Origin of the sequence: Halalkalibacterium ligniniphilum, from assembly GCF_000334155.1 — a bacterium.
Lineage (GTDB): Bacteria > Bacillota > Bacilli > Bacillales > Bacillaceae_D > Halalkalibacterium > Halalkalibacterium ligniniphilum.
Window position 1 is genome coordinate 1 of the sequence record NZ_ANNK01000072.1, and the last position, 57,671, is coordinate 57,671.

The window sequence follows — 57,671 nt, forward strand, 5'->3', positions numbered from 1 at the left end:
GATGCGGATGCGGATGCGGATGCGGACGCTGATAGTGATGGTGGATTTGAAGATGTTGTTGTATCAGATGTTTATCTAGGTAGTGAATATGATGAAAATAACGAAAGCCTGAGTGTCCAATATTTTGTTGAATATTTAGAGACCGCTGAGGTGCTTGGTAGAACGTATTTCGTGATTACTCCAGATAATGAATTGTTAGAAAATATCAACGGCATTGAATATGTAGATGCGCTTGGCCATATTCAAGAGGTAGCATTAAATGGTATGCCTGAAGAAAACAATGAAGTGTCGCTCATATCATTGGACCCAGGAGCCTTTTTAAAAGATGGGCAAATTTTCTTCTCGGCCAGTACTTCACTTGAAGTTGAGACAGGAAGTGAAGCGTTAGTATATTTAAACATTTACTATGATGAAAGGCCGATGGAAGGAACGTACACTCTTACTGGTGAACAAGTTGATGAAAATTTTGTCTCTATTGGATTCTTAGAAGATACATTCGTAACAACAAAAGTAGAAATTCCACCAGCGGATGACGGAGATGCTGATGCTGATGCTGATGCCGATGCTGATGCTGATGCCGATGCCGATGCTGATGCGGATGCCGATGCGGATGCCGATGCTGATGCTGATGCTGATCAAGGGGTTAAATTACCTGATACAGCAACTAACATTTGGACAATAGGCCTTGCTGGGTTAGGTACATTTTTGGCAGGTATTGTTGCTAAACTCTTTGCACATCGTCGCAAAGATACTGAATGATGCTATAGAGGCAAATGTTCCAATTGGAACATTTGCTTCTTCTCCACTTAATCAAACCAGTTTTGCCAGGGGGGAAGAGAATGTCTACTACACAAACTAAACCTTTATTTTCGGCTCTTCTAACCAAATTGGAACAACTTCATTTATACATTAAGGAAAATCCTGGTTTCAAGGAGCTTAAAAAACAAAAAGAGGTAATACTATTTTTATCTATAGGGAACATGGGTAGTCGTGCAACTGTATTTGTTTCACGAAAAAGAAGTTTTGAGCGTGCCTGGGAAAATATTCAAAAACAAGCAATTCAATATCTCAAAAAGAAGCATTTCCTTCCCCAATTTTTAAAAATAGATTGGGTTGATCAAGAAGAAACATTCTCAATCTTTGAATTTATCGAAGTTATGACGAATACGAAAAAAAACTATTTCCGGAAAGGTATTGCCTTAGATGCTGAATATAAATATGCATTTCTGGAACAAGAGATCAATGCCAATGCTTTTATTCAAATAAATAAAAATACTCGCCGTGGATTCTTACATGAGTCGAACATTAAACATTATATTAAATATCATCGCCCTAATCAACCTATGATTGATTTTAATAAAGTAAATGTAGTCAAAACATTTACGACAAAAGGTTTTTTTTATCACAATGGTACTTGTTTTACCTTGAAAAGTTCAGAGTTGGACAATGGAAGACGTGACACTGCACTAGACCAGCAGGAATTAAAACATCTTATAGTCTCCGGAGGACAATTCTTAACACAGAACAATCATGAAAATGGGAAATTTACTTATGGTTATTTCTCATGTTTCGATAAAGAAATTAATTTTTATAACGTGCTTAGGCACGCTAGTACTCTTTATGCTATGTGTGAAGTATATGAATGCTTTCCAAATCAAGAACTACATCAAGCGATAAAGAGAGGGTTCAACTATTTAGTTGAAAAGGGGATTGCCAATTTCCAAATCAACAATAAATTAATCTCTTATGTTGTGGACGGTATTGAAGAAAATAACCTGGAAATTAAATTAGGTGCCAATGCAGCTGCTATTTTAGCTTTTACTAAATACACAAGTGTATTTTCAGAGGATGAATACCTACCTCTTGCACAACAGCTTGCTAAAGGAATATTAAATCTTCAAAGCCCTAATGGGGATTTCTGTCATGTGCTCAAATATCCTTCTCTTGATTTAAAAGAACAGTTTCGTATCGTTTATTACGATGGAGAAGCAGCATTTGCTTTAATGAATTTATACAAGCTTGATAAAGATGATTTATGGCTGCAATCTGTAGAAAAAGCATTTGACTCGTTTATTGCAAAAAAATACTGGAAGCATCATGATCATTGGCTTAGTTATTGTACAAACGAATTAACTGCTTATAAACCAATACGTAAGTACTTTCAATTTGGCTTACTTAATATACGCGATAAATTGGATTTTATTTGGAACAGAGAGACAACATATCCAACATTTTTAGAATTAATGCTTGCCGCTTATCAAATGGTTCAACGAATCTATGATACGGATCACTATGATCTTCTAAAGGAATTTGATGAGGATGGATTAATTCGTACGATCCATAAGCGAGCGGAATATCAACGAAACGGCTTTTTTTATCCGGAAGTAGCGATGTATTTTAAAAATCCTCAACGTATTATCGGGAGTTATTTTATTCGCCATCACTCCTTCCGTTCCAGAATTGATGATGTGGAACACTACCTTTCTGGTTATTGTCAATATTATAAGCTCTTTTTCAAGACTACGCACTAAAACAACAATTATGCTCTAATTAACGGGGTGATGCAATTGAAAAGAAGGATTTATATGCCTTTTATTTGTTTGATTTTATGTTTTTTTTCATTTCAACCTGAGGCAGAAGGAGCAGTTCTTAAATATGGGCACAGCGCAGTAGAAGTGAAGGAACTTCAACAAAAGTTGATTGTTATGGATTACTTACATACGAGTGCGACCGGTTATTATGGTACGCATACACAAAAAGCAGTTCGTCAATTCCAGACTGATTTTAACTTATTGGTAGATGGAATCGCTGGACCGCAGACTTTGCAAATGCTAAACGATGTAGAGAAAATTGCACGAATTGTTCATGGTGAAGCAAGAGGGGAGTACTATGAAGGACAAGTTGCCGTGGCAGCAGTCGTTCGCAATAGATTGTATTCCGATCAATTTCCTTCCACTGTTGATGGTGTGTTATTTCAACAGAACGCATTTACAGCGGTACAAGATGGTCAATATAATCTTACTCCAAATCGATATGCGTATGCCGCAGTAAAAGATGCCTGGTTGGGATGGGATCCTACGGGTGGATCTACCTATTATTACAATCCACGTATCGCAACTTCCGAATGGATATACACACGAACGGTGGAGATGACCATTGGTAATCATGTATTTGCAAAATAATAATTGCTTTGAGGGAAGGAGAGAAATTTTAAAATCATGTTTTGATTTTTTATTAGATTTTTGCCGTATAGAGGGGTGTTATTTTGTCCGGAGTTAAAAAAGGAGGTGTATGGATTGGATAACATAGGGATTATGGATGATCATGTACCCTTTTGTATGGTTATGTAATGAAAGGGATGTCCATGCATGAGTTAATGGATGCCATCAAAATTATTCGTCATGGTGGTTTGTTTTTTCATCATCAAGTCATGAAGTATTTAATTGATGAGCTGCGGTTTCCGTTTACAAACGATGATGTCGCTTCGTCCAGCCTGGTGAATCCTCATGATGTGTTTTCCAAAAGAGAATATCAAGTATTAAAATGTATGGCTGACGGTTTGAGGAATGAAGGGATCGGCCACCGTTTAAATATCTCCATATTAACGGTTAAAAAATCATGTCTCAAATATCTTACACAAAATGGTGTCAATAGCCGTCTTGGATCCGTTGCAAAGGCGATTAAATATGATTGGGTTCTCATAGAAAATGAAAAAAAGAAACCCAGTCATCCGTGCACGTCGGTTTTTAAAAAATTATGCCAATCATATGTTGTCTCCATCCAATATGTCTTTTGGTTTTGGGTAGGAACAGCCACTGACTGGATCATTGCATACAAACGACGAATCACGGAAAGGAAGCTGATTCCTAGTATAAACATAAAGTAATACATCAAACGAGGGTGAATCAATGAGGAAGGCATTGTCAACTTATTTATTTGATGCACATCAAAATAAAGCTATTTTGGAAGTCATGAAGAATATCAAGATTGGCTGGGTCTACCTTTGTTTTCTCACTACAGGTTCATTTATGAAGCGTCAAAAAAACGTGTTTATTAGGGAGCAACAATGTTTAAGTTTATTGTTCTGTATGGGAGCAACGAATCAGATGTGCCATGAAGGATAATGGGGAATTTCCTTTTTGACACTATTAAAAAGGAGTGCAGTAACACATGTTTAACTTAGACGCTATTGAAGGTGTTATTTTAAAATTTTACGAAACTTTACCTATGATCACAGCTGCTATTTTCTTATTACTGCTTGCTTGGGTGGTCGCTAAAATCTCTAAATTCATCACCAAATCGTTGATTAACAAAGTTAAATTTCCAAAATTCGTACATGCGGAGAAAGAAGATCCAGAACCAGTTGTCGATCAATACCATCGTACACAACTTGCTAATACAGTTGGCTCGATTGCATATTATGTAGTGTTTATCCTATTTATTCCAAGCATTCTTGATGCTTTAAATATGACCTCAGTTTCACAACTCATCTCGAATATGATGGAGCAAGTTCTTGGGTTTTTACCGAATTTATTTATAGCAACAGTCATTTTTGTTGTTGGCTTTATCATTGCCCGTTTGGTACGCGATCTACTTGTGAATGTGTTGAATGCTTTAGATTTTGATCGTTTTTTTAATAAAATTGATGAGGACAACGACCAACGCCCTCAATCGGAGACTATTTCGAGGATTCTTGCCAATATAGTCATGGTAATTATTGTAACTTCCGTTGTTACAATCGCATTAGAAGCCTTAAATATTGAAACCATATCCTCTTCAATCGTTACCATATTATCGAGTATTTTATCAATTATTCCAAACTTATTTGTAGCGGTTATTCTTATGACTGTGGGCTATTATATTGCAACATTTATATCCCGATTATTGACCCGATTATTACAAAATACAGGAATTAATCGCCTCTATGAAGCATTTGGTTTTAGCTCCAAATCCAAAACCTTTGATTTGTCCGAAGTAATTGGAAAAGTTGTTAAGGTACTCATTATTCTTTTCTTTACTGTTGAAGCATTAACCATCTTGCAACTCCATGTGTTTAGCCAAATTGGAAATGCCGTTATTGTTTATCTTCCACTGCTCTTTAGTGCAATACTTATACTTGGTATAGGTCTATTTTTAGGGAATTTACTCAAAAAAACGATCACTCATTATACCAACAACTCGTTTTCTGCATCCCTTGTAAAATATATAATCATTCTGTTTGCGGTATTCATGACATTAGAACAACTAGAATTAGCAAGTTCAATCGTTAATATAGGTTTCCTTCTTATTCTAGGCGGGCTTTCCATTGCTTTTGCCATTTCTTTTGGTATTGGCGGGCAAGAATTTGCAAAAAGACAATTGAATAAATTTGAAAGAAAAATTAAAGAGGATACCCAAAACGATAAGGGATGACTAACACATTTACCATGAAAAAGAATGATATCCTCTTTATGTAAAAGATGGGAAATAGATGATTCGAATAATAGTCCAATATGAGGGGAAGTATGTTCCATGAAAGTAATCGGAAATTTTATCCTTTTAATAGGGGTCATCCTTCTTACAGTTTTTGCTTATCAGTTTTATGGTCATGAACAAGCTCTAAATGTATCTTTAGTTCAAGCAGAAGAACGTATCAGTCAAGAAGAAGATATGCTAGTTAATCATGATTCAGCCTCTCAACCATTTGAAGTAAACTATCATGAGGCTTTTGCTACTTTGGAAATTCCCAAGCTAGATAAAACGCTACCGATTGTGGAGGGAACTGATCCAGAGGCACTTGAAAAAGGTGTTGGTCATCTATCTGATTCTGCATTTCCACAACAAGGGGAACAGATCGTTTTATCTGGACATCGTGATACAGTTTTTCGAGGATTCAAAGATATTGAAGAAGGTGATCAATTTATTATCTCAATGCCCTACGGCACTTACACTTATAAAATTAAAAAAACGGAGATTGTACCAGAAGACGATACTTCAGTAATCAGAGACATGGGAGAAGAAGTACTTGTAGTCACTACCTGTTATCCATTTAATTATGTTGGAGATGCTCCATATCGATATGTAACCTATGCCTATCCTTTAGATTAACTTGTTTTAACGAAAAAGAAAGCTTTCTTAATTTATACTAATTAAGGAGTATCACTTCATGAAAAATTTATATAGACAATTCTTATACCATCAAGCACAACTTGAAAAATTAGCAAACTCATTGGGTTTAAATCATCCCAATATTTTAAAAAAGAGCCAAGAATTGGATAAAATTCATATGAAAATTATCAATAAAAAAGAAAGAATCAATAAAACGAAATAAATATTTGTAGACAATTTGTAAAACAAGCCAATGATTTGTACTCTATATAAGCTACGATATTAGCTACATCCATATTGAAAATTTTTCTAGTCAATTGAGCCAAAAACCATTCTTATTGGGTCCCTATCCACCATTTGAAACCTCCAAAGTATGAAATATTAAAAGTTCTTTTTTCCTACTTCCATTAGAAAAAATGGCCAAAGAAATGATTGTGAACATTGTATATGGAGGTCTTCATCATCAATGCAAACTCATATCAACACATATAATGGGAGGGGTTCAAGTGACTTTGAAGGAATATATTTTATCCATTCATCAGATGCTTGAAAATGCTAAAAAGGAAAGATGGAATAAAGTCCAAAGAACAGAACTCTTACGTAAACACCAAGAATTGGAAGGTTATCTTCCATTTCTAAACAGAAGGGAAGAAGGAAGATAACCTACTAATCATAAATAAGTTTTGGTGAATATACTCTAGTTGAAACCAAGGCACCCCCTGGATATGAACAATTAACTGATCCAATTAACTTTTCTTTTCAACCGGGTCAAGCAGAAGCCGAAACACTGATCGTTGAGAATACCGCTATTCCGCCTGAACAACCGGTAAAACCTGAAGAGCCAGGTGAACAAGCTGGCGGTGAACAACCAGGAAACACTGAAATATTAACAGAATCTGGTTATCTAGACAAGCTTCCTCAAAGTTGAAAAGTGGATTGAGGAACTATTTGAGTAGGCTATAGAGTTGCTCCGTTAAAAGGCTAGAATAAAAGATTGGTACGATAAATTCTACGATCAGTTAAATTTAGTCTCCTTCTTGCGTATTTTATTCCTATTACTTATATAACTACCAAACAATAAAAATGTGAGAATTAATAGTGTTTTAATGATGGAATTCGATTAATGCTACGCTAGTGACATATCATATGTTTCCGTCAATTTGAAAGAACGAGCTGTTCTTATGTTACATTCCCGATATTTCGTTAATGATGAATAACTAACCTGTGACCGAATGGTTACTTTTCATTATTGCTCCTCCAAATGGTGCATCTTGGTATTACTCCTTCAACATTCTTTGAACAAGTAGCTTTAATAATTTTATGTCTGCCTCGTTTAGCTTCTCCACCTCATGTAATAATTCTCGCCTGTTCTCATCGTTTATATCATCATTTTCACACTTATATTCCGTTGGAGAATCTACACGACCTAAAAGGTAATCGGTGGTTACGCCTAAAGCATTGGCAAGATCCACAAGCATTGTATTAGAAGGTGTGCTGTACCCAGTTTCATAATTTGATATAGTGGTTTTTTTTGTTGATACCCTTTCAGCTAAATCTTGTTGAGTGAAATTTTTCCTTTTCCGTGCTTGTTTTAATCTCATACTGAGCATTTATTCACTTCCCGTACAAAATAAGTAAAATAACCTAGTACATTATACTTATTATAATATAAAAGAAATCAAAACAAAAATCCATATTTTTGTATTTGACATCCAATATTTTTGCATATAAAGGTAAAAAAATTCAAAAAAATCTAAAATGGGTGGTACTACTGTGAAAAAGTTATGGCAAGACAGGAAAAAGGATTAAAACAGGAAGATTTACTTGTTGAATTCAAATAAAGTCGTATATTTGTCTAAATCAATTGGTCGTAAAATTATAAAAATAGTAAATAAATATTATTAATAATTATTTATTTACTATATAATGGAAGTTGCGATGGGGATTATTAACTATTATATAGGAGGATTTTATGAATATTAAGCAAGATTTGTTTGTATTCCCTGTTGTCTGTGTATTCGATTAAAAAGTGATACAAAAGACCTTCGGATGTGGTCTATCCTAGTTGTAATCGTCAACCCAAAAGTTGACCATGTCGCTCACGTAAAAGTTGACCACCCTCTTGTTACTTTGAATAAGTCTCTTTAAGACGATAGCTTTCTCCGTTCATGGGGATGATGTGTGCCTTATGAGTCACTCGATCTAACAAGGCGGCAGTCATCTGCTCATCATGAAATACTTCTACCCATCGGCCGAATTCACGATTGCTTGTGATGATCATACTTCCTCTCTCATAACGGGCAGAGAAAAATTGAAATAATCGTTCAGCTGCTCTTTGATGATAGGGGATATATCCAAGTTCATCCACTATCGTGACATCGGGACGCGCATGCTGAATGGCTCTTGGCTTTTTCTCCAGTTCATATGGTCAACCTCAAATACTTCTTGAAATTTTTCGTATGAACGCTCATGTTTTGCCACGCACTCGCCATAAATTGTAATCTCGATATGAGATACATAAGCATGAATTTCGGCTTCTTTCCGACCAGCGTACCTAGTCGGAACAGAGTAAGCATTTGTTTCAAAATTCACAAGAGCTAAACTGTTCACGGCTGCTTTTATCTTCCTTCCGCAAGGATGTGAGCCACTAATTCCTAATAAATGCTCCTTCTCTTGCTGGAATCGTTCACCTTTTCTTTCGTTTTTGGTACATAAGTATTTTCGTATTCATTACATTGCAAGAGTATGCCAAAAAATTTGAGATTCCAGTTAATTTAAATACTTTGGTAATACGAGTTACAAAAGAAATTGAGAACCTTTATAAAGTAAAAACTGATAAAGGTGAATATATAGCTAGAAATATAGAGCTACGGGTCCTTTTCAGGAACCATTTACACCAACGTTATGTGAATCGTTTTCAGTTGTAGTGAATCAGCTACACTCAGATGAATACCGTAATAAATCGCAGTTAGTTAAAGGGACTACTTTAATAGTAGGTGCAGGAAATTCAGGCTATCAAATTGCTACAGAACTTTGTGAAGACTTTAATGTGTACTTAGCTGAAGGTAAGAAAAATATGCCACATAAAATCCTTAATAAGAGTATTTTTTGGTGGTTTGACGTTTTAGGACTATCTAAAGTAACAGAGAGACATCCAATAGGAAAAATATTAAAAAAGAATGATCCAGTAATAGGAAAAGAGCACAAGTCCTATATACAAACAGGGAAAATTCAAATGAAAAAAAAAGGCTAAAGTCCGCTGCAGATAATATAGCAATTTTTGAAGGGGGAGATAGATTAGCGGTTGATAATGTTATATGGGCAACAGGATTTGTGTACAGCTACCCTTGGTTAGAAGTAGACGGCGTCATTGATTCGGAAAATAAGCCTATTCAAAAACGTGGTGTTACAAAACAGCCTGGGTTGTACTTCTTAGGTCTGCCTTGGATCCGCATATACGGGGATCTGCATTATTAACTGGAGTTAATAAAGATGCAAAATACTTATCTGAAATTATGAGGTGAATAGAATGAGCGATGAGTTTATCTTAGAGAAAATTAAAGACATAATAACAAGTTACACACCATTAAAACATGAAGATATTAATTTGGAAAGTCATTTAACAGATGAGTTCAATTTAGATTCTACTGATCTTTTAGAACTCGTAATGACTGCTGAGGAACAATTTAACATTCATATTGAAGATTCAATCTTCGACGAAGTAAAATCAATTCAACATATCGTTGAAGTAGGTTGCTGTGCAATTAATCTAGTGAAGTATTTATACTTCCACCAGCTTCGTTTATGAGAGGAGTAGAATTCTTTAAATAATTAACAACAGCTCGAAAATCATTGGCACTAAAGAGTTTTTCTCTAATACATATGGAAAGTGCGTGATTAATTAATGCTGGAGCTTTTTTTATTACATCTAAAATTAGTGTTAATTGATCTCTTCAGAAGTCGAGCATTTGCCTTTAGCTTCTTTTTGGCATGTGATGAAAGATCTTTTTGAACCATTCGTCGTACATCTTGAAGTGCTTCTGTCACATAGCGATTGACATGAAAACGATCCGCAATTCGAATGGCTCTTGAAAACCACTCTTGGCAAAAGGTATGATACGCTTTTGCCAAATCCATGGCGACGGCAACGGGATTCAAAACCGTTTTTAAAGATTCGCTCCATTGTTGAATAAGGATTTGATGCTCATTTGATGTATGAGCAACCGTTGTTCTATAGGTTTGCCGGGTAAAAAAAGCAGAATAAGCATTTGTATAGTGTCTTTTTGACGCAACAAATGAGTATGTCCAAGTAAAATGTCGCACCGCATTCCTTGCACTTTAAATTGAACGCAGGAATTCGTATGTCAACCGATTTATCAAACGCAGCTAGATGGTGTACATCCCTACTGTAAGGTTGACCATTGCGAATGACAGAAGAGGAATGGCAATAAGGACATTCTTGAACAGAATCAAGAGATGTGACTTCAATGATTGCATGGTCTCCCTTTACGTCTATATTGACAATTGTTACTTCTGGTAAATCTAAGAGTTCGTTGAGATAATGAAAGGGCATCTGTCTAACCTCGTTTACTTTTTAGTGTCGGAACTAAAAGCATAACAGGTAGGCAGATGTTTTACATTTAATTAGCTTTATTACGAAACTATTCACTCGTGGTCAACCATTGATTTTGGTGTTGAGCCTAAAATTGATAACAATGATTTTATCAGTCTACTACACTTAGTCAGGCTTTTAAACGCACGAATATATTTTCTGAGATACGCATATAAAATGATTTTAACCATAGGTTTAGGATGAAAGGAGATACGGCTGCCCTCATTCGTTCGACTTTTAGGTTTAATTTATTTTAGTAATTTGTAATTTTTCGTCTCCATTTACTTGTTACGGCTTAACACATTATAAACAGCAGATTCAAATTCGAGATAACCAAGATAAGACGACGCATCATGATACGGAAATATTTGCGATGCCCAATATCCACCAATACCATTTTCTAGATCAATCCAATAATAACAGTTTGGTAGCCCTGCCCACATTAATTGTCCTGCAGGTCTTCCTGTAGGTGCCGCTTCATCATTAATTTGGAATGTATATCCCCAAGATTTTGATAGGCCTGGGAAAAACTCTCCTTTGTTTGCCAAGGAAGGATCTGCTGCATCCCATCCTCCACTTTTTAATTGATCTAATCCGTTGCTACTCATCATCTTAACAGTATCAGGCTTAAGAACACCTTCCCCATCATTCAAAATCATACGAATAAATTTCATGTAATCTTTCACGGTTCCATATAAACCATGCCCCCCCATATCCATTTGTGGATTATCTGGAAGCTTAAAATCTGGTTTAGCTAAGATTGTCCCATCTTCAGAACGAAAATGCATAGATACTCTGCGCTCATCCATTGATGGTTGAAGTACAAAAGAGGTATCATTCATTCCAAGAGGCTCAAAAATACGCTCCTTCATGACAGATCCTAGCCTTTTCCCTCGAACAGCCTCAACTACTTTTCCAGCCCAATCAATATTTGTGCCATAATTCCAAGATTCACCTGGCTGAAATAATAATGGAGTTTTAATAGATTCAAAAGATGATGAAAGGACATTAGGAACTTCCTTCATACTATGTTCGCGATATCTTTTTTCCTCATGACTAAAGAAGTCATAGCTAAAACCTGCCGTATGTAGCAAAAGCATTCGAATCGTAATATCCGTTTTCTGTTTAGTTAATTTGGGGTTCCCTTCAGAATCAAAACCATTCAAAACTGGAATTTCTGCTATTTCAGGAACATAATTTTTCACAGGATCGTCCAAACTAATAGAACCTTCTTCAACGAGCTGCATGACAGTAGCTCCAGTTATAGCTTTAGTTGTAGAAAACAAAGCAAAGATACTATCGGTAGTCATTGATATGTCAGTACCATATTGCCTTACTCCTGCTGCACCTTCATAAATAATTCCTTTTCGATCAGTAACCATCGCAACTACCCCTGGAACAGCTCCAATTCGGTTTACAGTGTTCGATAGAACACTATCCAAAGTCTCTTTTAAAAGTTCTGAAGAAAGCGTTTTCAAAATTATCAGCTCCTGAAAAATGTATTTTGTAAGACAATTATACATAATTAATTTGATAATTCAAATATTTTATTTATGGCATCACACTAGTGTTGTGTAAATGATGACTAAATTTTCAGTTTTATGGTTCTTGGTGCTTGATAAAATTGCATTATTAAATGAAAGTTAATACAATCCTTTTTTTTCAAGGGGTTTAACCAGAACATAGGGCTTTTTTTGTTGTCTAGATGAGAAAAGGGCGAAAACTCTTAATAGTTTAATTTAATTAATGCAATGCTAGTAAATACCAATATATTTCAAAATCTGGCGTAAATCGATTAGTGGCTTGCATCTTATTTCTATTAGGGTCCATTAAATGGACTTAAGCTTTTATGAACTAACAGCGCCCAGATAATATAAATCGAAGTACAATCCACTATACATAGGCATATGATAATTTTGTAAATCATTGAAGGGGATGAGCAAAGTGTATTATCTGCCTAATACGTATCTATATCCTTATTGCGCTAATGTTAGCACACCAATCTATAACTCAGACTATATGTCAAGAAATCATCAAGAAAATAATCAACATGTAGTTGAAGCGATACTAACTGGAATAAAAAGAGAAGCTTCAGCCATTGATCTTTATCGTCGATTAGCACGTGTAGCGCCAAATCAAAAGCATAAAAATGACATTCTTCATGCTTTAGAAAACAAAAAAGTTTATTTAAATCAATTTACTAACCTTTATTTCTCACTTACTGGAAGACAGCCTGTGTACCAAATTGATAAATTTCGTTTTCGTAGTTATAGAGGAGGTTTACAAAAGGCTTATGAAATAGAGATAGAGGGTTACGAAGATTATCAAAAAAGTTATTTACTTACTCAACATCCACAAGTTCGAAATGTATTCTTGTGGGCTTTAACTGGTGAAAAAGAGACTGCCACACGATTGGGTTCTTTAAATAAGGAAGCATTAAAAGATTATGGATCAAGACCATTTGTAGTTGATATTGAGAAGGTTACTAAGCAAAACAATACTTACCGTACTGCTTTATGGACAGGAAGGCATTTACAATTGACCTTAATGAGTCTCAATGTTGGAGAAGACATCGGTTTAGAAGTACATCCCCACCTAGATCAATTCATCCGCATTGAAGAAGGCCAAGGACTTGTTCAAATGGGTGACAGCCAATTTAATTTAGATTTTGAAGAAAAAGCCTATGCAGACTATGCAATCTTTGTACCTGCTGGAAAATGGCACAATTTAACCAATACGGGTAAAAAACTTCTTAAGCTTTACTCTATTTATGCACCGCCTGAGCATCCTTATGGTACAATTCATGAAACGAAAGTAGATGCAATAGCTGCTGAAGAATATCATCAAGGTCATTATAGATAAAAAGTGTGAAAGGAATTCTGAAGATTTGTACTTAAACTAAAGGAGGGCGTTTGATCCAAGGGGGATTAACGCTCTTTTTAGGTTGACCTTATAAATACGTAAAGGAGCAGGTTTCTTAAAAAGCTATTTATTGAAGGGATCTCTGATTAATTGTACCTTTTTAGCAAAAGTTGAATGATAGTTTGTGAAGATTTGTACTTAAACGAACAGGCAGGATAGTGAAAGAAGGAATTTCTATTAGTATGGAGAATGGACTAATATAGTAATCAAAGGATTATTGGGAGGGTATATTTTGAAAAAAACAATTAATACTAAATAATTTGATAATATTTTGAATGCCGTTTGAATCTCTTGATAATCTAAAAACCAATGTTGAAGGTACATGAATGGAAGGAGTCTATTTTTAATGAAAAAAATTACACCATTTTTAATGTTTCAAGATGGAAAAGCAGAAGAAGCAATGACATATTATACATCAATCATTGAGGATTCTGAAATAACGAACATCTCTCGTTATGAAGCGAATCAAACTGGAGATGAAGGAACAGTGATGCATGCGACCTTTTCCTTAAAGGGGCAAGAATTTATGTGCATTGACAGCAATGTGAAGCATGAGTTTTCCTTTACACCTTCATTCTCCATCTATGTCACCTGTGATTCTGAAGAAGAGATCGACACCCTATATAAGAAACTGATTACGGAAGGACAAGCACTCATGCCGCTAGATGACTATGGATTCAGCAAGAAGTTCGGCTGGTTAAACGATCGGTTCGGTGTTTCGTGGCAGCTTAACCTTCCTAAATAAATTTATATTAAGATATGTATTTGTTTGTCATGTTTGTAGATACTGTTCATAATAAATGCATACGCATTCTGTAATCTGGCGCATTCTTCCATTGACGAATGCGTCTTTATTTAGGATCTAACTCTAGAATGTCATTACAGATAAAAATTGGGTATTGTGTTAAGGTGTGAAAGGGAATGTGGTCTCTTGCAATCATAGTGAACTACTTATTGCACAACCAATAGAATTTGAGGAAGTAGAAACTGAAGAAAAAAACTCTTCTAAAAGTAAGTAACCTGCGATTGAAGTCGCAGATACTTCTTTTTTTAGTTTTAGAGAGCCAGAAACAAAATTGGACGGTTATATCAACAAAGGGGAACTTTGTCATTACGCCTCAATTTGACCAAGCTTTTGATTTTTCAGAAGGTCTAGGAAAAGTAAGTATGTAGGTAAATGAAGTAGCAAAAACTGGTTTTGTTAATGAAAAAGGAGATTTTGTCATCGAACCAGAGTTTGAACGTGCGGAAAGTTTTTCAAACGGTTTAGGCAGCTGTATCAATTTTTAGAGAAAAACAAAAATGGGTTTATTAACAAGGAAGGGAAATGGTGATTGAGATTGATGAACATTTCGAAACAGGTTGCACTTACTACGCTATAATGGTGGTTGCCAGGAAATTGCTATTATGGTTTTTGGGTTTTTTGGGTTGACTTTAGAATGTATAGTTTATATACTTAACTTGTTAAATGTAGGGAGGGAACATAAATGAGCTTAACAAATCGAAAAAAACAATTTTTGCTAAAGTTAATGGAATTATATGAAAGCTCAAATCTCCCGGTACATTACGAAACATTAGCAAAAGCGATTGGAGTGAGTAAATGGACTGCTTATGATATGCTAAAACAACTGGAAAAATTGAACCTTCTAAAAAAAGAATATATTGTTAATAAAAGTGAAACTGGAAGGTCTCAAATAGTTTATTTCCCTTCAGATGAAGCGTATGATATTTTCAAAAAAACTTCTGAGGAGATTCTAACTGACGCGGAATGGGAACAAGTAAAAATAGAACTTATGGAGCTTCTAAGAGATCTAAACCAAAAAGATCCAAAAATCGTTTCACAAAGAATTTTAGATAATATTTCTAAAACGAATAACAAAGTTGTACTCTGTGCGAATGTCATTTCTTTGTTAATGACTCACGTGAAGCTTAGCAATGAAACAAAAATACCAAATATTATGCACCTAATTGATCTTGTGAATGAGGACCATATAAAGCTTACTTTATTCACTGGTATTATTGTGGGAATGTTTCTAACAGAGCTCAATAATCTTGGGGTTGAAGTAATGGGTCTTGTAAGTGAACACATTAATATTTTTGGTCGTCTTTCTTTGGAAGATCAAAATAAAGTAGCGTTATTCCTTAAAGAGATATTATCAATGTAAAAATCCATGTACTAATTAGTTTTTGTGTCTTTTGGGTATTGTGGATATGAAAACACACCTACAATTAATAATATTTTAATATGTACTTAGTGTTTAAATATAACACTGATTTTTGTAATTAGTTTTTGGGTCTTTTGTAGTTGTGTGTACGTCACAGCAGATTACTACATAATATAGTGATTATTAAAAAAATATTAAGTATTAATTTTGGCTCATTTCTGATGTTATTTCTAAATAGTTTTTGGGTCTTTTGGGTTTGTGTTTAAGTGAAATTGGAGGAAGATGTTTATGAAAAATACGTTTGTTAAAGTTGGACAAATACTGTTTAATCGGTCTTCTTTAATCATTGCTATGATTCTTGTCTTGACTGTTGTAATGATGTTTGGAATTACTAAAATAGAAGTGAAAACCAGTATGGATATGATGGTCTCACCTGATGATGACTTTTATAAAGACACGATTCGCTATCAAGATGAGTTTGGTGGGGAGATACTCCTGTTATTGCTTTCGGGAGATAAGGAACAACTTTTTAACGATGAAAATTTACAGACAATGAAAGATATTCAAACTGAAATCGAAGGTATCGCAAACATTAAGACGGTCCTTAGTCCAGTTTCATTTGTTGACATTTTAGCCTCACAAATAAAAGAACAACAAGTAGAGATGGAAGCTCAAATAAAAAATTCGTTAGAGCAGGCAATGACAGAGGCTGCAAAGGCGGCAAGAGAAAATGGTGCTAAACCAGAACAACAACAACAAGCTGCTGATCAGGCAAGAGCGATTGTTGAGCAACAAATTAATGAGCAATATGGTCAAGAAATAAAGCAATTAGAGGAAATAAGAAAAACGGGTGAATTGTCATCAACTAATCCTGAATTTGTTAAATTCTCGTTATTTGATGAAAGCGGTAATCCACATACCATGGCAGAGCAAGTGCTTCTTGAAAACGGAAATAGTGCATTATTTGCTATCACATTAACAGGTAATTTGACTGTTGCAGAATTAGGAGAGGTAACCACCCAAGTAGAAGATGTTTTAGATAAGCATAAATTTGATGAGCTGGATATCACTTTTTCGGGAACTCCAGCTGTTACGAAGGAATTAGAGGATAGTGTTACTGAAGATATGGGAGTCATGTTGGCGCTATCTGTAGTTTTAATGGTTATGGTGTTAGCATTGGTTTTCCCAGTAAGATGGCGTTTATTATCGTTACCGGTTGTATTGCTTGGAATGGTTTGGACATTTGGAATAATGGGTTTTATAGGTATCCCTCTTAGTATTGTAACGATGGCAATCCTACCAATTTTAATAGGACTTGGAGTAGATTTTGCTATTCAATTCCATAACCGCTATGAAGAGGAAATAACGAAAACGCAGAATCGAAAAGATGCCGTAATAACTACGGTGAAACAAATGGGAACGGCTGTTGGTATTGCAGTTGTTATCATGTCTCTTGGGTTTATTTCAATAATCATTTCTGATGCGCCAATGATTAGAGATTTTGGGATCATGCTTACTATCGGTGTATTTGTTCTTTACACCCTATGTTTATTACTTTTACCAGTTATTTTGAATGTAAGAGACAAAAAGAAGATAAAGGTAGCGTCGTCCGATAAAGATAGTTTAATTGATGGATCCTTACATAAACTTGCCAAGAGCATAGTAAAAAGACCAATTATCTTTATTATTGTACCGATTATTTTAGCTATCATAGGTTTTTCTGTCGAGGGCAACTTAGATGTAGAATCCGATATAGAAGCATTAATGCCACAAGATGCCCCTGCACTAGTTGAAATGAATAAGATTCGAAATGTTGTCGGAAGTACGATTAATCTCCAATTTCTAGTGGAGGCAGATGATGTAACTGCTCCTAAAGTAATTAACTATATGAATGATCTAGAGGGAGATTTATCGAGTTATGAACATGTATCTCAAGTAACAGGTATTTCAAGTGTACTAAAGACTTTAAACCAAAAAGAATTGCCGAACCCGGAAGATACTCAGGCTATTTTGGACAACTTACCAAGTGAAATGCAGAGATTGTTTATTTCAGAAGATAAAAAAATGGCTGTAATTACGGTAACATTAGATAACGTTGATCCAGCAGAGCAAGAAGCAGTGTTAAATGAGATGGAAGGTAGTATTATTCCTCCTAACGGAATGGAAGTTAAAGCTGTTGGATCTCAAGTTCTTCAGATTAAGGCAATCAACAATTTGACTGGTAGTCGCCATATTTCTCAATTAATTGGATTAGTAGGAATCCTTATCGGATTAGCAATAGCCTATCGGAGTATCCGACAATCATTACTACCTATTGTTCCAATTGTATTAGTACTTGGATGGAGTGGCGGTATTTTATATGTGACAAATACACCGATTAATCCACTTACAGCTGTGTTAGGTGCCCTAATATTAGGAATCGGTGCCGAATTTACGATATTATTTATGGAAAGATATCATGAAGAAAGACATCGCGGTTTAGAAAAAAATGAAGCTATTATTATTGCTATGACAAAAGTAGGGCGGGCCATAACGGCGTCTGGATTAACCGTAGTAGCTGGATTCAGTACATTAATTTTCTCGAGTTTTTCGGGAATTTCCCAATTTGGAGTAGTCACAGTACTTGATGTTGCCCTATGTCTTTTAAGTACATTAATTATTTTACCAGCTATAATTGTTTTGCTTGATAAAGATAAAGTGAAAGATAAGCAAGTACAGAAAAGTTAAATGGTTTAACGGAACCGCTAAAGCTTTTAATGAAATCGCCTTTATCGTTAATAATTGAAGGGGGTTGACCGGAAGGAGATAAGGGGAAAATATCAACCAACAAAGCAACAATTATTTCAGCTTAAGAGTTTAAAAAAAGAATTAATCAGATTTACAATGGTTTATAAATTTGCACTAGACGAGATGAATACAAAAATAAACATATTAAAAGAAGAATTCCAATATATCCACGATTATAATCCGATTGAACATTCGAGCTCACGTTTAAAATCACCAGAGAGTATCCTAAAAAAGGTGTATAGGAAGGATGTGAATTTCTCATTAATATCCATAAAAGAAAATATTAAAGACATTGCAGGTATTCGGATTACCTGCCCCTTTATATGACATCTATAAATTGAGTGAGATGATTGAAAATCAAAAAATGGAGAGTATTCATAAGGAAATAGATGGTTTAAAAAATGCGGAAAAGGCTAATGAGCAAATAAAGGATTTTATAATTTATGATGAGACGCTTACGGTTCCAAAAAATTTGTTAAATTCATTAATAAAAAATTATGATGAGAACAATTTTAAAGGGTTGCCTGAGTTGTGAACGGTAGAAGAAAGTATGAGTAGGGAAGCTGAACAAAAAGTGGAAGTGCTTTTTCATTACTCATTAAATGAGAAAATTGGAGGTAAGAGCGTGAAGGATACAGTAAAAAAAGGGTTGGCGTTAGGATTAGGACTGGCAGTAACAAGTAAGGAACAGGCTGAAAAGATAGTGGATGAGTTAGTAAAAAAAGGTGAGTTAAGCAAACATGAGTCAAAAGACTTCATGAGAGAATTAATGAATAAAGGCGAAGAAACCCAAAATAAAATCGATGAGTCGATACAAATTAAACTGAAACAGTTGTTAGGTGAATTAAATTTAGCAACTAAAGACGATATTCAAGCCCTGGAACAACGCCTTAATCAATTGGAGAAGCAATTAAAGAAGCCTGAGTAATTGAAATCCGCTAGAATGGTTATTGTTGTTAAGGAGGGGTTCCTATTAGAAGGATTCGTCATATTCAACGCTATCGGGAAATCGCAGTTGCTTTTTCCCGTAATGGTTTTGGCTACATTGTTAAAGAGTTAGGTCTACATGATGTCCTTTCTTTACCGAAGCGATTATTTGTTAAAGGTCAACAGGAGATGCATACCAAAACGACTGGTGAACGGGTCAGATTATTTTTGGAGGAATTAGGGCCGACTTTTGTTAAAGTGGGGCAAATTGCAAGTACACGACCTGATTTAATTCCTGCAGACATTATTGAGGAGCTAGTGAAACTTCAGGATCGAGTGCCACCGTTTTCATTTCAAGAAGTGAAGACAATTATTGAACAAGAGCTTGGATTGAAATTAGATCTTGTCTTTAGTGAGTTTCATGAAACTCCCCTCGGAGCAGCATCCATAGGGCAAGTCCATTACGCAGTTTTAAAATCTGGTGAGCAGGTAGCAGTCAAAATTCAACGTCCAAATGTCGAAAAGGTGATTAAAACAGATCTAGAAATTCTTCAAGAGTTAGCGAAATTAGCAGAATTTCGTTTGGAATGGGCAGCTAAATATCGAGTCAAGGATATTGTCGAAGAATTTTCTAAAGCTCTGCTAGCTGAATTGGATTATACTGTGGAAGGACGAAATGCAGATAAGGTGGCTAAACAGTTTAAAGATGATCCGAATATTCGCATCCCTCACGTTTATTGGGACTATTCAACGAAAAAAATTTTAACAATGGAGTATATTGAAGGGGTAAAATTGAATGATCTAGAGAAGCTACATCAAAAAAGCTATAATACTAAAGTCTTGGCCGAACGAGTTGCTCATGCAATATTTCATCAGATTTTAATTGAAGGATTTTTTCATGGAGACCCCCACCCAGGGAATGTCTCTGCATTGCCAGAAGATGTGATTGTGTTCATGGATTTTGGTATGGTCGGCCGCCTTACTCCGGAAATGAAAACTCACTTTGCCTCTTTAGTCATTGCCATAATGCGTCAAAGTACTGACGGTGTGATTAAAGCGATTACCCAAATGGGCTTAGTGCCTGACGATGTCAATATGCAGCTGTTAAGGCTAGATGTAGACCAGCTAAGGGATAAGTATTATGATGTTCCTTTAAGTAAAGTTAGTCTTGGTGAAGCAATCAATGAATTGTTTTCCATAGCTCATCAACACCACATTCAGATTCCAGCCGACCTATCATTATTGGGGAAAACACTTCTAACTGTGGAAGGAATGGTAGAAAATTTAGATCCAGATCTCAGTATTATCAAAGTAGCTGAGCCATTTGGTCGCCAGTTGCTCAAGGATCGTTATAATCCTAAAAAAGTGGCAGAAAATATTTTTGAGCAATGGAAAGAATTTGGAGAAGTCTTGACAGACGTACCAAAAAATATTCAAGAATTAACATCCATCCTGAAAGAAGGAAAGTTTCATTTGGAAATAACTATTCCCAAAGTTGAATTGTTTTTAACCAAATTAGATCGAATTAGTAACCGGTTGTCTTTTAGTATTGTCTTACTTTCGTTTAGCATTATCATGGTCGGGCTGATTATCGGTTCTGCCTTAGGCGGTCAATCTTCTCTCCTTTGGAATTTACCTGCCATCGAAATCGGCTTTGGAGTAGCCATATTGATGTTTCTTTGGCTATTATATTCAATATTCAAATCAGGGAGATTTTGATTTCTTCTTACTATTGAAGTAAATCTAAGCAATAAATAACCTATTAGCATATATGGTTAGTTTTCGTAATATTGCAGTGAAACCATCATTCTTAACATTTTAAAGCAAATTATCAAAAGTATCTAACTGATTTTACAGAGTTTACGAAACAAATTTTAAAATATTGAACCTGAGCCACGCATTATTCTTCCAAATTTATCGATTTGGTCGAGGAGTGGCTCTTTTTATTTTTCCTTTTTCTGATCTTCAATAGCACAAATGTGAGTAACCACCTGGTACAAGTTCCTAATTTATTCTTCATTAAATAGTTTATAGAGTAAGATAAATGAGTAGGAGGTTACCAAAATGAGTATGCAACGAATTCCAAAAGAACCACATGGACCGGATAAGAAAAAAGTTATCATCGATTTGTTTGAATCCATTGCCCTTGAGGAAATCGTTTTATCACATGGCATGAATGTGGAAGCGGAGAAAATTCAAGCTTTTGTGTGAGAAGATAAAGATTTTCATACATGTCCAACAAATCATGACATTACAAAATTTAACAATGGTGTTGTTCAATTATAAGCAATGCTTGTTTTATCGATGGGGAATTTGTTTGATGGTCAAGATGCAAGCTTCTTGCAAAGGCTGCGATTTTAGCAAGGTAAACCGCATATTCAAAAACGGATGCAACTCGAACTGGCTTTGTATCTACATTAATAAACCAAATTTTACCCTGCTTATCAATGGCGAGTGTCAGTTCTAATTCACCAAAATAGCCAAATTCATTTTCAAACGATTGAGCAAACATGAGTGCTTTTTCCTTTATTTCCTCTTCTGTTGGGAGCGAAATAATTTTATTTAATTCTTGATAAATGTCTTGATAATTTCTTATTGATCCACCAACCGTTGTAAAGGTGGTTAGCTCTTCTGCAAGATTTGCCAAAGTATAAATGACCTTCCATGAACCTATCTGGTCTTTAATCATAAGAATACGAAGGTCTAGGCTACTACCTTTATAAGTTAATAAATCAACGCCTTCTTGAATAATAAAATCCTCTTCGCCAATTAAACGATTGATTTGCTCAATGAGCTTGTCGAAGGTTCTTATGGGGAAATGTGTTATTTTATGATCATGGTATCGATCAAGGATAAAGCTATTTTCTCCTCTTTCTATCGACAGCAATCCTTGTTCATCGGATCCATCAAAGGATTTAAGATACACAATTCGGTATTGTGCCAGCATTTCCCATAATTGATCGGCACATACGAATGGAACCATTTCTGGAAGTGCCTCCGCTATTCCTTCATATTTATTTAAATGTTCATAGAGCTTCCAGTTTCCTATAGAATCTTTTTCATTAATAAATGAAGTATTTGGATTGTTGGCGAATTGTTGACGAATAAAAGAAACCGTGGGCATTTGTTCGAGCGTAAAATTTTTTCCGCAATCATATATGACATTCGGAAATGGGAACAATCGACATATCCACCTCTTTTGTTTCTCAACAAATGTATAGCCTTGAATCGTTTTAGTTGGCCAATGAATACCATCGATAGAGAAATAATAATTAAGACAATCAGTAAATGCATTCGCTTCAATCTCATTTTCAATTTGTCGAGGTGGCACCTGGTTGGCTATCTCTGAAAGGCACTTTTTGTTTACGAAAATCCCCACAACGGGTCCTAAATAAATAGTCTCATTGATTAACCACATGTTCACGTTGATTTTACTTGGAATCATAAGGCTTTTAAATAATGACGGCTTTAAAAATAAGCTATCACAAGTATGGTCTATTTTTCTTAATGTCATTTCATCTTGAAGATGTCCGGCTATGACAGTATATGTTCTCCCCTCCATAAGATCAAATTCATGGAAAAGGTTTGAGGAGATGCTGGATATATGTTTGTTTCTTGACTTCATAAGATGTATCTTCATATGATGACCCCTTTTACTACACTTTTCTCCTCTATAGTAATATGAAAAAAATGTAAAAACGGATATAAATTTTGAAAAAACAAGCAAGTATCTATAAGCAAGGGCTCAAGAGACGCAATCATTGTAAGTTTCATATTAAACGAGGGCGCTCAGTTCTTACTGTGCTTTTTACCATCCTCTTTTATAAATGGACATGATAAAATAGAAAAGTATATACATAAAGGTTGTGAAGAAAAGTGAATGTACTCGAGAAGTGGTATTCGTTGCTTATATTTGTATCCGTAGTGATTGGCATTGGATTAGGGAGATATGAAGTAGTTAAAATCAATGCAGAATTTTTCATTGTTCCATTTTTAGTCATCATGCTCTATCTAACATTTCTGCAAATTCCTTTGGGAAAGATCAAGCAAGCTTTTAAAAACGTTACCTTTACCTTAACGACCATCATGATGAATTTTGTTTGGACGCCGATCTTAGCATGGCTATTAGCCAGTGTTTTTTTGTCTGAGCATCCTGCACTTTGGATAGGGTTTATAATGTTGATGGTCACTCCTTGCACTGATTGGTATTTAGTTTTTACTGGAATTGCAAAAGGGAATACCGCATTATCAGCTTCCATCTTACCTGTCAATTTACTATTGCAAATTCTCTTATTACCTGTGTATCTACTACTATTTACTGGTACAACAGGTATCGTTGAAATGACGGTTCTAGTTGAAAGTGTCTTCATCGTTTTATTCATTCCACTAGTATTGTCAATTCTAACGAAAACCTTGTTTAAAAATAAAGAGCGAATCAAAGAAAAGGTTGCAGCAATCATGAGTGGTTTACCAATTGTTTTCTTGAACCTTGCGATTGTTGCGATGTTTGCAATGCATGGTCAGTTGCTGCTAGATAACATCGATTTAGTCTGGATAATTACCGTTCCGATTGCCTTGTTTTTTATCACAAACTTTATCATTGCTCAAAGGATAGGGAGCTTTTTGCGGTTTTCTTATGAAGATAGGGCAAGTTTTAGTTTGACAACGCTTGCGAGAAATTCACCCATTGCGTTAGCAATTGCCATGACAGCTTTTCCTGATGAGCCTCTTGTCGCCTTGACTTTAGTTGTTGGTCCATTACTAGAATTACCTATTTTAGTAGGAATCACACAACTCTTGTTATTTTTTCGAGGTAGAGAGGCGGCGTTTAGAGATTAAATCAGCAGTTGATTCAAGTGGTATATCCATACAATCCAAGCTTCTTTGCATATTTTAATGAAGTGGGGGTAGTCCCTACAAATTAAAAGGAAGGGAGTGAGATTCATGGATTTTGGACATGGGTTTGCATTGGTTGTTGTCCTGTTTATCTTGCTCATTATCGTTGGTACTAATTTTACAAACGGTGGAATTGGTGCAGGATACGGCGGATACTAGGTAGAAGGTAAGCCCACTCTTTGTCTAGAGTGGGTTTTTTTGCGGGACTTGGACATAACGAACGTGTATGATTGAAAATGCGAACAATGCACAACCTTAGCGAAGTAACTATTTCTCAGACGAACAGACGGCGGCTCACAGGAGCATGCTGCTGCATCGCTCGCTTCGCACAATTATACAGCATTCGCTCTCACTTACTTTGGCTTGGAGAATTTGCCAAAAGACCTTATCAGTATACCTCTAAAATAATTGAAAAGGCAATCCGCTGGCTGCAACAGCAACCTGGGGTCTGTGCAAGGGATGACTTAGCTCTTAGCTTTGATCGTTAGATATTTACGAACATCAAAGGATAGCAGCTCTTGCAAATCATCGACGAGTAGAACAAAGGCAGCTGCTTCATAAATCGAATTAGGATTTAAGCCTTGCTTCAAAAGATCCATGTGCAATTGCTGTATGTTAATCGAAACAACCTTAGGGGAGGTAACGGTCAGTGCTCCTTGTGAGACACTGACATAAGGTCGATCTAGCTCAAAATCTTCCTCAGAAAAACGTTCAAAGGGGCCTTCAATTTGGTAGTGAATAAGTGAGTCGCCACTTGCTAATCGGTTTTCTAGGATCACCCATTTAGGGTGCAGCACACCATTGAGCTCCTCATAAAAAACTTTAATCATCATTTATATCCCTTTCAGGGTCCTCTCCGAATGTCATGCCAACAATTTGGTCGCTGAATAAAAGCATTTGCTGCATGCGAATCGTTTTCTCACTTCCGTAAGGTGTAAGTTCGACATTTTTTAAAACAAGCATTTCATGATAGTTCTTCACATCTATTTTTTCCTGCCCAGGAATGCGTTCCTGTAGTTGAATCAGCTCTTTTCCACTCTGTGATAGAAAAGGAAAGATGGCCTCTTCTTCATCCTCCCAATCTACATAATCTAGGTTTTCAAATGTATTCACAATTTCTGCAGTAATGGAAGCAAAATTCGTTAGAAGATAAAATTTAGAACCTGAGCTTATATAATCGTTGTTTTTAAAAGCTTCGAATTTTTTCCAAAAGCCAATCGTTTGAGCAAACCGATAATCGATGACATTTTTTAATGAATGAGGCTTGTTATTCATGGCTTCACTTCCTTTCATTGTATAGTAAATACTTCGACATCGTTGCAGAAATTCCTATTTAATCAGATGCAAAATGAAAAAATCAACTAGTAAAGAAGAGTAGCTTTCTTTGTCATTTACATAGAAGGTAAAAGGGAATGTGAAGAACTTTGTCGAATTGAAGGATAAAAGGGAGGGATTGTTATGAAGCAATTACCTGATGCTATGCATTCACAATTTGAAGAATTTGAGCAAGTGGTAGTGTCTGACCCTCATTTGGCCAGTGACTTTTATGAGCGCCTAATTAAAATTTTTCGTCAATTTGACGAGAGCCTAGACCATGAGCATGAGGTGGGGTTAAGGCTTGTCTCATTTGGTCAAACGATGCAGTTTCATGTTGAAGCAGTAGGCTATTATAACCCGAGTTTAATTCGATTCTATGGACATACAGGTGATGGGACAAAGGTTGAACTAGTTCAGCATGTCTCACAGCTAAATTTTTTATTAATGGCTGTGAAACGTCTTCATCCAGAACAACGGAAAAAGTCTATCGGTTTTTCCATCGAATCATAGAGCAAGGATCATCTGTTTTAAGGATGCACGAAAGGAAAACGGTTTAAACTAAGCAAAATAGAAGGAGGCAAAAGCTTTTGACTTTTCCTCCTTCATTTTTGAAATTGATAAACGCAGCAATGATAAAAGAGGTTAACCATGGACGAGCATTGTATAATATCGCTTTGCACAAGCAACACTATAGCTAAGTTCAAAAGGAGTTGTTAGCAATGTTTCGACAAAACCATAAGCGTTCAAATGATCACTTTCTTGCGGGTGTGCTAATCGGTGGGATGATCGGTACAGCTAGTGCTTTGTTGTTTGCTCCTGAACGGGGTAAAGTTATGAAACAAAATGTGCAAAAGCAATGGAACGCAGCAAATAAAGGTGGAGAAATTGGAAACAAGTGGATGGGACATGTTAGGCATATTATCTCCAATCAAACCAAGAAGACCGCTGAACCGGCTACAAATGGGTCTATTCCATCTGCCGGAAGTAGTGGTACGAATGAACTTGGTAAAATTATTCATGAAGTATTAGAGAGTGAGCAGTCTCCGAAATAGGAAGGCTGCTCGTTTCGCTTTAATGGGTAATACAGGTGATATTTTATATAAAATGGTAAACGATTTGTTATGAATGAAGCTAGATTTTAGGCAGATAGATCGCTTTAACAGTGGGAGATCAATATGTTAGAATAAGCTTTATGAATAAAATGGCAGGTGTGAAAAATGAGTACTTATCAATGGGAACGATTCGTACAAGCGTTTCAGCATTTTAACTGGAACGATTATCTTGTACCGCTTGGAATTTTCGTCTTCTTTTTAGTGTTTCGAAAAATATTCACAACGTATATATTTAAACTGATTTTACGGTTATCAAGGCATACGAAAACCGAGCTATTAACAAATATATTGCTTGCGTTTGAGAAGCCCCTCCGCCTGTTTTGGGTAGTAATCGGAACTTATTTAGCCTTAATTGCGTTACCATTTCCGCTCATAGCGGTTAAATTTGTGGAGCATATTTACCGTTCATTAATCATTATCATTATTGGCTGGGGGCTTTTTAATTATACAGGAGCTAATTCTTCGATCTTTTTTAACGTTGCACGTAGAATTGATTTGGACGAAAATAGTATGCTCGTTCCGTTTCTTTCGAAGATTCTTCGCTTTATCGTGCTTGCGGTCGTTTTTGTTGTCCTCATCGATGAGTGGGGATATGAGATCAGTGGATTAATTGCTGGTCTCGGTTTAGGGGGGCTTGCCTTTGCTTTAGCTGCGCAGGATACGGTTGGAAACTTTTTTGGTGGGATTATTATTATTACAGAGAAGCCGTTTAAGCGGGGCGACTGGATTGAAACACCAAGTGTTGAGGGAACGGTGGAAGATATTACGTTTCGCAGCACCAAAATTCGGACCTTTTCGGATTCAATTGTTACTGTGCCAAACTCCACATTGGCTAACGAGCCCATTACGAACTGGAGTGAAATGGGGAAGCGACGTGTAACGTTCAATTTAGGAGTTTCCCATTCGACCACGCGTGAGGTTCTTGAAAAATCTGTTAAAAGCATTGAACACTTATTACGAAATCATGAAGAAGTTCATCAGGATTTGATCCTCGTTCGTTTTAGTGAATTCGGTGAGTTTGGCTATGAAATTTTTGTTTATTACTTTACAAAAACAACAGCATGGGCTGAATGGTTTCGGATTAAAGAAGAAATAAATTTTAGCATCATGGAAATTTTAGCAGGTGAAGGAATTTCTGTCGCATTTGCGAACGTGTTAATGGAAAATGACTCACAAGAAATTGAAATGGTTCACATGAATCATAGAAAAAAAGAAGAAGGAACATCGTCAGCCGAAAGCTGAAGGTGTTTTTTAAAAGGTAAGAAAGATTAACTCTTCAAAGCTGTCTAACTACAGGTACTTCTTTCTTATGCTCTTTCTTTTTTTGCTTTGGAAGTCAAATTCTTCATGCTTATTTCAGGAAAACCTTTAAAATCAGCCTTTCGCACATTTTCAAATGATAGGCATTCCTCTATAATAACATGTATGAGAATAAGCAGAGGATGAGTGCAGATGAAATATACGTATATTGATTCGGTACAACAAGGTGATAAGCTAGGAAAAGATATCTATGCAAGCGATGGACGAGTGCTTCTTCATCAAGGAGTTTCGTTAACCATTGCTCTCCTGTCTCGTCTACGTCATATGGGTGTTCAAGCGCTCTACATAAAAGATGACCGTATAGAAGATGTGGAATTAGAAGAGGTTGTTAGTGAATCAACGCGACGAAAAGCGATCGTAACGTTAAAAGACTCATTTCAATTAATTCAAAAAGGCAAGTCGCTTGATGTAAAAGCTGTGCAAGAGTCTGTTTCATCGATTATTGACGAAGTGCTGCTTAATCAGTCAACACTGCTTAATTTGACAGATATTCGTACAGAGGATAATGCGCTTTTTTTACATTCGGTAAATGTTGGGATTCTTTCGGCCATACTTGGTGTAAAAGTAGGACTTGACCGTGGAAAAATTCACGAGTTGGTGACGGGGGCCCTTCTTCATGACCTAGGAAAAGTTTTGCCTGATGAAGACGCAGAACCAGGTCAAAGTCATCATACTTGGAAGGGCTTTAATGCTCTTCGAAAGCAAAAAGAAATCAGTACCCTTTCTGCTCATATTGCCTTAACACATCATGAGTATATTGATGGTACGGGAGAACCACGTCAAATGGTAGATAAAGACATTCATCTCTTCTCGAAAATTGTCTCAGTCGCCAACACATATGATAAGTTGTTACATCCATCAAATGGTGAGATGGGTATGCATCCGTATGAAGCCTGCGAACACATTATGGGTTTATCTGACCGTCAATTTTCCCATCAAGTTGTCTGGCGCTTTTTACGTGCCGTAGCGTTTTACCCAACTGGAAGCCAAGTCAAGCTATCGACTGGGGAGACAGGAATTGTTGTGGGTCAGCATTCGGGATTACCGCAAAGACCCATCGTCCGTACATTTAAAATGATAGGCAGTCAAGCAGATGATTATGAAATTAGTCAAGTGGATTTAGCGAAAGAGATGACTGTCTTTATCGACAGCATTCTTACGAATTAGGGATGTGACGTCCGTCGGGTAGGTTGATGGACGTCCTTTGTTTTTAAGCGTGTTCGTTGTACTTTTGTGATTTAGAAAGGTTTTCATGATGTCATTTTGTAAAAGGTGGGTCTTTTGATGATCGAACGGAAAACAAAGACTTTTTGGAGAGCCACAGTTGCTTTAGGGATCGCATCTGTCTTTATCTTTGCCAATTTATATGTTCCTCAGCCGCTGCTTCCTCTACTAGCGACAGAGTTTTCGGTTTCCCCTGTCACGTCAAGCTTACTCATCTCAACGGCGATGCTTACGTTAGGGATTTTTTTCTTTCCGTATGGAGCACTTTCTGATGCTGTTGGGAGGAAGTCAGTCATTCTTGTTGCAATGGTTGCTGCGACGGTGTTAACCTTTGCTATCGGCTTTGCGACAAGCTTTGAAATGCTCCTTTTGCTTCGTGTTTTACAAGCGATTGCTCTGGCAGGTATACCTACGATTGCCATGGCTTATATTAGTGAGGAATATGCATGGAAGGCGCTTCCTTTAGCGATTGGTATTTATATTAGTGCGAACAGCCTAGGGGGTATGAGTGGCCGATTAGCCAGTGGCATTTTTGCTGATTACTGGGGATGGCGTTCATCGTTTTTACTTATGGCTGCTTTTAGTCTTCTTTGCATTCTTCTTGTTTACTTTTTGCTTCCTTCTTCTAAAAATTTTAAACCAAAAGCTTTTAAGGTCGGTGAGTCTTTGCAAAGCTACCGAAATCATCTGAAGAATCGCACCCTTCGTCTCGCCTTTATTGTTGGTGGCTTACATTTCTTTGTTTTTGTTGGAATTTATAATTACATCGGCTTCTTCTTAAGTGAAGAGCCATTTCAAGTTTCGACAACGGTTCTTGGTTTTATTTTTATTACCTATTTAGCTGGAATGATTAGCTCTACTGTTGCTGGACAGGTTTCGCAAACGGTCAAGCAATCGGTTTGTATCGGGATTGGTATTGGAATCATGGTAATTGGTATGATTTTTACACTTTTTCCCCATCTTGCTGCCATCACGATTGGTCTTCTCTTCATAAGTTTTGGCTTCTTTTTTGCTCATTCCTGTTCTAGTGCTTGGGTGTCCACCTATGCATTTGAGGCAAAAGCCAGTGCCTCAGGTCTTTATTTAACGTCCTATTATTTTGGTGGGAGTATTGGTAGTCTTTATCTTGGATTGTTTTGGGCAACGGGAGGATGGCATGGTGTGATTGGAGGAGCATTTGTTATTCTCGCGATTACTACATACGTAACATTTCAAATGTTTAAAATTGAAAAAGATAAACAAGAAAGTCATAAGAATATTTCCTGATGTTTACTTTATACATGGAAACTTGGTGAACCGACTGGAATACATATTGTAAGAACTTGGTGATTAAACTTTTTGTAAGAGGGTAGTAGTCTAGTAATCAAGGTTTATTCAGACTCATCTTTTTACGTATTTGTTTGATGTAAGTCGATAATCTTTCAAAAGAAGGAGAGTTCTTACAATGGTACATCATAAATTAAAATGGATTGGTCTTATCATTGGAATGATCCTGTTATCTGCTTGTGGACAAGGCACAATTGATGGAAAGTCTAATCAAGAGCAAACCGCCAATATTCTTGCTGAAGCAACATTTTTAAATCAATCTTGGATTGAAAAGGGGTATGATGGAAAACTAGCTCCTGTTGAGATAGCAGTTGGAGCATCTGAGCAAGCGGTTGCACAGCAATTAGGCACACCTAAAAGTACTGGATATTATGAAGGGGGACGCTTCCAAGAGTTCGCACAAGCAACCTTTTTTATTAATGAAGATTTAGAGAGGGTTGTAGCCATCGCTCTTGATATTTTTAGTCAAAGGTTAACGGCAGCTGAATTAACTGAGGCACTTGGTTCACCAGATGAGAGCTATTTTGATGAGATGGATGGTTTTTGGATCTATGCTTATCAGCTAGATGAATATGAATTGTTTTTTGAAGCTGATAAAGAAGGCGGAACTCTTCAATTTGTCTGGCTGAGAGAGAACTAAGTTAAAAAGAGAGAAAAGAACGCGCCAAAATAAAAGGTAGCGTTCTTTTTTTGTGAAAAGGAGACGGAGCTTTCAAGATGACAATAAAAAGTGTATTGCTCATAAAGCTTCTAATGTGTTAAAAAGTGAATGATTTTCTTACTAAACCACAACGATCATTCAAGGATTTCATCAGGTTTCTCGGATAAATGATCAAAAAAATGAAAAAAGTGGTTGTAATCTGAAAATTTCTGTTATATTATAATTTCATAAAATAAAATCTGTATTATTACAGATTAAAGAGTTATCAAATTTTCGAAAGGGGAGATGTGGAGTGAGTGAATCGTCAATGAAGCAAGCAAGCCTTGAAATAAGAGGACGAATAACAGAAGAATACGAGGATGTTTTAACATCTGAGGCGCTTTCGTTTTTAGAGACATTGCATCAAATGTTTGAACCGAGAAGGCAAGAACTCTTGAAGAGACGGGCACAGCGTCAAAAAGAAATCGACCAAGGGATGATGCCTGATTTTCTAGAAGAAACAAAACACATTCGTGAAGGGAATTGGACCATCGCACCACTTCCAAAAGATTTACAAGAAAGACGAGTAGAAATTACAGGTCCCGTCGATCGAAAAATGATTATTAATGCTCTTAACTCAGGGGCTTACCTATTTATGGCAGATTTTGAGGACGCAACGGCCCCCACCTGGACAAATGTTATTGACGGACAAATCAACCTTCGTGATGCGATTAGAAAAACAATTTCTTATGAACATCCACAAACAGGAAAAAAATATAAGCTTAACGAGAAAGTTGCCACACTTATTGTTCGCCCTCGTGGCTGGCATTTGGACGAAAAGCATGTGCTAGTAAATGGTGAGCCCATGTCAGCAAGCCTTTTTGATTTTGGTCTCTATTTCTTTCATAACGCGAAATATCTTCTTGAAAACGGTTCTGGACCATATTTTTACTTACCGAAATTGGAAAGTCATCTAGAAGCAAGGCTTTGGAATGATGTTTTTGTTTTCGCACAAGAAGAGCTTACGATCCCCCACGGATCGATAAAAGCAACGGTCTTGATTGAAACGATTTTAGCCGCGTTTGAAATGGACGAAATTTTGTATGAATTAAAAGACCATTCTGCTGGCCTCAATTGTGGTCGTTGGGATTACATCTTCAGCTTTTTGAAAAAATTTCGACATCATCCCGATGTTATATTACCGGATCGACAGCAAGTGACGATGACCTCACCTTTTATGAGGGCATACTCACTTCTTACGATAAAAACATGCCACCGCCGAAATGCACCGGCAATCGGGGGAATGGCGGCGCAAATTCCAGTGAAAAATAATCCAGCTGCAAATGAAGAAGCATTTGAGAAGGTTCGAAAAGATAAGGAAAGGGAAGCAAAGGATGGACATGATGGAACGTGGGTTGCTCATCCAGGAATGGTAGAGATAGCGAAACGAGCATTTGATGCAGAAATGAAGGGTCCTAATCAAATTGACAAGCAAAGGCCTGATGTAAATGTAGATGCTGCCGACTTACTAGAGATTCCAAATGGTTCGATTACAGAAAAAGGACTGAGAACGAATATACGTGTCGCCATTTTATACATGGAAGCATGGCTAAGGGGATATGGTGCTGTCCCAATCGACCATCTCATGGAGGATGCTGCTACAGCGGAAATCTCAAGAGCTCAAGTATGGCAATGGATTCGTCACCCTAAAGGTATAACAGCAGAGGGAGAAACGATTACAAAAGAGCTTGTTACTAAATATCAACAGGAAGAACTCAATAAGCTTAAAGAAGAACTTGGCCAAGAACGATTTGAAGAAGGACGTTTTTCAGAAGCGGTTTCATTGTTTGAACAATTGATTTCAAATGATGAGTTTGAAGAATTCTTAACTTTACCTGGGTATCAATTGCTTTAATAATCATAAAAAAACAAGTAGGGAGAGATGAACATGGCTGAAAAGCAAACGATTCAAGAAAGAGCGAACAAGATTAGAGAAGATTGGGAAAACAACCCTCGTTGGAAAGGAATCGAACGTCCGTACTCTGCAGAGGAAGTTGTTCGCTTACAAGGTTCAATGGATATCGAGCATACGCTGGCAAGAAAAGGTTCAGAAAAGCTTTGGAAGCTTCTTCATGAAGAGGATTATGTACAGGCGCTTGGTGCATTAACAGGTGGGCAAGCCGTTCAGCAAATTAAAGCAGGCTTAAAAGCAATTTATTTAAGTGGCTGGCAGGTTGCGGCTGATGCAAACTTAGCAGGTCAAATGTACCCTGACCAAAGCTTATATCCAGCCAATAGTGTACCGAATGTCGTAAAACGGATAAATCAGTCCCTTCAACGTGCAGATCAAATCCAGCATATGGAAGGAGGAGGAGAGATTGATTATTTCGCTCCAATAGTGGCAGACGCTGAAGCTGGGTTTGGTGGGCAATTAAATGTCTTTGAACTAATGAAAAGCATGATTGAGTCCGGGGCATCAGGCGTTCATTTCGAGGATCAGCTTGCTTCGGAGAAAAAATGTGGTCATTTAGGAGGAAAGGTGCTCATCCCTACTCAAACAGCGGTTCGTAATCTCATCTCAGCAAGACTGGCAGCTGATGTTTCAGGGGTACCAACAATAGTAATTGCCCGGACAGATGCAGATGCAGCGGATTTGATTACAAGCGATATTGACCCAACGGACCATCCGTTTATTACGGGTGAGCGAACGACAGAAGGTTTTTATCGGACAAAAGCAGGCATTGATCAAGCAATTGCTAGAGGGCTTGCTTACGCTCCATATGCAGACTTGATCTGGTGTGAAACGTCAAAACCTTCGCTTGAAGAAGCGAAAGCCTTTGCTGATGCGATTCATGAAAAATTTCCTGAGAAACTCCTTGCTTATAACTGTTCACCCTCATTTAACTGGGAAGCAAACCTTGATAAGGAAACCATTGAAGAATTTCAGCGTGAGCTCGGTAAAATGGGTTACAAGTTCCAATTTGTTACACTTGCTGGATTCCATGCTCTTAATCACAGTATGTTTGAATTGGCCTACGGTTATAAACAACGTGGAATGGCTGCATATTCTGAATTGCAGCAGGCTGAATTTGCTAGTGAAGCAAAAGGATACACAGCGACTCGTCATCAACGTGAAGTTGGAACAGGTTACTTTGATCAAGTTGCACAAACAATTAGCGGAGGGACTTCTTCAACGACAGCACTCACAGGTTCAACAGAGGAGGCACAATTTCAAAAACAAGAAGCATAATAAAAAACGAGCGACAACCACTGCATTTTTTTTGCAGTGGTTGTTATATTACATATAAAAGAATAAGTATTTTGTTATATATTATCTATAGAACATGTCATCGTTTGCCTGTTTTTAAATTCTCGCATATGATAGTACTACAACAAGTTATGTTTGGGGGATTAAATTCATGTCGACTGTCCAATCTGTTGACCGGGCCCTTGCAATTATTGAATGTTTAGCAAGAGAACCCAAAGGGCTTGGCATTACTGAGTTAAGTAAAGAGCTCAAATTACCAAAAAGTACGGTCCATCGTCTATTGCTCACTCTTATCAATCGAAAATTTGTTGTTCAAGACGAACGAAATGGTTTATATGCTCTAGGAATGCAGTTTGTATCGATTGCAAGTTCAATTTTGGATTCACTTGACATTCGAGAAATTGCCCGTCCAGAATTAGAGCGTCTCTCCCTTGTCACAAATGAAGTGATCCATCTTTGTATTCTTGATGTTGACGAAGTCATTTACATCGATAAGGTTGAAGGAGATAATACGATCCGTATGCATTCGAAAATTGGCAAACGGTCAATGCTTCACTGTACAGGAGTGGGAAAAGTCCTGCTTGCAGCAATGCCAGAAGAGGAAGTGGAAAGCATTGCGATGAAAAAAGGCCTTCCTCGTTTTACAGAACGTACGCTCACAACAATCGATGCCTTAAAAAAGGAGTTGGACGTAGTTCGTAAGCAAGGATATGCCCTTGATGACATTGAGCATGAGCTGGGAATACGTTGTGTGGCAGCTCCCATTTATAATTATCAAGGAGCTGTAGTGGCCGCAATCAGCATTTCAGGCCCAGCTAATCGTGTAACCATTGACAGAATTCAGGAAAACCTATTGAAAGAAATTCAACTTTCTTCCGCGGTCATTTCTGAGAAATTAGGCTATCAAACTTCAAAAAAATTATTGACAGATTGTAAGCGCTAGCAGTATTATTACGTCAGAAGTGTTTCGGAATCGTGTTCCATCATACGGAAATGAAAGCCTTCTCAAGAAGGTTTTTAACTTAAATAGTTTATGGAACACGGTTTCATAATGTGGAACAAAGGGGCGGAAAAATGGTAGACGTTATTACAATGGGTGAAACGATGGCGCTATTTACTCCTGATTCAACAGGATTGATGCGCTATGCTCATACATTTACACGAAAATTCGGCGGAGCTGAATCCAACGTAGCGATTGGTCTAGCAAGGCTAGGACATCGTTCAGGTTGGATAACAAGAGTTGGGGATGATGAGCTTGGTAAAGCGATGCTCTCTTTTGTACGAGGAGAAGGGGTAGACGTTCGCTTTGCAAGAATCGATCGTGAGGCGCCGACAGGTATTTATTTTAAAGAGTTAAGAAGAGAAGGAGACGTGCGAATTCAATATTACCGGAAGGATTCAGCGGCGAGCCGCTTATCCCCAGCTGATATTGATGAAGCGTATGTATCTCAAGCTCGATTTGTTCATATTTCAGGCATTACACCTGCACTTAGTGAAAGCTGCCATGAAGCTGTTTTTAAGCTGATTGAAGTGGCGAAAAAGCATCAAATTCCAATCGTTTTTGATCCGAATTTACGAAAGAAGCTCTGGTCAGAAACAAAGGCTCGGGAAGTGCTTTTAGCGATTGCTGCACAAGCAGATATTGTTCTACCGGGTGTTGAGGAAGGGGCGTTTCTATTTAATGAAAGAGACCCAGACAAACTTGGAAAGCGCTTTATTGAATTAGGGGCAAAGCTCGTGGTAATTAAAGTAGGTGCTGAAGGGGCCTATTATGTTGATGAAAATGAATGTGTTCATGTACCTGGGTACCGTGTAGAGCGTGTGATCGATCCGGTTGGAGCAGGAGACGGGTTTGCTTCTGGCTTCATGTCTGGGCTTCTTGATAATCTGTCAATCGAAGCAGCTGTTCAACGTGGGAATGCAGTGGGTGCAATGGTCACGATGGTGAACGGCGACGTTGAAGGGCTGCCAGGTAAAGAAGATCTGACACGGTTTATCGCAGCACCTGCAGAGGATGTTTCACGATAAAAATCAGAAAATAGAAGGGAGGAGTTCACATGAGTCAATTACACGCAATTCAAGATAGTGGGATTGTTGCCGTGATTCGAGGTGCAAAGCCAGAAAACATGCTGTCCATTGCCGATGCCCTTTATGAAGGGGGAGTTCGAGTGTTGGAAATTACAGTAGAAACACCAAAGGTCTTGCACCTGATTGAAGAAGTGAAAAATTCATACGGTGAAAAGCTAATTGTTGGAGCTGGAACTGTTCTCGATGCTGAAACGGCAAGAGCAACGATCATGGCAGGTGCAGAATTTATTTTCTCACCGAATGTTGATGTTGAGACAATTCGTATGGCAAAACGATATGGGGTAATAAGCATTCCAGGGGCATTAACACCGACTGAAATATTAACCGCCTATGAGCAAGGAGCGGACATGATTAAGGTCTTCCCAGCAGGAGTTTTTGGACCTCGTTATTTAAAAGATATCCAGGGACCACTTCCTCATATTCCACTCATGCCGACTGGTGGTGTGGGATTAGATAATATCGCAGACTACATAAAAGCTGGTGCAGTAGCTGCTGGGCTGGGAAGCTCACTTGTGAATGCGAAAAAGCTAGCAGAAGCCAATGATTATAAAGGCCTTACAGAAAAAGCAAAGCAATTTGTACAAGCCGTTAAAGAAGCTCGTCATCAATAAGAATTAGGAGGAAATCTAGTGAACCAGTATAAAGTAGTCATCACAGATTATGAGTATGCAAGTTTGGCAGAGGAAGAAGCTGTAATAAGTACAATTGACGGTAACGTAGAATTTGTTAAAGCGCAATGTCTTACGGAAGAAGAAGTCATTGAAGCATGTCGAGATGCTGATGCAATCATTAACCAATATGCTCCAATTTCCAGAAGGGTTATTGAGTCTTTAGAAAATTGTAAAGTTATCTCTCGTTATGGAGTTGGTGTTAACACGATTGATGTACCAGCTGCGACAGAAAAAGGCATTATCGTTGCAAATGTAACCGATTACTGTATGGACGAAGTATCCGATCATGCATTTGCTCTACTCCTTTCTTGTGCCCGTAAAGTAACATTATTAAACCAACACGTAAAAGCCGGTGTTTGGGACTACAAAAAAGGTATTCCAATCTTCCGTTTACGAGATCGAGTGCTTGGTCTTGTTGGTTTTGGTCGAATTCCACAGACTTTAGCAAAAAAGGCACAAGCCTTTGGGATTAAAGTGATTGCAGCAGATCCATTTGTTTCAAAAGAATTCGGTGAACAACATGGTGTTGAAATCGTTGAACTTCACGAGCTTTGTCGCCAAGCTGATTACATCTCAGTTCATGCACCGCTTACAGCATTGACAGAAGGGCTTATCAGTGATGAACAATTTAAGCTAATGAAAAGTGAAGCAATTATTATCAATACAGCACGTGGTCCTGTAATTGATGAAAAAGCATTGATTCGTGCCTTAGAATCGAACAGTATTGCAGGAGCAGGGCTTGACGTCGTGGAAGAAGAGCCAATTGCAAATGACAGTCCGCTATTAAAAATGGATCAAGTTATTTTAAACCCACACGTTGCCTGGTATTCAGAAGAAGCACAGCTAGAGCTAAAACAAAAAACAGCACAAAATGTTGCAGATGTATTAAACGGCTATTATCCTAGCTATGTTTTTAACAATGATGTAAAAGAAACGGTTTCTCTCAAAGAAAAAAACAATTGAAACAGAGGAGAGGATTGAATGAGTAATCAGCCTCAATTTCGTGGAATTATCCCACCTGTCTCTACATTATTAAAGGAATCAGGTGAAATCGACCGTGAAGGAATGAAACTACTCATCGATCATTTAATTGATGCTGGTGTCCACGGACTATTTTTTTTAGGGACAGGTGGAGAATTCAGTCAAATGTCTCTTTCAGAACGAAAAACACTTACAGAGTTTGTATGTAGCTATGTAAATGGTAGAGTTCCAGTTATTATCGGGACGGGTAGCACGAGTACAAGAGATGTCATTCAATTAAATGACCACGCAAAATCAGCAGGTGCTGATGGTGTTGTCATTATTAATCCATACTATTGGCCTCTTACTGAGGAGCATTTGTTCCAGCATTATAGCGAGATTGCAGAACGAAGCCCATTACCGATAATTCTCTACAATTTCCCGGCATTAACAGGCCAAGAATTAACGCCTGATTTTGTTTGCAAGCTTGTGGATAAACATCCAAATGTCGTCGGAATTAAAGAAACCGTTGATGCAACTGGTCATATTCGTGAAATGATTTACGTTATGAAAAAGAAGCATCCGCATTTTTCGATTCTTTGTGGCTATGATGATCATCTTTTGCCAACGCTTGCTCTTGGTGGAGATGGAGCAATCTCAGCGACGACGAATTTTGCCCCTGAACTTCAGATGGGTATATATAATGCGATTTTAGAAAGCAATTGGAAGAAAGCGGCTGAGCTTCAAAAACGATTTGTACCGTTATTGAACATGTACAAAATTGATACACCTTTTGTAAATGTCATTAAAGAAGCCATTCGTTTACGTGGGTTAGAGATTGAAACACACATCCTACCACCCGCACGAACGCTTTCTGAGGAGAAAAAAGCAATATTGAAGACGTTGATGGAAGAAGCAGGCTTACTTTAATAAAAAGCCGTCGTCCCAATTACGTGAACGACGGCTCATTGTAGAAATTGTCATTTTTGCTGTTGACGCTGGTACGTAGCAAGTGCTTGAAAATGTGGCTTTAAGTCTTTGTACAAGTCTCGGAACGAACGATAAAGCAGTTTGTACGTGTTGTGATGTTCGATGTTCGAAGTCACGCTCTCCTTCATTGGAATGTGGTTCTTAATATCATCTAAAGATTGAACATGCCCAATGGCTAGGAGACTAATCCAAGCGGCCCCCCAAGCTGAGCTTTGATGGCTTTCAGGAATGTGTACATCTTGACCAAACATATCTGAGAGGATCGAAAGCCACAATGGCGAACGGGCAAAGCCGCCGCTTGCAAAGATGTTTACGGGCTTTCCAGCTAGACGTTCAAGCGCTTCACCAACGCTGTATATGCTATAGATGACGCCTTCAAGACTTGCGCGGATCATATCGGCTTTTGTATGAGAAAGAGTTAAGCCGACGTAGGTGCCACGAGCGTTCGCGTCCCAAATCGGTGCTCGTTCTCCATTTAAAAATGGTAGAAACAATAGTCCGTTGGCACCTGCCGAGGATGTGCTTGCAATGGATGTAAGAAGGTCATAAGGGCTAGCACCTGTTTGTTCTGCTCGGTATATCTCATGTTCGCCGAGTATGTCTTTCAGCCATTGAAGGACAATCGCACCATTATTAGTCGGACCGCCCATGACCCACAAGTCATTGGTCACACTGTAGCAAAAGATTTCTTGTTGTTCATCTGTTTTCGGTTTGGCAGTCATTTGGCGAATGGCACCACTTGTACCGATCGTAATCGCAACATCACCAGGAGCAATGGCGCCAATTCCTAAATTAGCAAGGGGACCATCACTTCCTCCGATTGCAAAAGGGATGTCGTAACGTAAGCCCATTCTTTCTGCGATGTTTGAACGAAGACCTTCGCAAATATAGGTTGGAGGAACCGGCGTTGAAAGTTGATTTTCAACAATTCCAGCTTTTGTCAACGCTTTTTGTTCCCACTTTCGTTCGTGGATATTGAAGAGTCCAGTGGCAGAAGCGACAGAATAATCGACTACAAACTCACCAAACCATCGGAAGAATAAGTATTCTTTGATTGAGACAAATTTGTATGCTTGTTGATAAGGTTTATACTGCTGTTCTTTCATCCAAACGAGCTTAGCAAAGGGAGACATGGGATGAATCGGTGTTCCTGTTTGCAAATAAATATCGAGTCCATTTTGTTTGCGCAGACGTTCGACTTGTTCAACACTTCGTCCGTCAGCCCAAGTAATGGAGTTCGACAAATGGTTTCCTTTTCCATCTACACAAATAAGTGAATGCATAGCTGAGGAAACACCAACAGAAAGAATGGCTTTTTGGGAAACATTACTTTGTTCTAGGACAGCTCTTATGGCTTCAATCGCTGCATCTTCAATTTCCTTAGGGTTTTGCTCAACCCATGAAGGCATTGGATGAAGCACTGGATATGTTGCCTCACTTTCACAAACGACTTTTCCGTTTGTTTGAAATAATACTGCCTTAGCACTTGTTGTCCCAATATCTAAACCGATTACGTAGAATTTTGTCATGATCAATGTCCTTTCTTGTTAAACAGGTCTAAACAACATGAGGTTGTTAAAAACGTCAACAACTATTGTATAAAAATTATGTTTATTAAAAAATATTTTTTCGTGAATTTTAAAAAAAATATTTTTTCAAATAAAAAATAATGTTCCAAAAATACGTACCATTTGTTTTATAATTAGGTAGTCTTTACGTAAGGGGATAGAGAATTGTTTCTTGGACAATTCTTTGACCATAAATTTTTTTAAAAGTTTTGAGGGGGAACAAAGATGAAAAAGACTTTATCAGCATTACTCGTTGGCTCCATGGCAGTATTTTTAGCTGCATGTGGCGGAGGAGATAACTCAAAAGGAGGAGGCACAACGGATGATGCTGCTGCACCAGCAGAACAAGGAGAAGCTGTAACAATCCGTGCAGGAATCGGTTTAAATAGCGAGCATCCACAATTCAAAGGTTTAGAAAAATTTAAAGAAATCGTTGAGGAAGAGTCTAACGGCACTATTCAAGTAGAGCTTTATCACAGTGGACAACTTGGCGATGATCGCACGATGATGGAAGCGCTTCAGCTTGGTTCTCAAGAAGTAACCGTTCCTTCAACAGCGCCAATTGCAAACTTTGTACCAGAATTTGCGGTATTTGATTTTCCGTTCTTATTTCCAAATAGTGAAGTAGCGGATGCCGTTCTTGATGGTGAAGTTGGAACAAAATTCCTTGACATGCTTGAAGAGCAAAACTTAGTTGGATTAGCGTATTGGGAAAATGGTTTCCGTAACCTTACTAATAATGAGCGTGCGGTAGCAACACTTGAAGATTTTAAAGGTTTAACGATTCGTACGATGGAAAATGAAGTTCACTTAGAGGCATTTCGAGCGTTAGGTGCAAATCCAACACCAATGGCTTTTACTGAACTATTTACGGCAATGCAGCAAGGAACAGTTGATGGTCAAGAAAACCCGAATGCAACGATTTATCTTGAAAAGTACTACGAAGTACAATCTTATTTGTCTGATACTCGACATGTTTATAGTCCGTTTGTTTTCTTAATGAGTAAGCCTTTCTACGATGGTTTAACAGAAGAACAACAAGCCATTGTGAGAGAAGCTGCTCTTGAAGCAGGTAAATATCAGCGTGAGCTTGTTCGGCAAGCAAATGAAGCGTACATTACATCTCTTCAAGAAGAAGGCATGACATATACAGAAATTTCAGATGAAGATCGTCAAGAGATGATTGATGCAGTACAACCTGTCATTGAAAAATTCTCTGAAAGAGTCGGTGCTGAACTAGTACAAGAAGTATATGATGCAATTGAAGCTGCACAACAATAAGTAAAATTAGATAAAACAAAGGGCTTAAGGGAGAGCTCTTAGCCCTTTGTTCTATTTATAATGAGCAAGGTGCAACAAAAGTGTACACTTTGTGTAAACACTCGTGCACATTGCGTGCAGTTTTGTTTTTCCTTACATCACGAAAAACAAATTTATGAGGAGAAAGAGAGGTCTTGCGAACATGAATGTCGTTAGATGGCTAGATGAACACTTTGAAGAACTATTTTTAGTTATTTTTTCAGTCATAATGGTTGTCGTTATTGCAATGCAGGTCTTTATGCGTTATGTGATGGGTTCCTCCTTATCATGGTCAGAAGAGTTAGCGCGCTATTGCTTTATCTGGCTTGTCTATTTAGGGATTAGTTACGGGGTCAAAAAGCAACGGCATATTAAAGTCGATGTAGCTCTAATATTGCTTAAAGATAAAGGGAAGCTAATCGTACATATGATAGCCAATCTATTATTCTTAGCATTTGCAATATTTGTTGTTATTTATGGTCTTGACATTGCTCAACGCTTTTTAGAATTTGGGCAAACCTCAGCTGCAATGAGTATCCCAATGGGACTTGTTTATTTAGCGACACCAGTTGGTATGGGGTTAACGGCTATCCGTCTTATCCAGCAGTTAATCTTACAAGTTAAAACGCTTCAAGGTAAGGCCAATTTTGAAGTGAAAACGGAGCAAGATCTCATTCTTGAAGATGAATTAAACAAAGATAAGTAGAAAGATTCGATGAAGGAGGAAATCGCATGACTGCTTTGTTGTTATTCGTTAGTTTTGCTGTGTTCTTATTTTTAAGCGTTCCGATTGGGATTGCCATCGGTTTAGCGACGCTCGTAACAATAATGGTTTCAGGCTCTTTACCGTTAGAATTTTTAGCTCAAGGTCTGGTAACTTCTGTTGACTCGTTCCCACTTATGGCAGTCCCGTTTTTTATTCTCGCAGGGGAAATCATGGGAAAAGGCGGAATTTCTGATCGGTTGTTCCGTGTTGCCAACTCAATTGTTGGAAATAAGACAGGTGGTTTTGCGATCGCTACCATTCTTACGTGTATGTTTTTTGCTGCCATTTCAGGCTCTGGTCCTGCAACCGTTGCGGCAATTGGTGGAATTATGATTCCTGCGATGGTTCGTCAAGGGTATGATAAAAAGTTTGCCACAGCACTTGTAGCAGCAGCAGGCTCACTTGGTGTTATTATTCCGCCAAGTATCCCGATGGTTATATACGGAGTTTCTGGAAGCGTTTCAATCGGAAACTTATTCATTGCTGGGATTATTCCAGGGATTATTATCGGTATTGCTCTTATGATTTACTCTTATTATTACTCAAAAAAGCAAGGGTACCATGGTTCAGGAGAGAAAACATCCATAAAGAAAATCGGTGCAGCAACATGGGATGCAAAATGGGCTTTGCTTGTGCCAATCATTATTCTTGGTGGTATTTACGGTGGGATCTTCACCCCAACTGAGGCAGCAGTCATTGCTGTAGTATACGGATTACTTGCTGGCTTGCTTTTATATCGTGAATTAAAAATTAAAGATTTACCAAAAGTCTTTGCAGATTCAGCGTTAACGACAGCAACAATTCTTATTATTGTTGGTGCTGCAACAGCCTTTGGACGACTGTTGACAGTTGAACAAATTCCAAACACGGTTGCAAACGCAATGCTGTCCATTTCAGAAAACCCAATTGTTATTATTCTTTTAATTACGGTTTTCCTTCTTATTGTCGGTTGTTTCATGGATACGCTTGCAGCAATTATTATTTTAACACCAATCTTGTTGCCAATCGCAGTCAACCTTGGCTACGATCCAGTTCATTTTGGGATTCTTATGATCGTAAACTTAGCCATTGGTTTTATTACACCACCTTTAGGGGTAAACTTGTTCGTCGCTTCAGGTATTTCAGGGCTTTCATTAGAGCAATTAGCAAGAGCCGTTGTTCCGTTTTTCTTGGTCATGGTGTTCACACTACTTTTCATTATTTTTGTTCCGCAGCTGTCACTATTCCTAGTAGATTTAATAGGGTAAAAACTTCGTGAGGAGGATGTTATTTTGTCAAAAACTCATATGATGGAAATTACGGTTCAGATTAGTGAAGATCAAACAATTGTAGAATTAAGTAAGAGTATTCAACCATTCCATGCTGATATTTTTCTTAAAAAATTTGTTCAAGGAAATCCGGTGGAAATTAATATTAAAAGTTTCCTAGGGTTAATTACCTTACATCTTCAAAATGATGACCGCATTCAAGTGCGAGCAGTTGGAGAAGACAGTGAGGAAGCTTTGAAAGCAGTCGTCGATTATTTAACGTAAAGGTCAGAAAGGCTTGGCAATGCCAAGTCTTTTCTGTTCAAAAAAAGATGGAATTTGAAAGGAGAATCATAATGAAAATTACAGCGATGGAAACATTTATTGTGCCCCCTCGTTGGTGTTTCTTAAAGATTACAACGGATGAAGGAATTGTCGGCTGGGGTGAGCCTGTGGTTGAAGGGCGTGCGGCGACAGTAAAAACCGCTGTTGAGGAATTAAGTGAGTATTTAATCGGAAAAAACCCCCTTCAAATTGAAGATCATTGGAACACTCTTTACCGTGGGGGATTTTACCGTGGAGGTCCCATCTTGATGAGTGCCATTTCGGGCATTGACCAAGCATTGTGGGATATTAAAGGAAAATTTTATAATGCGCCGGTGTATGAGCTAATGGGTGGTGCTTGTCGTGAAAGCATTCGTGTCTATTCTTGGATCGGTGGCGACCGCCCAAGTGAGGTAGGCGAGGCTGCGAAAAAAGTGGTGGATGCAGGATTTACAGCTGTGAAAATGAATGGAACAGAAGAGCTCCAATACATTGATTCCTATAAGAAAATTGATGAAGCCGTTGCCCGGATTGCAGCGGTTCGTGAAACGGTTGGTGAAGAAGTAGGAATCGGGATTGATTTTCACGGACGTGTTCATAAGCCAATGGCAAAGATTTTGGCAAAGGAGCTTGAGCCTTATCGACCAATGTTCATCGAAGAACCTGTTTTACCAGAAAATAATGAGGCATTAAAAGAAATTGCTGCACATACGACGATTCCCATTGCAACAGGTGAACGGATGTATTCTCGCTGGGATTTCAAGCCGCTTCTTGAAGAGGGTGTAGTGGATATTATTCAGCCAGATTTGTCTCATGCTGGAGGAATTACAGAATGCAAGAAAATTGCATCGATGGCTGAAGCCTATGATGTGGCATTAGCCCCTCACTGTCCACTCGGCCCAATCGCTCTTGCATCATGTTTGCAAGTGGATGCTACGTCCCATAATGCGTTTATTCAGGAACAAAGCTTGGGGATTCATTATAATAAAGGGAATGACATCTTAGATTACATAGAAGATCGCTCTGTTTTTGCTTACAAGGATGGCTTTGTAGAGCTTCCGAAAGGACCTGGTTTAGGGATTACTGTTAATGAGGAATATGTACGAAAAATGGCAGAAACAGGCCATAAGTGGAGAAATCCGATTTGGCGACATAAAGATGGTACCATTGCAGAGTGGTAACATGCTAGGGCTTCAGGGGTGTTAACCATGACGATTTTTGTTCAAGTTGTTTTTCCTGTTATTCTTGTATTTTTCATTGGGTTCCTTGTTCAAAAATGGAAAAAAGTTGATATTAAACCGATATCAACAGTTGCCATTTATATTTTAACCCCTTGTTTGGTGTTTCGAACGTTTTATGAAGCAGAAATGAACATGCAGTATGTATACATGATCCTTTTTTCTCTCATTCTTTTATTTGCGCTTATTATCATTAATAAAGCCTATCGTTTTATGAGACGATATTCACAGTCAACAGAAAGCGGTTTGATCCTTTCAACCGCTTTTATGAATTCTGGAAACTATGGAGCCCCAATTATTCTTTTTGCTTATGGAAATGCAGGCTTTGCGTATGCTGTGTCTTTGCTCGTGCTGCAATCTGTTATTATGAATTTTTTTGGGGTATACTACGCCGCAAGAGGCAAGGAGGGCATCAAAATTGCCATTCGTGCTGTTTTAATGATGCCAGCAACATATGCTGTTATCCTTGCCTTAATTTTAAAAGCGACGCCCATTTATATGCCAGATAATTTAATGCTAACCGTTGATATTATAGCTGAAGCTGCGGTTCCAACAGTGATGGTGATTCTCGGTATGCAGCTAGCCTTGATAAAGTGGGAGCATTTTGAATGGGGAAAGATTTGGTTTGGTACAATTGTTCGACTAGTGATTTCTCCGCTTATCGCTTTTTTAATCACGCTTATGTTTCCGTTTGATCCGCTACTAGCCAATGTATTAATTGTCTTAGCTGCTATGCCATCTGCAGCTACCATTGTCATGTATGCCGTTCAATTTCAAGCAGAGCCGCGACTTGTCTCTAGTATTACATTGGTCACGACGTTATTAAGCATTTTTACAATCACCCTTTTATTAGCCATACTAGGTTAATAGGAGCGTAGAGGAAAAGCAAAGAAAGGTCAGATTCTTCAGCAGGTATTTTTTCACATGTTGTGAGAGGTTTTGCCCCTTGGCTGAGGAAGGCTGGCCTTTCCTGTTCTATTCTAGTAGATTCCATCCAATGGTTCTTCAGTGACTAAGATTCCATCCTCATCGGCATAGACAAAATGACCAGGCTGCCAATTGACGCCTGCAAATTGAACGGCAATATCGGTTAAACCATTCCCTTGCTTAATGCTTTTTCGTGGATTGGTTCCTATTGCAAAAATTGATACATCCATTTTATTAATGATTGCAGAATCACGAATGCAGCCGTAAATGATCACACCGGCAAGCTTTCGTTTTATGGCGATTTCAGCTAAGTTGTCTCCCATGAGGGCGCATTGTCTTGAGCCACCACCGTCGACCACCAATATGGAACCAGGTGAAATGACTTCAAGTGCTTCTTTCACAAGCACATTGTCTTCAAAGACTTTGACTGTGGCGATTGGTCCAAAGATTTTCTTTTTTTTGCCGTATTGGAAAAAGATCGGTTCAGCGATGATTACATCTTCCCCGAAAGCATCACACAAATCAGCTGTTGTAAACATGGTCAAACCTCCTACACTTTTTTGTTTTTATATTCGCTAAATTCTGATGATATCCTTTACCAAAGTTCATTTTTCAAGCATTCTTCACAATTCACGAAAAACAGTTTTCTTTTCATTGCATTTTTGAGAGGAGCGCACTATCATTAATAAAGAATGCGTTATAGGACAAGGAGGATATGAACATGAAAATGATGGATGCAAATGAGATTATTCAATTTATCTCAAATAGTGAAAAATCGACCCCAGTGAAAGTACATATTAAAGGTGATTTAGAAGGCATTGATTTTGGTGCAAATACGAAAACATTTATAACTGGAAATACAGGTGTTATTTTCGGTGAGTGGAAAGACATTGATGCGGCTCTAAAAGCGAATGAAAGCAAAATTGAGGACTATGTGATTGAAAATGACCGTCGCAATTCAGCCATTCCATTGCTTGATATGAAAAACATTCAAGCGCGTATTGAACCAGGGGCAATCATTCGGGATCAAGTGGAAATTGGAAACAATGCTGTCATTATGATGGGTGCAAGTATTAACATTGGTGCTGTGATCGGTGAAGGCACAATGATTGATATGAATGTTGTACTTGGTGGACGTGCAACGGTTGGTAAAAACTGTCACATTGGTGCAGGCTCCGTTCTTGCTGGTGTCATTGAGCCACCTTCTGCAAAGCCAGTTATCGTCGAGGATGATGTGGTCGTTGGTGCAAATTGTGTCATTCTAGAAGGTGTAACAGTTGGTAAGGGTGCTGTTGTTGCTGCAGGAGCAGTTGTAACTGAGGATGTTCCTCCTAACACAGTTGTAGCTGGTATACCTGCACGTGTCATCAAGGAAATTGATGAAAAGACGAAAGGAAAGACTGAAATTAAACAAGAGCTTCGTCGCTTAAACGAAGATCGCTAGTATTTGAAGGTAGTCTTACTGTTCATGCAGTAAGGCTCTTTCTTTACATACTACCTGTTTTCCTTAAAAGCTAAATTTTTTGAACGAGGTAATGTTGACGAAAGAGGGGTCAAAATGAACGCTACCGATTCATTACGTGAAATGCGCAAACAGTTACACCGGATTCCAGAGCTTGGCTTTCAAGAATTTAAAACACAAGCACGATTATTGGAATATATTCAAAAACTACCGCAAGCGTATCTAGAAATAAAGACGTGGAAGACAGGAATTTTCGTCAAGGTGGCAGGAAGTGAACCACAAAAAACAATTGCTTATCGAGCCGATATTGACGGGCTGCCAATCGAAGAAGCTACAACCTACGATTTTCGATCAGAGCACCCAGGAAAAATGCATGCATGTGGACACGATCTTCATATGACCATTGCTCTTGGCATCTTGACTCATTTTGCAAACAATCAACCAAAAAACACACTGCTTTTTATTTTTCAGCCGGCAGAGGAAGGACCTGGTGGCGCGAAGCCGATGCTAGAGTCGGAAGAAATAAAGACGTGGTGGCCAGATGAGATTATGGCACTTCACATTGCCCCTGAACATCCGGTTGGTACCATTGCAACGAAAGAGGGCTTGCTTTTTGCCAATACGTCCGAGCTTTTTATTGATTTAAAAGGCAAGGGTGGTCATGCAGCCTATCCTCACACAGCTAATGACATGGTTGTTGCTGCAAGTCATTTAGTTACACAGATGCAAACGATTGTTTCTCGTAATATGGACCCTCTTGATTCAGGGGTAGTTACAATCGGGGTTATCAAGGGTGGAACGAAGCAAAACATTATTGCTGAAAATGCACGAATTGAAGGAACAATACGCACACTTTCGATTGAATCGATGAAAAAAATAAAAAGCCGGATTGAAGCTCTTGCAACTGGGATTGAACAAGGTTTTGAATGTAAGGTTTCAATTGATTATGGTTCAAATTACTGTCAAGTATACAACGAAAAAACAAGGGTTCGAGATTTTATGAAGTTTACAGAGGAACAGTCTAATGTAACCCTTGTTGAATGTAAGGAAGCGATGACAGGGGAAGATTTCGGTTATTTTCTTGAAAGGATTCCTGGGTTTATGTTTTGGTTAGGTGTTGGCTCTCCATATGGTTTGCATGATGCAAGACTTGAGCCTGATGACCGTGCCATTGATGTTGCTGTTCAGCATGTAATTCAATATATTACCTCAATGGATTGAGTAATGAATTTCCCAGAGGAGATGAAACTAAAACCGGAGGGTAGGTAAGCCTTTTGAATTTTTGCGTTGGGAAAGGTACAAGCAAAAGGTTTCTCTGGACTGAAGCTCTGTTCCTTTTTCACGGAACAAAAGATAGTTTTGAACCATTGCATGATTTTGGAAAACACCGGTTATACTACCATGGCACGATGATTTCATGTGATGGAGGTGTTGAAGATGCCAAGAATTGGTGTCGAGCAGTCATTGACCGCTGTGCAGGAGGAGTTAAAAGAAAAAGGTTATGATGTTGTTCAATTAAAAACGGAACAAGATGCACAAGGCTGCGATTGTTGCGTCATAACAGGGCAGGACCAAAATGTAATGGGTATGTCCGATACAACCATTCAAGGAGCGGTTATCCGAGCAAATGGGATGTCTGCACAGGAAGTATGCCAGGAAGTTGAAGAGCGTCTTCAAAATCAGGAACAATAAAATCGTAACCATAGTCAAAAAGCACTCGAAAAGGTCGAGTGCTTTTTGTATTCAACTTTCAAATTAAGCTTTAACCGTTTTTTCAATATAGACTTGATGAGGGTAAGGAATTTCAATATTGTTCGCATCAAGAGCTTCCTTAAGTGCTTTTCGAAGCTTCCGTTCAACAGCCCATTGCATCATGTTTTCTGTTTTAGCAAGGACTCGTATCACCACATCTGATTGACCGAGCTGCTGAACGCCAATGACGTTCGGGCCTTCCTTAATCGCCTCCTCTTGTTGGGCGACTTGATCACAGGTAGCTTGTAAAACAGCGATTGCTTTGTCAATATCATCATGATAGGAAATGCTTATATCAACAAGCGCCTGCATGTTTCCTCTAGAATGGTTACTAACATTATTAATATTGCGGTTCGGGATGAAGTGAAGGGTTCCATCAAAGGCACGAATTAAGGTCGTGCGTAAGCCTACTTCTTCGACGATACCATCGACACCAGCAGCTGTGATGTAGTCATCTACATCAATTTGCTTCTCTAGCAATAAGAAAAATCCCGTGACTACATCACTAACAAGTCCCTGGGCACCGAAACCAATTGCAAGACCAACCACACCAGCACCGGCAATAAGTCCAGCAGGGTTTAAATTAAATATGGTCATGATCACAGTAAGGAGTACAAAGAATAATACATAATAAAAGGAATTTATTGATAATTTTTCTAATGTTTTTATACGTCCGCTCGACATATTTTTTCGTTTCTGCATTTTTAAAAAACTACCTGATATCATCCGTTTTCCAATTGAGAGAGCAAGTGAAAAGGCAACAAGGGCTAATAAAATCTGCCCTATAAGTAAAAAAGTGTTTGTAAGAAATACATCCCATGAAAATTCTTGAAACCACTGATTCAAAAAATCAACTCCTAAAAGGTTATACAGGGTATTTGTATGTATTACCTAAAAAGGGCATATCTTAAACATGACATTCCATGTTCACATGTTAAGTAGCAAAGCTAAAAAACTGCTTTCAAACAAAAAAGTTTCTCATGGTAATTTGTCTAATAAAGGAGAGGAGAGCTTTAAAAAATGTTGGGCTTTGTCATCTTTGTGTTTAAAATATGTTTTTTTGGGAAAACTAGACGAAAAGAACGTTTATTGATTTAGATTCATTCCTTTCTAACATTGACTAAAAAAAACGCTTCTCTTATAATGGAAACCGTGACAATAAGAAGATAAAAATTTCAGGAGGTATGTCGATCAATGACGGATAAGCGTATGGTTGGAAAGCAAGCGCCAAGATTTGAAATGGATGCTGTAATGCCAAATAAAGAGTTTGGAAAGGTAAGCTTAGAGCAAATGATGAAGGAAGATAAGTGGACAGTTCTATTCTTCTATCCAATGGACTTCACTTTCGTATGTCCTACAGAAATTACATCTTTAAGCGATCGCTACGATGAGTTTGAAGATCTAGATGCAGAAATTATCGGTGTGTCTACTGACACAATTCATACACATAAAGCTTGGATTAACACATCACGCGATGAAAACGGTCTTGGTGAGTTGAAATATCCACTTGCTGCTGATACGAACCACCAAGTATCTCGTGAATATGGTGTATTAATTGAAGAAGAAGGTGTTGCCCTTCGCGGTCTTTTCATTATCAGCCCAGAAGGTGAATTGATGTACTCTGTTGTTAATCACAACAACATTGGTCGTGACGTAGATGAAACGTTACGTGTTCTTCAAGCGCTTCAAACGGGTGGACTTTGCCCTGCAAACTGGAAGCCGGGCCAAGAAACATTGAGCGTGTAAAAAGCGGACAAGCTTTGGTTCGAGTTCACAAGAGGTCTAGCAGGGATGTTAGGCCTCTTTTTATCTTTGTTCGCATCTAAGAGATAAAATAAAGGTATAGGTGAGATTGTTTATTTATAGGAGGGAATGACAATGGCGTTAAAACTTCGTTCGCAAATGCCAGAATTAGACGGAGCAACAACTTGGTTAAATGGTGAATTCAAAAAAAGTGATTTGATTGGTGACAAACCAACATTGATTCATTTTTGGTCTGTTAGCTGCGGTCTTTGTAAAGAGGCGATGCCAAATGTGAATGAGTTTCGTGATAAATATAAAGATCAATTAAATGTGATTGCTGTTCACATGCCTCGCTCTGAGAAAGATTTAGATTTAGAGGATATTAAAAAAGTAGCTGAGGAGCATGGTATCACACAACCAATCTTTGTTGATAACCAACACAAATTAACAGATGCATTTGAAAATGAGTATGTTCCTGCTTATTATGTATTTGATGAAGAAGGACAGCTGCGTCATTTCCAAGCTGGCGGTGGCGGCATGAAAATGCTCACAAAACGCGTGAATCGTGTGTTAGGAATTAAAGAATAGTCGTATAAGCACGGGAGTCTGTATTTTGATACAGGCTCTTTTTTGATCGCAGCACCTATTTTTTGTTGGTAGAAGTAAAGACAGAATTGAAAAAAACGAGCAGGAATTTTCGAATTGTATCACCGATTTTTCAGCTCACTTGCTATATGTATGGTGAGGTGATGAAAAATGAATTTACTTGATAAACGTCATTCATTAGAAAAACATCATTTAAAGTCGTATCATAAAAGGGCTAAAAGATCGATACGCACCATTGCCATTCATCACAGTGGCACAATTTCAGGGAGTGCAGAAGCCTTTGCGCGCTACCATGTCAATGAGTTAGATTGGCCAGGAATAGGCTATCACTATGTGATCGATAAAGCTGGACAAGTCAGCCTATGCAATGATTTAGAGGTGATTAGCTATCATGTAGGAAAGAGTAATCGTTCGGCTGTAGGAATCTGCTTAATCGGAGATTTTCGAACAGAGACGTTCGGGGGAGCTCAGCAAGATGCAGCACTTCAACTGCTTGGTCGTCTAATGGTTGAGTTAAGCATACCATTGACGCAAGTTTGGGGACATGCAGAGTATCCAGGCTATGCTTGGAAGCCGTGTCCATCAATCAATATGGAGTGGTTTAGGAAGCTGTTGTCAAATGAAAAAAGAGTGGTACGTGCTGGATTGCTAGGAGTTTCTAGCTTTCATGACGTTGAGAATGATGAGAGAAAAAGACGAGTTCTTCGTTTCGCTCAACCGATGATGCGAGGCGATGATGTTCGAAAGGTGCAAGAAAAAGTAGGGGCAAAGGTTGATGGTATTTATGGACCGGAAACAAGGCAGAAAGTACGTAAATTTCAACGAAACGAACAACTTTTCGTAGACGGTATTGTCGGTCCAGAAACATGGCGACGACTATTAAAGACGTAAAAATCTCTTAAGAGCAAGCATGCTATGATTTTAAATGGATAATATCATAAGTATTTTTGTCGATTGTTCATTATAATAAGAGGAGAAGTCAACAGTGGGGGTGTCAGATGAAAAAACAATTTGCTGTCATTGGCTTAGGTCGATTTGGGGGAAGTGTATGTCGTGCATTAATAGAGCAAGGAATGGAAGTAATGGCTATTGACGTGGATGAATCGCGTGTTAATGAATTTCGTGATATTGCAACGCATGCCGTTGTCGCTAATACGACAGATGAGAATGTTTTAAAAAATTTAGGAATACGGAACTTTGACCGAGTGATTGTTGCCATTGGTGATAACATTCAAGCGAGTATTTTAACGACATTAATTCTCGGTGAACTAGGGGTTAAGCATATAACGGTAAAAGCACAAAATGATTACCATGAAAAAGTTTTGAATAAAATTGGTGCTGAGCAAATTGTCCATCCTGAGCGAGATATGGGGGTACGGATTGCCCATCATCTCGTTTCCAAAAATGTTCTTGATTATTTAGAGCTCTCAGATGAATATAGCATTATTGAGCTCATTGTTGGACAAAAAATGGATGGTAAGACGTTAATTGAGCTAGATATTCGTGCGAAATATGGCTGTAGTGTGCTGGCAATTAAGCGAGGGTCAGATATCATTGTATCTCCACAAGCAAGCGAAGAAATTCAACGTGGTGATATTTTAATCGTCATTGGCGCAGATCGTGACATGAACCGCTTTGAACAGCAAATGGTTGATGAATAAAAAAAGAGCCCCTAGAGGCTCTTTTTTTAAAAAACGATATAGAAAGAAGACCATGTCAAGGGCTATCTATCTAGCTGTAGATACCCAACTCAGCCTACAAAAAATGTTTTCTAGTCAGAGAAGTATCAAGCGCTTGTCTCTGCTAGGAGGCGCCTTTCTATTCAACATAAATTAAACTTCCATAATAATTGGTAAAATCATTGGTTTACGTTTCGTACGCTCGTATAAAAAAGGTCCGAGTAAGTCTGTAATTTCATTTTTAATTTCAGACCACTGTGTTGTTTTTCGTTCCATCACTTCATTCAAATGTTTTGCGAGAAGCTGCTGTGCTTCCTGAATGAGATCTCCTGATTCGCGCATATAGACAAACCCACGAGAAATAATATCAGGTCCTGCTGATACCTTGAATTCCTTCATGTCCAAGCTCACAACAACGACGACAAGTCCTTCCTCTGATAAAATCCGTCGATCGCGGAGGACGATATTCCCAATATCGCCAATCCCGTTTCCATCAACATAAACGGAACCAGAAGGGATTTTTCCAACAATTCCTGCTTCTTCAGGATGCAAGGCAAGCACATCCCCATTGTCCATTACAAAGCAGTTTTCTTCAGGGACCCCGCAGTCTTGCGCAAGCTTCGTATGCATTTTTAACATACGGTACTCACCGTGAATCGGCATAAAGTATTTCGGCTTAATTAACCGAAGCATCAACTTTTGTTCTTCTTGACCACCATGACCAGACGTATGAATATCGCTTAATGGACCATGAATGACGTTTGCTCCTGCACGATAAAGTTGGTTGATTGTCTTGCTTACGCTTAACGTATTTCCAGGAATGGGTGAGGATGAAAAGACGACTGTATCTCCAGGAATAATTTGAATTTGCCGATGCGTTCCATTTGCGATCCGGGATAACGCAGCCATCGGTTCACCTTGTGAGCCTGTACACAAAATCGTTATTTGTGTATCTGGCAGCTTGTTCAGCTGAGACGTCTCGATAAATGTATTTTTAGGAGCGCGAATGTACCCAAGTTCTTGACCGATTGTAATCGCTGACTCCATGCTTCGTCCAAAGACAGCGATTTTCCGGTTATGTCTTACAGCAGCTTCAACAACTTGCTGAAGGCGATGTATATTTGATGCAAAGGTCGCGAAGATAATACGACCTTCCACTTTGTGGAAAATCGAAGCAATACTTTCGCCGACTCGTCGTTCTGACATGGTGAATTCAGGAATTTCACTGTTTGTACTATCAGATAATAAACAGAGAACCCCTTCTTCACCAATTCGTGCCATTTTTGTTAAGTTGGCAGGCTCGCCTACAGGCGTAAAGTCAAATTTAAAATCACCTGTATGGACGATATTTCCTGGAGGTGTTTTCACAACAATTCCATAGGAATCTGGAATGCTATGCGTCGTCCTGAAAAAGGTGACGGAGGTTTTTGCAAATTTAACCACTTGATCCTCATGAATTTCATGAAGCTTTGCTTTTCTTATTAATCCGTGTTCTTCTAGCTTTCCTTTTAATAAACCTAAGGCTAATTTCCCACCGTAAATCGGTACATTAATTTCTCGAAGTAAATAAGGAATTCCGCCAATATGGTCTTCATGTCCATGGGTAATAAAAAGGCCTTTAATTTTGTCTTCATTTTTTACTAAGTACGAGTAATCAGGAATGACATAATCTATCCCTAATAGCTCATCTTCAGGAAATTTAATTCCTGCATCAATTAAAATAATTTCATCTTGAAATTGAACAGCATAGGTATTTTTTCCGATCTCACCTAAACCACCTAAGGCATACACTGCGGTCTGATTATTTTTCATTTGCTTCATATTGGTTACACGTTCTCCACTTTAAAATTTTCTTTTTGTTGCTCATACAATAAATGGTCACCGGTAATAGGTGTGACGAATTCGATGTTATAGTGACGATCAGCAAGCTTTTTCCGAACATCAGCTTCGTTTTCCCCTTCTATATATATTGTTTTCGTGTTTTCACGCACAGGTACCTGTGAAAAATTTTCTTGATAAAAAACTTTAAAAATCATGGTTTACCTCTCCTTAAACGATAATGATAGTTCCATTATAAAGGAAACATCACTTCTTTTCATGTTTTTCTTTAGAAGGGATAATGTAGCAGGCTCCGTATCATGATTCTTTGATGCTTGGTAATCGTGCTGCTCATCATTGGCTATTCTAATATCTTAGCCTGAATCAGTTGATTTAAACCTCGATTAAGCGATTTTTCGGTAATAAATTCAAGCAGCCTTTTACGATTTTCTTTCGTAATTTGCGTAACATGCTGTTCACTCCTTTCATAATAAACAAGCAAATCCGATGATCTGATTAAAGGGTTTTACTTCATTTTTGAAACAGGGGAAGAATAAAATCAAAAGGTGAGCATTTATTGTTCGATTTAAAAAGGGAACGATGATCAATTTTTTCCGAATAATAGAGTGTTCTTAGTATGTGTATATAGCAATAAATCGTGCGAGGAAATTATTGGGGGTTGAGCTGTGGGGTGTGAGGAAACGAAAATGGATTAATCATTTTTTTACAAAACAAAAGACTGTTGAGAGAAGAACCCAACAGTCTTTTGCTTACAATGGAGGAAGTTCCTGTTTTAATTTGTCTTTAAAGCCTTCTATTCGATCATAGAACATAATCCCATTTAAATGATCAATTTCGTGTTGAAAGACGATAGAGACAAGACCACGCAAACGAAGAGTGATTTCTTCTCCTTCAAGTGTCGTAGCCTTTACGGTTAATCGGGAATAGCGTGGAACAATTCCTGGGATATCACGGTCGACAGAAAGACATCCTTCACCATTTTCTAAATGAGTAAGCTCGACAGAATGACTGATGATTTTTGGATTAAATAGTCCGAGACTGTACTCCTGTTCTTGTTCATCTGTAACATGGACAGCGATCATTCGTTTGCTAATGCCGATTTGTGGAGCCGCCAGCCCGACGCCAGGACGTAATTGATATTTCTCAGCAATTTCAGGATCCTGGCTATTTATTAAAAACTCCAACATTTGTTGTAACGTTTTTTTATCTTCGTCAGATGCAGGTAAAGGTACTTCTTCTGCCACTTTTCTAAGCACAGGATCGCCTTCGCGTACGATGTCCTTCATTGTTAGCATGGTTGGTTCACTCCTTTTCTTCTCTATAATAACTTTATGATGAATAAAATCAAGGCTCAAGTTCAATTCAGAAATAAAAGAAAAAGACTCAAGTTAACAATGATGTTAACTTGAGCGTTTTAACATTAGCAATGGCCGAATTTTGATGCTCCAACAATAATGAGAAGAATGAACAAGACGACTATTAAAGCAAATCCTCTACCGCAATGACGACCGTAATACCCTGCACCAGCAACAGGTGCAACAGGTGCACCGTAGCCATAACCACAAGGGTCGTAACAACCATATCCGTGCCCGTACATTGAACAGACCTCCTTTTTCTTTGGATCGCACCTTGTGCGACTCACTAATACTTTATGCAGGACGGAAATAGATGGTTGGATGAATACCTATTTTTTCAAAATAACGAAACCATTCACCTAGGATTGGAAGACATATAATGTTGTGAAACATCATAGAATGTCCGTGGTAAGTAAGCAAAATCATATTTTTTATAAACCTAGGAACGTTGCCGCAAAAAGAAAAGCTGTTGTCATTTTGTGGATTTTTGGATAGTGTTTAGTGGACGAGGTTAAACGGATAAAACAAGGAGGGAGACGGTGAGTGAGTTCAAA

63 protein-coding genes and 3 pseudogenes (1 of these 66 running past the window's edge) are annotated in these 57,671 nt (G+C 38.0%); 51 read left to right on the forward strand and 15 right to left on the reverse strand.

All coding sequences use genetic code 11. From position 1 onward, the window contains the following. The 9 genes from BLT_RS24300 to BLT_RS24930 all read left to right on the forward strand — a co-directional run. A partial coding sequence (locus BLT_RS24300) for a hypothetical protein (RefSeq protein ID WP_035425668.1) occupies positions 1-759 on the forward strand: 759 nt, incomplete at its 5' end. Between the two features lie 80 nt (positions 760-839). Continuing rightward, positions 840-2,531 (forward strand): hypothetical protein, encoded by a 1,692-nt coding sequence (locus BLT_RS0106970; protein WP_017727063.1) that lies wholly within the window; start codon positions 840-842, stop codon positions 2,529-2,531. Between the two features lie 54 nt (positions 2,532-2,585). After that, the gene (locus BLT_RS0106975) at positions 2,586-3,182 is read left to right on the forward strand and encodes a cell wall hydrolase (protein ID WP_017727064.1); all 597 of its coding nucleotides are present in this window, start codon (positions 2,586-2,588) and stop codon (positions 3,180-3,182) included. 182 nt (positions 3,183-3,364) lie between these two features. Then, positions 3,365-3,886 carry a LuxR C-terminal-related transcriptional regulator gene (locus BLT_RS0106980; protein ID WP_017727065.1) on the forward strand — a complete coding sequence of 174 codons (522 nt, stop codon included), beginning with the start codon at positions 3,365-3,367 and terminating at the stop codon, positions 3,884-3,886. A gap of 284 nt (positions 3,887-4,170) precedes the next feature. Further along, a complete protein-coding gene (locus BLT_RS0106990; protein ID WP_017727067.1) occupies positions 4,171-5,412 on the forward strand; it encodes a mechanosensitive ion channel in 1,242 nt (413 codons plus the stop codon). Positions 5,413-5,511: 99 nt separating this feature from the next. Continuing rightward, a complete protein-coding gene (locus tag BLT_RS0106995) occupies positions 5,512-6,087 on the forward strand; it encodes a class D sortase (RefSeq protein ID WP_017727068.1) in 576 nt (191 codons plus the stop codon). Positions 6,088-6,145: 58 nt separating this feature from the next. Next, a complete protein-coding gene (locus BLT_RS22995; RefSeq protein WP_017727069.1) occupies positions 6,146-6,310 on the forward strand; it encodes a Spo0E family sporulation regulatory protein-aspartic acid phosphatase in 165 nt (54 codons plus the stop codon). Positions 6,311-6,593: 283 nt separating this feature from the next. Next, complete coding sequence (locus BLT_RS24005) at positions 6,594-6,749, forward strand: hypothetical protein (RefSeq protein WP_017727070.1); 156 nt, start codon at positions 6,594-6,596, stop codon at positions 6,747-6,749. A 14-nt stretch (positions 6,750-6,763) separates the two neighbouring features. Further along, a complete protein-coding gene (locus tag BLT_RS24930) occupies positions 6,764-7,015 on the forward strand; it encodes a SpaA isopeptide-forming pilin-related protein (protein ID WP_161603240.1) in 252 nt (83 codons plus the stop codon). A 349-nt stretch (positions 7,016-7,364) separates the two neighbouring features. On the opposite strand, the gene BLT_RS21585 is transcribed toward BLT_RS24930, so the two are convergent. The 3 genes from BLT_RS21585 to BLT_RS0107020 all read right to left on the reverse strand — a co-directional run bounded on the left by BLT_RS21585 (position 7,365) and on the right by BLT_RS0107020 (position 8,814). Then, positions 7,365-7,697, reverse strand: coding sequence for a helix-turn-helix domain-containing protein (locus BLT_RS21585; RefSeq protein WP_017727071.1), 333 nt, complete (start codon positions 7,695-7,697; stop codon positions 7,365-7,367). Between the two features lie 515 nt (positions 7,698-8,212). Then, positions 8,213-8,455, reverse strand: coding sequence for an ATP-binding protein (locus tag BLT_RS0107015; RefSeq protein ID WP_017727072.1), 243 nt, complete (start codon positions 8,453-8,455; stop codon positions 8,213-8,215). Next, on the reverse strand, positions 8,455-8,814 hold the full coding sequence (locus tag BLT_RS0107020; RefSeq protein WP_449267248.1) for a Mu transposase domain-containing protein: 360 nt from the start codon (positions 8,812-8,814) through the stop codon (positions 8,455-8,457). Before BLT_RS0107020 ends, BLT_RS0107015 begins: the two co-directional genes overlap by 1 nt. A gap of 199 nt (positions 8,815-9,013) precedes the next feature. On the opposite strand from BLT_RS0107020, the gene BLT_RS22640 reads away from it, so the two are divergent. Together BLT_RS22640 and BLT_RS0107030 are read left to right on the forward strand one after the other, a co-directional pair. Beyond that, entirely contained in the window at positions 9,014-9,340 is a 327-nt protein-coding gene (locus BLT_RS22640) for a hypothetical protein (protein WP_017727073.1), read from the forward strand. Positions 9,341-9,616: 276 nt separating this feature from the next. Next, positions 9,617-9,895 carry an acyl carrier protein gene (locus tag BLT_RS0107030; RefSeq protein ID WP_017727074.1) on the forward strand — a complete coding sequence of 93 codons (279 nt, stop codon included), beginning with the start codon at positions 9,617-9,619 and terminating at the stop codon, positions 9,893-9,895. Between the two features lie 89 nt (positions 9,896-9,984). Here the strand turns inward: BLT_RS0107030 and BLT_RS0107035 are convergent, their stop codons facing one another. Beyond that, on the reverse strand, positions 9,985-10,410 hold the full coding sequence (locus tag BLT_RS0107035) for a transposase (protein ID WP_017727075.1): 426 nt from the start codon (positions 10,408-10,410) through the stop codon (positions 9,985-9,987). Between the two features lie 570 nt (positions 10,411-10,980). Beyond that, a complete protein-coding gene (locus BLT_RS0107040; RefSeq protein ID WP_017727076.1) occupies positions 10,981-12,177 on the reverse strand; it encodes a serine hydrolase domain-containing protein in 1,197 nt (398 codons plus the stop codon). Between the two features lie 466 nt (positions 12,178-12,643). On the opposite strand from BLT_RS0107040, the gene BLT_RS0107045 reads away from it, so the two are divergent. From BLT_RS0107045 to BLT_RS24220, 11 genes and pseudogenes are all read left to right on the forward strand, one after another. After that, positions 12,644-13,561, forward strand: coding sequence for a cupin domain-containing protein (locus BLT_RS0107045; protein WP_017727077.1), 918 nt, complete (start codon positions 12,644-12,646; stop codon positions 13,559-13,561). Between the two features lie 406 nt (positions 13,562-13,967). Then, positions 13,968-14,366, forward strand: a complete 399-nt coding sequence (locus BLT_RS0107050) for a VOC family protein (protein ID WP_017727078.1) — start codon at positions 13,968-13,970, stop codon at positions 14,364-14,366. Between the two features lie 281 nt (positions 14,367-14,647). After that, entirely contained in the window at positions 14,648-14,794 is a 147-nt protein-coding gene (locus BLT_RS24935) for a WG repeat-containing protein (protein WP_161603239.1), read from the forward strand. A gap of 30 nt (positions 14,795-14,824) precedes the next feature. Then, a pseudogene (locus BLT_RS24940) lies at positions 14,825-14,911 on the forward strand (WG repeat-containing protein); the annotation flags it as partial. Between the two features lie 197 nt (positions 14,912-15,108). Beyond that, entirely contained in the window at positions 15,109-15,786 is a 678-nt protein-coding gene (locus tag BLT_RS0107055) for a hypothetical protein (protein ID WP_017727079.1), read from the forward strand. A 288-nt stretch (positions 15,787-16,074) separates the two neighbouring features. After that, on the forward strand, positions 16,075-18,513 hold the full coding sequence (locus tag BLT_RS0107060; RefSeq protein WP_017727080.1) for an efflux RND transporter permease subunit: 2,439 nt from the start codon (positions 16,075-16,077) through the stop codon (positions 18,511-18,513). Between the two features lie 156 nt (positions 18,514-18,669). Beyond that, a pseudogene (locus BLT_RS24410) lies at positions 18,670-18,938 on the forward strand (GTP pyrophosphokinase); the annotation flags it as partial. Then, positions 18,911-19,108 carry a hypothetical protein gene (locus BLT_RS24415; RefSeq protein ID WP_236611075.1) on the forward strand — a complete coding sequence of 66 codons (198 nt, stop codon included), beginning with the start codon at positions 18,911-18,913 and terminating at the stop codon, positions 19,106-19,108. The pseudogene BLT_RS24410 and the gene BLT_RS24415, both read left to right, overlap by 28 nt. A 90-nt stretch (positions 19,109-19,198) precedes the next feature. Beyond that, positions 19,199-19,501, forward strand: a complete 303-nt coding sequence (locus BLT_RS0107070; RefSeq protein WP_026105021.1) for a phasin family protein — start codon at positions 19,199-19,201, stop codon at positions 19,499-19,501. A gap of 188 nt (positions 19,502-19,689) precedes the next feature. After that, positions 19,690-21,219, forward strand: coding sequence for an ABC1 kinase family protein (locus tag BLT_RS0107080; RefSeq protein WP_017727084.1), 1,530 nt, complete (start codon positions 19,690-19,692; stop codon positions 21,217-21,219). A 345-nt stretch (positions 21,220-21,564) separates the two neighbouring features. Then, positions 21,565-21,711, forward strand: a complete 147-nt coding sequence (locus tag BLT_RS24220) for a hypothetical protein (protein ID WP_017727085.1) — start codon at positions 21,565-21,567, stop codon at positions 21,709-21,711. A gap of 49 nt (positions 21,712-21,760) precedes the next feature. On the opposite strand, the gene BLT_RS0107090 is transcribed toward BLT_RS24220, so the two are convergent. Continuing rightward, positions 21,761-23,140, reverse strand: a complete 1,380-nt coding sequence (locus BLT_RS0107090) for a YheC/YheD family protein (RefSeq protein ID WP_017727086.1) — start codon at positions 23,138-23,140, stop codon at positions 21,761-21,763. A 236-nt stretch (positions 23,141-23,376) separates the two neighbouring features. Here BLT_RS0107090 and BLT_RS0107095 point away from each other — a divergent pair, with 236 nt between their 5' ends. Together BLT_RS0107095 and BLT_RS23015 are read left to right on the forward strand one after the other, a co-directional pair. Continuing rightward, a complete protein-coding gene (locus BLT_RS0107095) occupies positions 23,377-24,339 on the forward strand; it encodes an arsenic resistance protein (RefSeq protein ID WP_026105023.1) in 963 nt (320 codons plus the stop codon). A gap of 105 nt (positions 24,340-24,444) precedes the next feature. Continuing rightward, a complete protein-coding gene (locus tag BLT_RS23015; protein ID WP_017727088.1) occupies positions 24,445-24,555 on the forward strand; it encodes a YjcZ family sporulation protein in 111 nt (36 codons plus the stop codon). A 305-nt stretch (positions 24,556-24,860) separates the two neighbouring features. Here BLT_RS23015 and BLT_RS0107105 read toward each other — a convergent pair whose 3' ends face one another. After that, complete coding sequence (locus BLT_RS0107105; RefSeq protein WP_017727089.1) at positions 24,861-25,226, reverse strand: hypothetical protein; 366 nt, start codon at positions 25,224-25,226, stop codon at positions 24,861-24,863. Then, positions 25,219-25,671, reverse strand: coding sequence for a hypothetical protein (locus BLT_RS0107110; RefSeq protein ID WP_017727090.1), 453 nt, complete (start codon positions 25,669-25,671; stop codon positions 25,219-25,221). Before BLT_RS0107110 ends, BLT_RS0107105 begins: the two co-directional genes overlap by 8 nt. A 183-nt stretch (positions 25,672-25,854) precedes the next feature. Between BLT_RS0107110 and BLT_RS0107115 the strand changes: the two genes are divergently transcribed. The 13 genes from BLT_RS0107115 (at position 25,855) to BLT_RS0107175 (ending at position 39,252) form a co-directional block, all read left to right on the forward strand. Then, positions 25,855-26,223, forward strand: coding sequence for a DUF6173 family protein (locus BLT_RS0107115; protein WP_017727091.1), 369 nt, complete (start codon positions 25,855-25,857; stop codon positions 26,221-26,223). 209 nt (positions 26,224-26,432) lie between these two features. Then, positions 26,433-26,765 (forward strand): YtxH domain-containing protein, encoded by a 333-nt coding sequence (locus tag BLT_RS0107120; protein WP_017727092.1) that lies wholly within the window; start codon positions 26,433-26,435, stop codon positions 26,763-26,765. A 165-nt stretch (positions 26,766-26,930) separates the two neighbouring features. After that, complete coding sequence (locus BLT_RS0107125) at positions 26,931-28,067, forward strand: mechanosensitive ion channel family protein (RefSeq protein WP_017727093.1); 1,137 nt, start codon at positions 26,931-26,933, stop codon at positions 28,065-28,067. Between the two features lie 210 nt (positions 28,068-28,277). Continuing rightward, entirely contained in the window at positions 28,278-29,312 is a 1,035-nt protein-coding gene (locus BLT_RS0107130; protein WP_017727094.1) for an HD-GYP domain-containing protein, read from the forward strand. Positions 29,313-29,429: 117 nt separating this feature from the next. Continuing rightward, positions 29,430-30,635: an MFS transporter gene (locus tag BLT_RS0107135; RefSeq protein WP_017727095.1), complete on the forward strand. Its 1,206-nt coding sequence runs from the start codon at positions 29,430-29,432 to the stop codon at positions 30,633-30,635. A 178-nt stretch (positions 30,636-30,813) separates the two neighbouring features. Further along, entirely contained in the window at positions 30,814-31,335 is a 522-nt protein-coding gene (locus tag BLT_RS0107140) for a DUF4309 domain-containing protein (RefSeq protein ID WP_017727096.1), read from the forward strand. A gap of 328 nt (positions 31,336-31,663) precedes the next feature. Further along, positions 31,664-33,250 carry a malate synthase A gene (gene aceB / locus BLT_RS0107145; RefSeq protein WP_051045225.1) on the forward strand — a complete coding sequence of 529 codons (1,587 nt, stop codon included), beginning with the start codon at positions 31,664-31,666 and terminating at the stop codon, positions 33,248-33,250. 33 nt (positions 33,251-33,283) lie between these two features. Continuing rightward, positions 33,284-34,585, forward strand: coding sequence for an isocitrate lyase (gene aceA / locus BLT_RS0107150; protein WP_017727098.1), 1,302 nt, complete (start codon positions 33,284-33,286; stop codon positions 34,583-34,585). Positions 34,586-34,754: 169 nt separating this feature from the next. Continuing rightward, a complete protein-coding gene (locus BLT_RS21600) occupies positions 34,755-35,546 on the forward strand; it encodes an IclR family transcriptional regulator (protein ID WP_017727099.1) in 792 nt (263 codons plus the stop codon). Between the two features lie 131 nt (positions 35,547-35,677). Beyond that, positions 35,678-36,631, forward strand: coding sequence for a sugar kinase (locus tag BLT_RS0107160; RefSeq protein ID WP_017727100.1), 954 nt, complete (start codon positions 35,678-35,680; stop codon positions 36,629-36,631). Between the two features lie 29 nt (positions 36,632-36,660). Continuing rightward, the gene (locus tag BLT_RS0107165) at positions 36,661-37,302 is read left to right on the forward strand and encodes a bifunctional 4-hydroxy-2-oxoglutarate aldolase/2-dehydro-3-deoxy-phosphogluconate aldolase (protein ID WP_017727101.1); all 642 of its coding nucleotides are present in this window, start codon (positions 36,661-36,663) and stop codon (positions 37,300-37,302) included. Positions 37,303-37,320: 18 nt separating this feature from the next. Further along, positions 37,321-38,325, forward strand: a complete 1,005-nt coding sequence (locus BLT_RS0107170) for a C-terminal binding protein (protein WP_017727102.1) — start codon at positions 37,321-37,323, stop codon at positions 38,323-38,325. Positions 38,326-38,343: 18 nt separating this feature from the next. Continuing rightward, positions 38,344-39,252, forward strand: coding sequence for a dihydrodipicolinate synthase family protein (locus tag BLT_RS0107175; RefSeq protein ID WP_017727103.1), 909 nt, complete (start codon positions 38,344-38,346; stop codon positions 39,250-39,252). Between the two features lie 50 nt (positions 39,253-39,302). Here the strand turns inward: BLT_RS0107175 and BLT_RS0107180 are convergent, their stop codons facing one another. Further along, a complete protein-coding gene (locus BLT_RS0107180) occupies positions 39,303-40,841 on the reverse strand; it encodes a gluconokinase (RefSeq protein WP_017727104.1) in 1,539 nt (512 codons plus the stop codon). A 264-nt stretch (positions 40,842-41,105) separates the two neighbouring features. On the opposite strand from BLT_RS0107180, the gene BLT_RS0107185 reads away from it, so the two are divergent. From BLT_RS0107185 to BLT_RS0107210, 6 genes are all read left to right on the forward strand, one after another. Further along, positions 41,106-42,161 (forward strand): TRAP transporter substrate-binding protein, encoded by a 1,056-nt coding sequence (locus BLT_RS0107185; RefSeq protein ID WP_017727105.1) that lies wholly within the window; start codon positions 41,106-41,108, stop codon positions 42,159-42,161. Between the two features lie 181 nt (positions 42,162-42,342). Then, positions 42,343-42,885 carry a TRAP transporter small permease gene (locus BLT_RS0107190; RefSeq protein WP_017727106.1) on the forward strand — a complete coding sequence of 181 codons (543 nt, stop codon included), beginning with the start codon at positions 42,343-42,345 and terminating at the stop codon, positions 42,883-42,885. Between the two features lie 26 nt (positions 42,886-42,911). Beyond that, complete coding sequence (locus tag BLT_RS0107195) at positions 42,912-44,192, forward strand: TRAP transporter large permease (protein ID WP_017727107.1); 1,281 nt, start codon at positions 42,912-42,914, stop codon at positions 44,190-44,192. A 24-nt stretch (positions 44,193-44,216) separates the two neighbouring features. Further along, positions 44,217-44,477, forward strand: coding sequence for an HPr family phosphocarrier protein (locus tag BLT_RS0107200; RefSeq protein WP_017727108.1), 261 nt, complete (start codon positions 44,217-44,219; stop codon positions 44,475-44,477). Between the two features lie 71 nt (positions 44,478-44,548). Then, the gene (dgoD, locus tag BLT_RS0107205; protein ID WP_017727109.1) at positions 44,549-45,697 is read left to right on the forward strand and encodes a galactonate dehydratase; all 1,149 of its coding nucleotides are present in this window, start codon (positions 44,549-44,551) and stop codon (positions 45,695-45,697) included. A gap of 27 nt (positions 45,698-45,724) precedes the next feature. Beyond that, the gene (locus tag BLT_RS0107210) at positions 45,725-46,621 is read left to right on the forward strand and encodes an AEC family transporter (protein WP_017727110.1); all 897 of its coding nucleotides are present in this window, start codon (positions 45,725-45,727) and stop codon (positions 46,619-46,621) included. 113 nt (positions 46,622-46,734) lie between these two features. Here BLT_RS0107210 and rraA read toward each other — a convergent pair whose 3' ends face one another. Further along, a complete protein-coding gene (gene rraA, locus BLT_RS0107215; protein ID WP_017727111.1) occupies positions 46,735-47,220 on the reverse strand; it encodes a ribonuclease E activity regulator RraA in 486 nt (161 codons plus the stop codon). Positions 47,221-47,402: 182 nt separating this feature from the next. Here rraA and dapD point away from each other — a divergent pair, with 182 nt between their 5' ends. The 3 genes from dapD (at position 47,403) to BLT_RS0107230 (ending at position 49,835) form a co-directional block, all read left to right on the forward strand. Continuing rightward, on the forward strand, positions 47,403-48,125 hold the full coding sequence (dapD, locus tag BLT_RS0107220; RefSeq protein ID WP_017727112.1) for a 2,3,4,5-tetrahydropyridine-2,6-dicarboxylate N-acetyltransferase: 723 nt from the start codon (positions 47,403-47,405) through the stop codon (positions 48,123-48,125). A gap of 114 nt (positions 48,126-48,239) precedes the next feature. Then, positions 48,240-49,364, forward strand: a complete 1,125-nt coding sequence (locus BLT_RS0107225; RefSeq protein WP_017727113.1) for an N-acetyldiaminopimelate deacetylase — start codon at positions 48,240-48,242, stop codon at positions 49,362-49,364. Positions 49,365-49,580: 216 nt separating this feature from the next. Beyond that, positions 49,581-49,835, forward strand: a complete 255-nt coding sequence (locus tag BLT_RS0107230; RefSeq protein ID WP_017727114.1) for a YkuS family protein — start codon at positions 49,581-49,583, stop codon at positions 49,833-49,835. A 63-nt stretch (positions 49,836-49,898) separates the two neighbouring features. Here the strand turns inward: BLT_RS0107230 and BLT_RS0107235 are convergent, their stop codons facing one another. Continuing rightward, positions 49,899-50,741 (reverse strand): mechanosensitive ion channel family protein, encoded by an 843-nt coding sequence (locus tag BLT_RS0107235; protein ID WP_017727115.1) that lies wholly within the window; start codon positions 50,739-50,741, stop codon positions 49,899-49,901. Between the two features lie 348 nt (positions 50,742-51,089). Here BLT_RS0107235 and BLT_RS0107240 point away from each other — a divergent pair, with 348 nt between their 5' ends. The 4 genes from BLT_RS0107240 to BLT_RS0107255 all read left to right on the forward strand — a co-directional run bounded on the left by BLT_RS0107240 (position 51,090) and on the right by BLT_RS0107255 (position 53,905). Continuing rightward, positions 51,090-51,641, forward strand: coding sequence for a peroxiredoxin (locus tag BLT_RS0107240; protein WP_017727116.1), 552 nt, complete (start codon positions 51,090-51,092; stop codon positions 51,639-51,641). Positions 51,642-51,773: 132 nt separating this feature from the next. Further along, the gene (locus tag BLT_RS0107245) at positions 51,774-52,226 is read left to right on the forward strand and encodes a TlpA disulfide reductase family protein (protein WP_017727117.1); all 453 of its coding nucleotides are present in this window, start codon (positions 51,774-51,776) and stop codon (positions 52,224-52,226) included. 168 nt (positions 52,227-52,394) lie between these two features. Further along, positions 52,395-53,135 (forward strand): peptidoglycan recognition protein family protein, encoded by a 741-nt coding sequence (locus tag BLT_RS24015; protein WP_017727118.1) that lies wholly within the window; start codon positions 52,395-52,397, stop codon positions 53,133-53,135. 107 nt (positions 53,136-53,242) lie between these two features. Then, positions 53,243-53,905 carry a potassium channel family protein gene (locus BLT_RS0107255; protein WP_017727119.1) on the forward strand — a complete coding sequence of 221 codons (663 nt, stop codon included), beginning with the start codon at positions 53,243-53,245 and terminating at the stop codon, positions 53,903-53,905. A gap of 171 nt (positions 53,906-54,076) precedes the next feature. Here the strand turns inward: BLT_RS0107255 and rnjA are convergent, their stop codons facing one another. The 4 genes and pseudogenes from rnjA to BLT_RS24420 form a co-directional block, all read right to left on the reverse strand. After that, complete coding sequence (gene rnjA, locus BLT_RS0107260) at positions 54,077-55,744, reverse strand: ribonuclease J1 (RefSeq protein ID WP_017727120.1); 1,668 nt, start codon at positions 55,742-55,744, stop codon at positions 54,077-54,079. Positions 55,745-55,749: 5 nt separating this feature from the next. Next, a complete protein-coding gene (locus tag BLT_RS0107265) occupies positions 55,750-55,959 on the reverse strand; it encodes a DNA-dependent RNA polymerase subunit epsilon (protein WP_017727121.1) in 210 nt (69 codons plus the stop codon). Between the two features lie 552 nt (positions 55,960-56,511). Further along, positions 56,512-57,057: a peptide deformylase gene (gene def / locus BLT_RS0107270; RefSeq protein WP_017727122.1), complete on the reverse strand. Its 546-nt coding sequence runs from the start codon at positions 57,055-57,057 to the stop codon at positions 56,512-56,514. A 125-nt stretch (positions 57,058-57,182) separates the two neighbouring features. Continuing rightward, positions 57,183-57,263, reverse strand: a pseudogene (locus BLT_RS24420) (YjcZ family sporulation protein); the annotation flags it as partial. Between the two features lie 393 nt (positions 57,264-57,656). Here BLT_RS24420 and BLT_RS0107280 point away from each other — a divergent pair. Then, positions 57,657-57,671, forward strand: the 5' portion of a protein-coding gene (locus BLT_RS0107280; protein WP_017727124.1) for a YkyA family protein. 636 nt of this gene lie beyond the right edge of the window; only the first 15 of its 651 coding nucleotides appear in the window; the start codon lies at positions 57,657-57,659; its stop codon lies off the right edge, out of view.

Bases quoted from the DNA above. Each gene is read 5' to 3' on its own strand.
- BLT_RS0107165 (WP_017727101.1), top strand. From the start codon at position 36,661: ATGAGTCAATTACACGCAATTCAAGATAGTGGGATTGTTGCCGTGATT.
- BLT_RS0107265 (WP_017727121.1), bottom strand. From the start codon at position 55,959: ATGATTTTTAAAGTTTTTTATCAAGAAAATTTTTCACAGGTACCTGTG.
- BLT_RS0107120 (WP_017727092.1), top strand. From the start codon at position 26,433: ATGTTTCGACAAAACCATAAGCGTTCAAATGATCACTTTCTTGCGGGT.
- rraA (WP_017727111.1), bottom strand. From the start codon at position 47,220: ATGTTTACAACAGCTGATTTGTGTGATGCTTTCGGGGAAGATGTAATC.
- BLT_RS0107190 (WP_017727106.1), top strand. From the start codon at position 42,343: ATGAATGTCGTTAGATGGCTAGATGAACACTTTGAAGAACTATTTTTA.
- BLT_RS0107185 (WP_017727105.1), top strand. From the start codon at position 41,106: ATGAAAAAGACTTTATCAGCATTACTCGTTGGCTCCATGGCAGTATTT.
- BLT_RS0107175 (WP_017727103.1), top strand. From the start codon at position 38,344: ATGAGTAATCAGCCTCAATTTCGTGGAATTATCCCACCTGTCTCTACA.
- BLT_RS0106990 (WP_017727067.1), top strand. From the start codon at position 4,171: ATGTTTAACTTAGACGCTATTGAAGGTGTTATTTTAAAATTTTACGAA.
- BLT_RS24015 (WP_017727118.1), top strand. From the start codon at position 52,395: ATGAATTTACTTGATAAACGTCATTCATTAGAAAAACATCATTTAAAG.
- BLT_RS0106970 (WP_017727063.1), top strand. From the start codon at position 840: ATGTCTACTACACAAACTAAACCTTTATTTTCGGCTCTTCTAACCAAA.
- BLT_RS0106995 (WP_017727068.1), top strand. From the start codon at position 5,512: ATGAAAGTAATCGGAAATTTTATCCTTTTAATAGGGGTCATCCTTCTT.
- BLT_RS0107080 (WP_017727084.1), top strand. From the start codon at position 19,690: ATGCATACCAAAACGACTGGTGAACGGGTCAGATTATTTTTGGAGGAA.
- def (WP_017727122.1), bottom strand. From the start codon at position 57,057: ATGCTAACAATGAAGGACATCGTACGCGAAGGCGATCCTGTGCTTAGA.
- BLT_RS0107195 (WP_017727107.1), top strand. From the start codon at position 42,912: ATGACTGCTTTGTTGTTATTCGTTAGTTTTGCTGTGTTCTTATTTTTA.
- dapD (WP_017727112.1), top strand. From the start codon at position 47,403: ATGAAAATGATGGATGCAAATGAGATTATTCAATTTATCTCAAATAGT.
- rnjA (WP_017727120.1), bottom strand. From the start codon at position 55,744: ATGAAGCAAATGAAAAATAATCAGACCGCAGTGTATGCCTTAGGTGGT.
- BLT_RS22995 (WP_017727069.1), top strand. From the start codon at position 6,146: ATGAAAAATTTATATAGACAATTCTTATACCATCAAGCACAACTTGAA.
- BLT_RS0107135 (WP_017727095.1), top strand. From the start codon at position 29,430: ATGATCGAACGGAAAACAAAGACTTTTTGGAGAGCCACAGTTGCTTTA.
- BLT_RS0107210 (WP_017727110.1), top strand. From the start codon at position 45,725: ATGACGATTTTTGTTCAAGTTGTTTTTCCTGTTATTCTTGTATTTTTC.
- BLT_RS0107055 (WP_017727079.1), top strand. From the start codon at position 15,109: ATGAGCTTAACAAATCGAAAAAAACAATTTTTGCTAAAGTTAATGGAA.
- BLT_RS0107255 (WP_017727119.1), top strand. From the start codon at position 53,243: ATGAAAAAACAATTTGCTGTCATTGGCTTAGGTCGATTTGGGGGAAGT.
- BLT_RS0107180 (WP_017727104.1), bottom strand. From the start codon at position 40,841: ATGACAAAATTCTACGTAATCGGTTTAGATATTGGGACAACAAGTGCT.
- BLT_RS0107140 (WP_017727096.1), top strand. From the start codon at position 30,814: ATGGTACATCATAAATTAAAATGGATTGGTCTTATCATTGGAATGATC.
- BLT_RS0107225 (WP_017727113.1), top strand. From the start codon at position 48,240: ATGAACGCTACCGATTCATTACGTGAAATGCGCAAACAGTTACACCGG.
- BLT_RS21585 (WP_017727071.1), bottom strand. From the start codon at position 7,697: ATGCTCAGTATGAGATTAAAACAAGCACGGAAAAGGAAAAATTTCACT.
- BLT_RS0107090 (WP_017727086.1), bottom strand. From the start codon at position 23,140: ATGAAGATACATCTTATGAAGTCAAGAAACAAACATATATCCAGCATC.
- BLT_RS0107115 (WP_017727091.1), top strand. From the start codon at position 25,855: ATGAAGCAATTACCTGATGCTATGCATTCACAATTTGAAGAATTTGAG.
- BLT_RS0106980 (WP_017727065.1), top strand. From the start codon at position 3,365: ATGCATGAGTTAATGGATGCCATCAAAATTATTCGTCATGGTGGTTTG.
- aceB (WP_051045225.1), top strand. From the start codon at position 31,664: ATGAAGCAAGCAAGCCTTGAAATAAGAGGACGAATAACAGAAGAATAC.
- BLT_RS0107240 (WP_017727116.1), top strand. From the start codon at position 51,090: ATGACGGATAAGCGTATGGTTGGAAAGCAAGCGCCAAGATTTGAAATG.
- BLT_RS0107050 (WP_017727078.1), top strand. From the start codon at position 13,968: ATGAAAAAAATTACACCATTTTTAATGTTTCAAGATGGAAAAGCAGAA.
- BLT_RS0107245 (WP_017727117.1), top strand. From the start codon at position 51,774: ATGGCGTTAAAACTTCGTTCGCAAATGCCAGAATTAGACGGAGCAACA.
- BLT_RS0107105 (WP_017727089.1), bottom strand. From the start codon at position 25,226: ATGATTAAAGTTTTTTATGAGGAGCTCAATGGTGTGCTGCACCCTAAA.
- BLT_RS0106975 (WP_017727064.1), top strand. From the start codon at position 2,586: ATGCCTTTTATTTGTTTGATTTTATGTTTTTTTTCATTTCAACCTGAG.
- dgoD (WP_017727109.1), top strand. From the start codon at position 44,549: ATGAAAATTACAGCGATGGAAACATTTATTGTGCCCCCTCGTTGGTGT.
- BLT_RS24220 (WP_017727085.1), top strand. From the start codon at position 21,565: ATGAGTATGCAACGAATTCCAAAAGAACCACATGGACCGGATAAGAAA.
- BLT_RS0107110 (WP_017727090.1), bottom strand. From the start codon at position 25,671: ATGAATAACAAGCCTCATTCATTAAAAAATGTCATCGATTATCGGTTT.
- aceA (WP_017727098.1), top strand. From the start codon at position 33,284: ATGGCTGAAAAGCAAACGATTCAAGAAAGAGCGAACAAGATTAGAGAA.
- BLT_RS0107130 (WP_017727094.1), top strand. From the start codon at position 28,278: ATGAAATATACGTATATTGATTCGGTACAACAAGGTGATAAGCTAGGA.
- BLT_RS0107230 (WP_017727114.1), top strand. From the start codon at position 49,581: ATGCCAAGAATTGGTGTCGAGCAGTCATTGACCGCTGTGCAGGAGGAG.
- BLT_RS0107125 (WP_017727093.1), top strand. From the start codon at position 26,931: ATGAGTACTTATCAATGGGAACGATTCGTACAAGCGTTTCAGCATTTT.
- BLT_RS0107030 (WP_017727074.1), top strand. From the start codon at position 9,617: ATGAGCGATGAGTTTATCTTAGAGAAAATTAAAGACATAATAACAAGT.
- BLT_RS0107160 (WP_017727100.1), top strand. From the start codon at position 35,678: ATGGTAGACGTTATTACAATGGGTGAAACGATGGCGCTATTTACTCCT.
- BLT_RS23015 (WP_017727088.1), top strand. From the start codon at position 24,445: ATGGATTTTGGACATGGGTTTGCATTGGTTGTTGTCCTGTTTATCTTG.
- BLT_RS0107060 (WP_017727080.1), top strand. From the start codon at position 16,075: ATGAAAAATACGTTTGTTAAAGTTGGACAAATACTGTTTAATCGGTCT.
- BLT_RS21600 (WP_017727099.1), top strand. From the start codon at position 34,755: ATGTCGACTGTCCAATCTGTTGACCGGGCCCTTGCAATTATTGAATGT.